Raw genomic sequence first — 57671 nt, forward strand, 5'->3', positions numbered from 1 at the left:
CCTTCATCCGCGCATGAATACGGTTCGACGTCGCCACCGCATTCGCGCCTGACATCATCTTAATCCCGATACTTGCCGACGACTTGCTATTGATGCGACTACCAAAATTATAGCTTTCTTGCCCCAATTCAACGCGCGCCACATCTTTAAGTCGCAGTTGTTTACCATCGGTCGAAGAGCGCAAAATGATGTTCTCAAACTCTTTGACGTTTTTGAGCTGTCCCGACGCGGTCAACGGCGTTACGGTTTTCTGCCCTACTTTTGCAGGCTCTTGCCCGACTTGCCCCGAAGAGATTTGTACGTTTTGCGCGCTGATGGCGCCCGTCACGTCAGACATGGTAAGGTCATAAGAAACTAGCTTTTGTGGATCGACCCATATACGCATCGCGTGCTCGGCAGAGTAAACCGTCACTTTACCAACTCCAGGTATACGCTTGATTTCATCGGTCACATTACGCGCTAAAAAGTCACTCAGTGCCCCTTCTGTCATCTTGCCTGATTTGGAGTACACGCTTAAATACATCAGATCGGAGCTTGAACTCGACTCAACATTCAAACCACTTTGTCTTACATCTTGAGGTAAACGAGGCTCAACGGTTTTTATTTTGTTCTGCACCGCAATTTGAGCCAGTTCAGGGTCAGTTCCGTAGGCAAACTTCACGCTGATCTGCCCATTACCAGCCGAATCTGAGCTGGATGTAAACGACTCAATGCCATCAGTACCAAACAACTCACGTTCGATGATCGAAATAACGGTGTCATTGATGGTTTCCGGCGAGGCTCCTTGGTAGCTAAAAAAGACGTCAACCTGAGGCTGACTCACCGACGGAAATCGCTCCACTGCGAGCTGAGTAATCGACACTAAACCCAAAAGCGTAATAAGGATGCCGATCACCCACGCAAAGATGGGGCGGCGAATAAAAAAGTGCGACATAGTGATTACCCATTCAACTGCTTAGTATTGTCGTGCCATTCCATTGTTTCGATACTGGTACTGGGAAAAGCGTTCTCACCACCAACGACCACCACTTGCTCTCCCTCATTGACACCACTGGTCACTAAGGTCATGCCGCCAGTATTACCATCGGTCGTTACAAGCCGTTCTTCCAATTGCCCATTTTTCACCACCAACAAGTAAGCCTCACCCGTCGATTTGTGTTTCACGGCTAAATTGGGAATAGCAAAACCCTCAACTTCGCCAACGGGGATCTGTGCTCGTACAAATTGCCCAACCAACAATCCTCGCGATGTGTTATCAACGACAGCACGCAAGGTCACGTTGCTGGTTTCTTCATCCACATACACAGCGGAATAGACCACCTTACCGGAGAGGATCTGACCGCCGGGCGATATCACTTTTAAGCTGAGATCGGATTGATGGATATCATCGGTTAAACGAGAAGCCATAGACGCCGGCACTTGCACATCGAGATACACTTGATCAACCTTGCGAATCACCGCTAGCGGCGACGAGTCACTCGGCTTGACCAACGCACCTTCAGTGATCAGCTCTTCACCTATCACACCGTCAATTGGAGCGGTTACGACGGTCCGCTCTAAATCGAGTTTAGCTTTATTAAGCTGCGCTTTGCGGCTCATCCATTGCCCTTTCGCTGTACCAACGCTAAAACGCGCATCATCTAAGTTCTGCTGACTGGCAAAATCGGTCTCACTGAGCTTTTTCAATCGCTCATATTGCGCCTGTGCTTTTTTATAAGCGTTTTCAGCTTCAACCACGTTAGCACGCTGAGTTTCGACTTCAATTTGGTAGGAGTCAGGATCGATTTGATATAAGGGTGTGCCTTTCTTCACAAAGTCCCCTTGGGTAAATAACCTTGCTTCGATGATCCCCTCGACTTGAGGGCGTATTTGCGCAATTTTGATGGGATTTACGCGCCCTTGCACTTGCTCATACAACGCCGTAGTCGTGGATTTGGCAACAACAGTAGAGAGTTTTACAACCTGAGCAAATGCTGCCGGACCTTCTTGACTGGCTTCTTCAGAAGCGGAAGATGGGTTGCACCCTGTGGTTATAAGAGCGGCGGCAATCATCACCGCAACCAAAGACTTTCTGTACATGTTTCTTTCTCACAATCAGATGACACGTTTTCGTCACTTAACTTGAATTCGCTCCCAAGGACGGAGCAGTATGAAAACGGAAACTAGCAGCGGTTTGGTTAAGGTAGGGTTAAGAGAACAGGCAATACCGGGCAATAACCCTAATAGAGCGACATGCGTGTGACTTTTCGAATGCCTTAAACGCAGTTACACTACACCCTCTTTTCCTTTTCTGACGCATTCCCATGACTGATGCTGATATCGAGCTGCAACACCTTTGGTTAGAAGTCCAAGCAGAGCGCTGGCAGAACCTGTCACGCTTTTTGTTTAGCTATTACTGCTACAAACACAACCTCGTGAGTAAAACCAATAAAGTGTGTTGGGAAACAGCCCGTGCTTCTCTACCTTGTTCTAAGACGATTACCGAGCGAAAACATGCGATTATCGAGCCGCTGATACCAGAAGATACGATCGTTGGACTATTAAAAACCATCAGTAAAGATGGCGACATGAGCTTTGAAATAATGGTGAGCACACTCGACACATTTTTGCGCTATGTTGTGATCAGCAAACAAGAAAAAGCCCAGCTTAAACCCAACATGCCAGCAAGTTGGTATCAGCAAGAGAGCAAGCCATTAATGGCACGTTTTGAGCTAGCGGGAATTGTCATTTAAGGTACGTCGATGCAATTACAAACCCTAGGTAAAGGACGCTTTGAGGCGCAATGGAGTGAAGATAAACATCTCATCGAAAAAACGATCCGAGATTGCATCTGTACGCGCCGAATTTTTGATGAAAACGAAAAGCTCCTCACCCAAGGTGAGCATGTCGAGAACTTATATTTGGTCGATTCCGGTCGCATTTCCATGGGTGTCACGGCAAGAAACGGCAAAACCTTTCTGCTTGGTACGCTTGAGTGTGAACAACAAGTCTTTGGTGAGATGGAGTTCTTTACCGGCTATCGCTGCCAAATGGACATCGTTCCGGTAGAACCGGTGGAAGTTGCGATTATTGACGCGCAAAAGCTGCAAAAATGCTTGTTAGAACAGCCTCGACTGTCGCTTTACTTTGCCAGCGCCATCGCGATTGATTACCAAGATACGGTGGAGATTCTTTCTCGCCGATTACTCTACCCAATCACCTATAACGTGGCATACGACATCTATCATCAGTATTTAAATGACCTGCCAGTGGATGGGTTCCAAAAGAACTATTTGGAAGCGGAGCGATTTGCCACCTCAGACCGTGTTTATCGCCGCGCGGTGAAAGAGCTTGAAAGTAAAGGCTTTATCGCCAAAGAAAAGAAAGGATTACGTATTCTCGACTTGGACGGACTGCGTAATTTTGTTGAAGAATAGCTAAGTTCTTCAATCGTAAATGAGAAAAGGTCTGCATGGTGCAGACCTTTTTGTTCTCTTACTTAACTTCATTTAAGCGATTTGCGTTTGCTCTACTGTCTTAAATTTCATTGAAACCACCAGCATTGCGACGACCACTGCGTAGATAACAGGAATAGCGTACATCACGGTTTGCAGACCAACCACGCTTTCCATTACCGAACTGATGGCTGGGCTGAACATCGCACCCGCGCTGCCGCTGATTAAGATGTAAGACACGTTCTTACTGGTTGCATTGCGCACAAATGATACACCGTAAGCGATGAAAGCATTGTAAAGCGCTGTACAAGCAAAGCCGTAACCGTAAGTCAGGTATGACAACCATTCTAGTTTATCCGTAGTAACGATAACGCTGGTGATCACCATTGCAACTGAGATAATCGTCAGTAGAAAAGTTTGAATCTTCATGCGCGAAACAATCACGGTAGAAACCAATGCACCAACCAGAGCTGCAGACCAGTATTGAGTGATGATGTTGCCTGCTTGCTCAAATGGAATATCAAACTTCTCTTTCACGAACATTGGCGCCCAAGTTAGGAAAGTGTACAGCGCAAGCATACCTAGGAACAAACCTACGCCACCGCTGATGATGCCGAAGTTCCACTCTGATTTTGCCTCTTGCTCCGAGCCGCTTTCACCACCGCATTGGTTAAAGTTAGTCAGCAAAGCAACAAACATGGTTGCCAACGCCACTACACCCACGCTTAGGTAACTGATGCTCCAGTTCATTGCGTTCGTCAGCGCGTAAGTGGTGATCAATGGGAAAACGACGCCTGCAACATTAAAGGTCGCATCTTGAACCACCAGCATGGTGCTTTGAATTTTGTCTTTCCATACCGATACTACGATAGTACCCGCGATACAAAGACCGACACCGCCACAGAAACCAATCACAGTCATGCCAAGCATCACGATGAACAGAGATGGCGCAACGTATAGGCCCAATGCAGAAGCAGCAATAGCACCATAACACAGCACGGTCATGCGTTTGATGCCGACTTTTTCAATCAAAAAGAAAGCCGCGATAGTACCGGCAAGTGCGCCGCCGTTTAATAGCGAGAAAATCGATGCGACTTCGTTAACGTTCGCATCAAAGGTATTGGCAAGTGGTTCAACCAACATACAAAATTGGGTCGAAAAACCCGCCATAATGAAGTTAGCGAGAAAGCTAATTGCGGTGAGTGTTATTTTATTTTTCATAATTCACTCCAAGGGCTCATGAGATAGATGTTCTTAGTATTAGAGAGAGCCAGCGAGCCAGCTCTCAAAGAAAACTTAATTGTAGGGTTAAGCTTTAATCGCAGTTTCTAGCGCAATTTCAAACATGTTGTGGAAAGAAAGCTGACGCTCTTCTGCTGTGGTTTCTTCGCCAGTAATACAGTGATCAGACACGGTCAAAATCGCCAGCGATTCAATGCCGAATTGGTGCGCCAAGCCGTACAAGCCCGCCACTTCCATATCCACACCAAGCACGCCAAAGCGCTCTAAGGCTGGGATCATATCTTCATCCGGATCGTAGTAAAGATCGCCTGTGAAGATGTTACCCACTTTGACATCTATGCCCTTCTCTTTCGCTGACATGTAAGCATTGTGCAGTAATTCAAACGTTGCAGACGTTGCCATATGGTAGCCGCTGCTGCGCTTAGCATTCGTCGGTGAATCTGTGCCTGCCGCTTGGGCTAGGATAACATCACGCATGTGAACGTCTTTTTGCGTCGCGCCGATGCTGCCGATTCGGATGATGCGTTTCACACCAAAGTCATTAATCAGCTCGTGACCGTAAAGCACCATTGATGGAATACCCATTCCGTGCCCCATCACTGAAATGCGCTGACCTTTGTAGTAGCCGGTGTAACCCAGCATGTTACGAATTTCCGTAACCAGTTTGGCGTCATCTAGGTAGGTTTCAGCGATGTATTTCGCGCGTAGCGGATCTCCCGGCATGATAACAGTTGAAGCAAAATCTTCTGCAGAACCTGCGATATGAGCAGTCATAATGTTTTCCTCGTTCGTTCTGATGGCGCAATCATAATGAGGAAACAGGGCAAAGTTTCAGGGCAAAAGTCCGGTTTGAAAGTGCGAGCTCTCATAACTGAGCAAACAGTAAATATGGAGTCGGTTCAACAGATAAACCGACGAAGTTGCATCGGTTCGAAGCGAATGATCATTAATGACTGAAATAGCTACGGTAAAATATAAAAACAGATTACAAATTCTGTCATGGAGGTTTACAGGTTTGCTTTTTAATCAGAGGGCCGCTGATAACTTCAACTCATTCAATAAATCAGATTCATTGTCATTGATTTTTAAGAGCATCTCAAAAGAAAAGTGGTAATTATGGTATTAATTTTCCTTTTTATTATATTTATAATAATCACCTGTAGTTTTTATTTAGATTAAATAGTGAGTATAGATTCTGCAACAACCTTATTTCTTCCACTCAGTTTTGCTTTATATAAACACTGGTCTACTTTATCTAAGAAGTATCGAATGTCTAAGTGTGTTTCTACCCGTTGACTAAATACGCCAATAGAGCTCGTTAGCAAGTGAGCCTGAGCATTATTTTCGCATAGGATTGAAAGTTTAGAGATCGATTCTCTCAGTGACTCTGCGCGCTCAACGCAATGTTCATGCTCTGAGTCAACAAGCACAATCAAAAACTCTTCCCCACCCATTCGAAAAGCGATTTCATCAATACCATTGAATTGCGAAGATAATAACGCCCCAACCTTGGTGATGGCCTCATCGCCCTTTAGGTGACCAAGCTCGTCATTAAGCTGCTTGAAATAATCTAAATCAATAGAAATAAAGCTGACAGTTTGCTTTCCTGCTTGCGCTTTGGAAAGAATATCTGGCGTCATTATGTTGAAGTATCTACGGTTATATAAACCCGATAGTTCATCAGTTATCGCAAGTTCTTGCAGTTTTTTGTTGAGGCATCTCAACTCTTTTTCTGCCACAAAACGACGATGTTTTTCTCTAACAAGCTCAATGGATTGAGTAGACACTTCAAAATACATTTTGAGAACAGTATCTGCGACTAAGCCATTGATACCCTGCAGTGTGTCTACCGCGTTCACTTTTGCCGTCTCTAAAGAATCGGTAGATTCCAACTCTTTCAACGCGACACTCATTTTCTTGTCATCGCCGATGATATGGAATACGAGCCAACGAATTAAGAACTGCAGGATATGTTCGATAGATTCTTGCCAGTTGAGGGTTTTAGATTCAGATTGAATCTTGATGACTTCGTTGACAAACGACGCATGACTTTTCTTGTGATCATCATTCCAAACATCATCAAGAAAGTGCTCGTTCCAGATGCTTTCTTCAAAAGAGAAGTGGTATTGAGCGTAGTCTTTTAATTCACTAAACACACCGTCAACTTCTATTTGATCATCATAAATCAACGTATTGGCTAATTTATTTACCAATAAAAAGAGATGGTAATGTTGTTCATCGATCTTTTTAATCCCTGTCTCAAAATTGTGATTCCAAGGAAAAATGATCAATTCATTATCAGACATAACTATTCAAGTATTAACACTATTTCTTGTGGGGAATAGTACCCCATGTTATTTAAAGTTGATAGCCCTTATAATCAAATCTATTAATCAGAAGAATAGTCAAATTTGTTATAAATATTAAATTAATTGTTAAAAAATAGCACCAACAGAGTGGTGCTATTTTTATTGGTTGGGAAAGTATGCGGTGAATAATTACTTTAATTCAATCCACGCTTTACGCTGCGATTTGTCCATGTAGGACCAGGCGATAAAGCGGCTGACTTTTTGTCCTTGGCTCATTTCCACGATTCGGATCGCTTTTACACCCAACTTCTCAAGTTGTTTGCGGATCGGACGAACATTGTCTTTCTTTGAGATTAACGTGGTAAACCAAAGCACTTGTGCACTGAATACTTGGCTTTCGTTCGCCATTTTGCGGATGAATACAGCTTCACCACCTTCACACCATAGCTCAGCATTTTGTCCACCAAAGTTAAGCGCAGGTTTATTGGCTTTTACTTGCGGCGTTTTCGCTTGATTAGCTTGAACCTTCACGCCCTTTTTGCGCTGATTCGCTTTTAAATTATCCAGCTTACGCTGACTGCCCATCGCGGCTTCTTCAACTGAACGATGGAATGGCGGGTTACAAGTCGTAATATCGTAGCGATCGTTTGGCTGGATAATACCGCGGTAAATATTGGACTCACTGGTTTGCTGTACGAGTTCGATCTTACCGTTTAACAAGGCGTTGCGTTCTGTAATTGCTCGTGCAGACTCAATCGATGTTGGGTCAACATCGCTACCGGTGTAATGCCATCCGTATTGAGTCACACCTACAATTGGGTAAATACAGTTTGCACCAACACCAACATCAAGCGCTCGCACTTTATGGTGCGCATACTTGCCTTTTACTTCACCATCAAGCAACTCGGCTGCACGATGAACGTAATCCGCGCGCCCAGGAATTGGCGGGCACAAGTAAGTATCAGGGATATCCCAATATTCAATATCATAGTGCGCCGCCAGCAATGCTTTATTGAGCATCTTGACGGCCTTTGGATCGGAGAAGTTGATTGAGTCTTCCCCTTTCGGATTCTTTATTACAAATGATTTGAGCTGAGGCTCTGCTGTGATTAGCTTTTTGAAATCGTAGCGACCTCGATGTGCATTACGTTCATGCAATCCACTTTTAGCAATTTTGATCACTTCCACATCGCTGCTTTTGTTCGCGGCGTTAGTTTTCAGACCTGTGCTTTTTGCAGCTTTTGCTGTCGGTTTATTTTTCACACGCTTTGGTTTGATCTTGGTGGCTTCTTGGCTCGGCTTAGACTTCGCCGATTTTGGCTGAGCTTGTTTCGCGTTGTGATTATTGGTCTTCATTCGAATTCGCTTTTAAATCGAGGTAAATCATAAACAGACGAGCATCAAATTCGAGTTGGTGATACTCAGGTTCCATATAACAGCACAGCTGGTAAAAGGCTTTGTCGTGGTTTTTCTCACGAGTGTGCGCCAGCTCATGCACCACCAGCATGCGTAATAACGCTTCAGGTGCATCTTTAAACACGTTCGCAATGCGTATCTCATTTTTCGATTTGAGCTTGCCACCATGGTTACGGCTGATCACGCTATGCAAACCAAGTGCATTGTTGACCGCGTGAATTTTCTTATCGTAGACCACTTTGCTAATTGGGGCGGCTTTCTTCATGTAGCGGTTTTTGATCGCTATTGCGTACTCGTAGAGTGCCTTTTCGCTTTTGATTTGGTGTCTATCTGGGTAGCGTTTTTCGAACCAAGGCACCAGTTTACCGCTGTCGATGAGTGATCTGACTTGCTCAACAATGTTCTGCGGATAACCTTGAATGTATCGAAGTGACGGATGCATGCGTATTAAGTCTGCTATGACAAAAGAAAGGCGCTAAATATACCCGAGATGAGCAAGAGTTTCATCTAGGGATTGCTATTCACGTGGGCTTTCAATCCTGTGCACCCTGCTCGTCTTGAAAAGCATGTTCTCGTCTCGGCAGATACGTTTATTGTGTATATGGCTTTTTAGCGAGTAAACGTTTTGTTATGTGCACTTTCTTATTCGTGTCACTTGCGCACAATGGGCACAAAGCAGTAACGAATGTTTCTTGCGTTGTTTTATTTCGAACCAAACAACCTAACTCTGCTCTTTCTAGGCAACGAGAGTTGCAACAATTGGTTGCTTGCTGGTTTTGCACGGTTTCCCAATATTCTAGCCAAGATCGGTAGGCGTTGGGCAATTCTATTGACTCATCTTTTATGCGCTCTACATCAGGCATATTTCCTCCAGAAGATGTGACGGTGGTTATTTCTTTTGTTTTATAAGGCGATAAACAAAACAGAGGGAGCGATTTCTCACTCCCTCTTAGACAGGTCATTACATCAATGACGATTGCTATCGGTATTTTTACTTCATTGGTATTTAGAAGTCGCCTTCGTTAGAAACGATAAGACTGAAGTCCAATTCGAAATCAAGAAGCTTTTCAACAACGGTAGGATCCGTTAGGAAGTAAACTTTCTCTTCGAAATCCCATTCCAGGATGCCTTTCGTTTCTGTACCGTCATCCCACTCAAAGGTTGCTTCATAGCGTAAAGCGCCTGAGATTGGCTCTTCACTGCTTTGACCAAAGAAGAATTTGTGCTCTTCAATTGACTTACCTTCACCACCATCAATGTAGATAAATTGCATAGCACTGTTTAGGTACATGAAGCCAGAGGTTGGGACGTAGCGACCCATGATGTTTCGGCTATAGCCGATGTAATGCACCATCTCACCTTGAACGATATTCTCAGAACGCTCTGTAAATACGTAGAATGAAGCACTATGTGGTGGCGTAATCGTTAGCTCAGCGTTATCTTCGATGGTGTAATCATCTGTTAGTAGACGCGCAGTAATAAATACTTTGCCAACATCGACACCGGTCGCAAGACCTTTTTCACCAGCACTGTTAGAGATGGTTGCAATTTCTGGATCATCACTGCTCCAGTAAAGGTTGTCTGCTGTTGTTACGTCAATGCGAACACCATCTGACATTACGACTTCTGCTTTGAATTGCTTTGTCTTTCCTGATGGAATTTGAGGCGTATCCAAGCTGTCTTGAGGTTTAGGCGTCACATCTAACTTCAGCACAACCGCTTCAGTGATAACCAGTTTCGCTGTGTCGGTAATTTCTTCACCGTCCGCTTCAACAAAGGCAGTAATGGTAACTTCACCCATCGCAACACCCGTTGCTGTGCCTTTATCCACTTCTGAGTTTGAAATTGTCGCGATTTTAGAATCACTACTACTCCAACTTAGCGCACTGTCGTTGGTAATATCGATAACTTCGCCGCTAGACAATGTCGCGTATGCCTTGAACGGCTTAGCAAGACCAACAGGTACTGATTCCGTTTCAGGGGTAACTTCGAGAGAAGTGATAACCGCGCGCGTTACTTGTAGACCCGCATTTGCGTATACAAACTCGCCGTTTACTTCGCCAGAAACAACAATCGTTGTCCAACCAGTATCAACACCCGTTACGAGACCTTTTGAGCCCGCGTCATTTGATACCGTTGCAATATCTGTCTCACTGCTTGACCAATTGATTGAGTTCTCATTAGTAACATCCAGCTTTTCACCATCAGACATGGTTACGATAGCCGAGAATTGCTCTGTGAGTCCCACCGATACACTTTGAAGTTTTGGTGTAATTTCCAAAGAAACGGCAATTGCTTCAGTGACGTTCAATGTCGCACTGTCGCTAAAGCGTTCTCCATCAACGTCAATATATGCCGTGATCGTCGACTCTCCCACAGACTTCGCTTTCACTTGGCCTTTGGTTTCCTCATCATTTGAGATGGTTGCAACATTAAAATCGCTACTATCCCAACTAGTCGAACTATCGCTTGTAACATCGATAGCCTGGCCGTTAGAGAAGTTTGCCGTCGCTGTATACGAACGAGTCAGACCAACAGGTGTCGAGGCATCTTTTGGCGTTACGGTGATAGATGTAACAACCGCTTCCGTTACTTCGACAATCACTGTGTCTTCGTATTTTTTACCACTAAATGTGCCCACTGCAGTGATCTTCACAACACCTGTGACATCACCTGTAGACACCAGTCCATTGTCATCAACCGTTGCAATTGATTCGTCTGAACTGCTCCATTTAACATCATCACTAATGGTTACATCAGTAACTTTGCCTTTTTTTGTTACTTTTTCTGCTTTTAATTGAAGTTGAAAACCGATAGGAACACTGTTTTCTTTTGGTGTCACTACCAGTTCTTTCACTCCGTGGTTACATGCACTAAGTCCTATTACTGTCAGCACAGTCAGTAATGTAGACCTTATTGAGGTGCTTATTTTCATGCGCTTACTCCTATATTTGCTGAGCGAATATAAGCTTACCGATATAGGTAACAAGGAGTAACAGCACGTATGCATTAATATTTGAAGAGATGCTTACTTTGCTAATTTCAATACATAAAAGTTATCAGAAAACTTCTGCTAAAAATCAAAAACCCATTAAATACATACAGTTAAACACACCACCACACCATCAAAGGCTCTTTTAAATGCTTTTATTTATAAATGCCAATTTACATTCAGTTTAATTATTATTCAATAAAAATGAATTAATTTAGAAAATTCGAATAAATTAATTCATAACAATCGTGCGATTATCAATTAGAGCGTTAGGCGATTAATTTTATTACATACGGAAAATATGAAAATTGTCTATTTTAATACCAAGGAGTGTAAACAGTGTTTAATTTAACACAGCCCAGTTTGAGAAAGAGTGCAATATATCTCGCGGTAGCACTTGACGCTTCTACCTCAACCTTTGCAGGTGATGTCTTCGATCAACCCCATGCGCTCGCTGTGAATGTTTTTGATATCACAACCGGTGACCCTATTGATGATGAGCAATATTATGTTGAAGTGGATATTGTTGATAATAACACCAGCCTAACCATAGGCACTGAGCAGTATTAAAATGACTTTTTTAATGGCATTTGTTCTCTTCCTATCTCTAAGCAAAGCCTCTCCTCTCTTACAGACCTAACCGGTATCTCTTTTTCTGTCAACATTCCTGATTTGCTCGATGAAAATGCCCTCTCTTACGATGTTTCTAATGTCTCGGTTGGTGTTAAAACACCGAACCTGACGGATAACAACTTAAAGTACGCCGTACAGCCAGTGCTGTATTCACGCGTCGCGGAGATTGCAACCAACGTGACGGGAAACATTACTCCTGACTCTGTTGATACCTCAACCATTAGCATTAACGGCTCCGAGGTGATCAATGAAAATGGTGAATGGGTTGGCAATGGAGCAATAGAAGGACCTACGATCCGGGCAAAGGAATAGACAGCATTCAATTGGTTAAATCATCCATATCTGGTTTAAAGATTGAAAAAGTCGTTGGTGGTACAACACCATCTGTGAAGTTCAATAACCTAGGTGGCCTAAGCTTTAAGTTCTACCCACATGGCAGTGGCAAGAACAAAACTTACAATATTCAGGGTGACAGTAAAGCTTGGATTCAAGGTTGCTTTAAATCATTCTCTTTTGGTTAATAAACAACAATTAACTAACTTTAAAGCCACTTACCGTGTAGGTGGCTTTATCTTGCTCTCTCCTTTTGCCCGTGATTCATCCAGCATCTGCATTGATGACTGCGGCTTGGCCCTTAGTTGCGTAAACACTCAAATACTCAAATACTCAAACGATAGTACTTACTTTAAAAACTCACGCTCGTTAAAAAGGCCCGAATCTATCAGGCCTTTGGTTATTCAGCATAAGCTAAGCGAAGTCTTCAGCAATAATCGTTTCAATACTTCGTTCCGCCAGTGCTGCGATAGTCAGTGCAGGGTTAGCACAACCATTGTTACCTGGAATGAGCGCGCCATCGATCACGTACAAACCATCATAACCATGGACACGACCGTACATGTCTGTCGCCTTGCCAAGCTCCATACCACCAACCGGGTGTGCACCAGTAAAGATCACATCAGAGAAACCTTGTGCCCCAATGCGTTGCCAATTGGCTTTTGCAACACGGTTATTGATTGCTCGGAGTGCATCTGTCGCATCTTTTTCCAACGCTTTCGGATAATAGAGCTTTGCATCATCGGTTGATGGATCGTAACTAAAGCTACCACGGTTTTTGAAGTCTGCAGTCACTGACAACATCATCGAAATACCAACGTCTGCAATACCCGCATTCGCCCAGTTTTCAGCGGCTATCGGACTTCTACCATCTTCATCAACGTAAATGGCCGTTGGTGATGGCGAACCTTGAGCAACACCAGACGGCAGACCAAATGGCGATTGTCGGAAGCCCATTCGATTCCCGTTATCTCCCCAGTTTTGCCCCACATATTGGTTGAGATCAGGTAAGTCACCTCGACCTTTTGCACGAACCAACAAACGTGTTGTATGGTAAGAACCCGCAGAAATGATCAGCTTATCGCATGTCACCGTTTGCTCATGTACAACATTGCCATACGCGTCGATCTCCGCCACATCTAACTCGTAAATATCACCATTCATGCGGATGTTACGCACAACGTGATTATGGTGGATTGTCACATTCCCTGTCGCCTCAGCTAAAGGAATGTAGTTTTGAACAAGATCGTTCTTACAACCGTTACTATTCCCGAAGTTAGTCAGGCCGATGGTCGACGAAGGAAGGCTCTGTCCCTTTAGCTCTTTGCGAACCACATCCCAGTTCCAGTTACCTTCAATTTTATAAGGCTGGTAACCCGCTTTTTTCACCTCTTTATTCCAATCACGGCAGTGTTTGAAAGGCAGACTAGCAAAAATGTCATCGGGCATTTCAGTGTGTTTAAGTACAGATTGAACACGAGGATAATATGTCTCTACCATCTCTTTGTATGACAGCTCTTGAGGGTACAGTTTGTTGAAGTGCTCCTCTTTGGGAATGACCATCACGCCTGTGTAAATGACTGAGCCACCGCCAACCGCGGTACCGAGTAGCAAATCAGAGCCATCGATATTGTTTTCTCCCGATCTATCAACAATATCCAACACCCCGCCAAATTTTTCGATATTTCGAGGAGTGATTGTTTGCAGGAATGGTAGATCGAATGTCAGCGCGGGAAATGTCGTTTTATCTCGTTGCCAAAACATGCGCTTGTCCGCAATCATATCGTGAGCAAACACGGCACGCTTAGTGTCTACTGGCCAACGGTTACCTCGTTCAATCACGGAAGTTCTGATACCGGCTTTGCCAAGTCGATATGCACTGACTGCTCCGCCAAAACCACTACCAATAATCAGCACTGGCGTGTGGTGTTTTAGCTGAGGCGGACGCTCAAAAAGCTCGGGCAAATACTTTTCTAATATAGGGGAGCCCTTCACTACATCTAGGTCCGTGTCTTCTTTCTTTTTGAAGAAAAAGGCTTTTGAAGGTGCTGAAGCAACACCTAGACCAACCGCGACTGATGTTGCGGTAAACGATTTAATAAAGCCTCTTCGATCGTTTTGTTTCATAACAACTCCTTTTACGCTAACACTAAACTCATTCTCATTTTGATTGAACTAAGCGTCAGGAAAATAGAGCATTTCAGAATGAAACCTATTGAAAAAGCTCGGTTTGTTTAGATAGACACCTTTGCATTCAATAGAAACTGAAGTGCAAGGGTTTAAGAGAAAAGTGTCTACTAATTAAACGTGGAGTGCTTGAAGTAAATAATGCCATTGCCACTGTGAGACACTTTTCTCGGAGGATTAACTTTGGAAAGAATCAAACCAAGAAAGCGATTGGTGTTGATTGAAAATTAAGGCTCGTGAAAACAAAACCATAGTTTGCTCGGTGATTAAACCTCCCCTTCCGGTATGCCCCTATTCTGTTTTATTAGTGTCTTGGTGAGTGTTTCCGCATTGACAGGCCCACCAAATAAAATGCCTTGTTGCTTTGTCAACCCATTGGACGCCGCCAACTGACTCAGTGCCGCATCTTCTATTCCATCGAGCATCACACTGAGGTTACTTTGCTTAGACGCGTTAGAAATACTCAGCAGTAAATCACCATTATCATTCGCACTGAATGTAGGATCGTTATAACCGGCTAATTTTAACTCGCGTACAGGCAGTTTCGAGGCCGAGATAACACGCTCCGCTGTTAGCTTATCCGAGCCCAGAATCAAGCTAATGCCATTGGTCAACAGTGCATCTAGCTGGTGAATCCGCGTCGAGCTATCGGCTTCAAGTAGATCATCACTCTCCACATACAGGCTAAAATGATGATTTGAATTAAACTTAACCAGCTCCATTAAGCAACCGTAAATGAAGCTATCGTCAATGAAGTCACTGCGAATATGAAGGGTAAAATACAGTCGATTGGCTAGTTCCTTAAAATACGCCTTGTAGTCTTGAAGGAACCTTCCAATAACGATCTGGTTAAATAGTTTTTTACTCGTCAATGTACCAATTTCTGGCAGAAGGTGTGTCGACAACAACAACCCATCGTCATTATTGAACCAGTTACCACTGATATCCACGCCAATAATACCGTTGCTAATCGTTGATACCTGGGGTTGATAATAAGCACCAATCGGAAAGTCAAAGATGTTCACATCATGGGTGTATCGATGACCCGTTTCTCGCTGCTCATCGTCTTGGGCAAAAACCTCCGTGACAAGATCAGTGACGTTCTTGGAGTTAATTGGCTTTTCTAACGCTTTGAAGATATTAAGATCATACAGTTTCCCAATTTGCGGCATTGAATCGATAACTGCGCTATTAAGTGACGAAATAACGATGATTTTCGTCGAGATCGCTAGCTGTGAAATCATGCTCAACAATTCAAAGCCGTCTCCATTTGGCATCATGATGTCCATAATGACCAAATCAAACTTCTTATTGCGTATTTTATTGATCGCTGAATAAGCGTTTTCGACGCAGGTGATCTTTGCACAATCACTCGCAGCCAAAACCGCACTTTTAATAATTTCTCGCGATAACTCTACGTCATCAACAACAAGTACTGATTTATACATCATGCTTATCCTTATATTGAGATAGTAGGTTCATCCAAACCCTCTGAGATTTCAGAGTCTTGATGTCAATGTTCATCAGTTTGAACACCACATCTTGTCTCGATACACTTCGATACTCGAAACTCAAAGAGAAAAACAGATTGAATATAACTGGATTGTTCACATACAAAACCAGCTCTGTATTTGGATCCAAACTATGGATATAGCGATAGACTTCTCGGCTTAATGTCTCGACCAGAGAAGCAATGTGCGAGCAGTTAAATGACAAAATAAAGTGCACGTTCTTATCATGAAACAACATATCCTCACCTAGAAAATCAGTGGCAAGACTGTAACTGGCTGAAAACAAGTGCCCCAATATTTGACCATGCTTAACTGCAATCGTAAGTTCACCTCCATGTTGGTTGATTATTTTCGTGGCAATGGATTCTCGCGTTAGTCCTTGAAACTCCATCGCTTTTAACACTGCGTTTTCTTCGTATTCAAAGATTGCATTAACAAGGTTTAACACCTCGCCTAGCCTGTCTAGGTTTGTTGCGTTAAGTACGATCAGCTCGACTTCGTCGACACCACGTTCATTAAAGTAACCGTGGTTGTTTATTCTGTTGGTATAGTCAGGCAAGTTGTTGACGTCATTGACGGCCGACCACACGTCAAAGATATCGACACCCAACATGTCTAAAATCTCGTTTTGCCTGTTTAAGTGCGGTTTTGTTGCTCCCCTTTCCCATCGACTCAACGTGACGACATCTAAATTGTCAAAGTTACTGCTACTTTTTTGTAGTGCGTTAACAAAATCCAACTGCGATAGGCTACTCTGCTTTCTGAATGAGCGAATGATTTCTCCGAACATAGGCGACTACTTATCTATTGCTTTATCAACTAAGATTAAATTTTGTTGTATGACTAGCTATGAATATAAGAGCACTTTTCAAACTGTTTTTTTTCATGTGCTCAACCAGTGCAACAACACGAGTAATTACAAGCGTTTTCCTCCTGTCCTGCGCAAGGAAAACGATGGGCATTTATTTATGTAAAGTCAGTGACAATGCCGTCATCAGATCAATTTCGTTGACGGGTTTCGTAATATAATTATCAAAATAGTGACTCATTTTTTCCTCCTCTTGAACGGTTGCTCTTGCTGTAACGGCAATAATAGGTAGCGTTGGGGCGACATTTTTACTTCGATTTGCGAGTTCGACACCACCCATATTTGGCATAGAGACATCCGTTAAAATCACATCCACCACTTCTTTCTCTAATTTATTGAGCGCATCGACCCCATCTATCGCTGTCACGCATTCAATCCCAAGCAAATTCAGGTGGTACTCTAATATCTCCCGGTTGAACTCAACATCGTCAACCACCAGCGCTTTAATGCCTTCAAAGCTCTGTATTTCAATATTTTCATCGTCGGCACTTCCTTCATCCTCTTCAGGTGCTAAAAGTACGTTATGAGTTAGCATAGAGATTGGAAGTGCGATTTTAAATATGCTTCCTTGTTCTATTTTACTCTCTACTGCTAACACACCACCCATCAGATTTATGATAGCCTTGGTGATTGCTAGACCTAATCCGAATCCGAACTGTTTATCTTCTTGATTTGCTTGTTCAAAGCTATTAAATATCGTTTCAAGATCCTCTTTCCTAATTCCTCTACCAGTATCACGAACAGCAAAAACCACCATTCTTTGGCCGTCAAACGAATCCATTGAAATACTGATTTCGATTTCTCCGATGTCAGTAAATTTAATAGCATTCGTGATAATGTTCGACAGTGCCTGTTGAAATCGCAACTCGTCAATAAACAGCTGATGCGCCCCTCCAATCCCCTCTTTAACAATGTTGAGTTTGAGTCCTTTTTGTTTTGCGAGAGGATGAAATGTTTTTTCTAGATCTCGTGCAATCTTATTTATTGCCACATGTTTCGGGTGAAGCTTGTAGTTTACTGAATCAAGTCGTTCAAAATCTAAGAGGTCATTTACAATATCTAATATCGTGTTGCTCGCCGTGCTTATTCCCTCAAGTTCATGACTGCAATGTGTGCCGCATTTTTCTATTTTCAACATATGTAAATAGCCAATGATGGCATTAAGAGGTGTTCGGATTTCGTGTGAGACATTAGACAGTAAAGTTGATTTTTTCTTCGTCGCATCAAGGGCCTCTTTAGCCGCTTTTTCGTACTGTTCGGTACGCAGTTTTACTTCTCCTTCCAGCCCTTCTACGAGCAGCTTAATCGTTCTTCCTGCTTCGCTATAAGCTTGAGACAGTACTTCGATCTCGTCCCCGTTGTGATAAACAATATTCGCAGCATTAGTGAAGTCTTTATCTTTTAAGTAATTCGCTTGTTTTATTAGATCATTCACTGGACGGAATGTTTTCATCATAGTGAAATAAATAAGAACGAGAAATAGTATGAATAATGCAAGCGAAGAAAACAGAATCTTTTCAACTAATCGATTATCAGAATAAAGCAGCAACTCTCTTGTCGATACATAACTAGAATGGAGATAAGACTCCGGTGTCACTAATATTACTCGCCACTTCATGGTCTGATTCTGACGATGAATAATGTTGTAAACATCATCCTTTGCTTTCACGGTAAACGAGCCAGACTTCATACTTTGAATGTAATCGCGTAACGTGTCGTAATGGTCGTCAACCACAATCTTTGTGTTTAATAAGCGGCGGAAACTTTGCTGCAAGTTCGATGCAATAAAATTGCCTTCACCGTCCAATAATAGAAATCGATACTGATAGTTATCTAAACCATCAAAAGACAGCGAACGTGAAAAAATTTTCAAATCAAGTTCAAACTTTAATAATACGTTTGGAAAACCTTTTGTTGGTTGCAGTATATAAAAGTTATTTGCGATATTATCTCGTACTACTTTGTATTTAAAAGCATTGTCGGTCGCCCACAACGGCGTGTGCTTAGAATCGTATCTAAGTATTGATGTTGAACCATTTTCGGCCAAAGAAATTTGAATATTCTTAGAAATATCGACAAATGCAATACTTTTAATATAATCTGTCGCCGTATCATTAATGCATTGCAGGCTCTCCCCTATATGGTCAAGTGTTGGATACCCTCGTACACATGAAGATTCAAAAACCATAGATAGATATTTGATCTCCTCCAAAATAAAGTCAGCTTTCTCTTCCAATAAGGCATCTTGGCTTTGGACAAATGTTTGTAGTAATTTCGTATTTTGACCGATGATCCCCTCTTTAATACTGTCTAACTGGTTATTATAACTCCCCTTCACATACTGAATTGTCCCGTAGACAAAAATGCCAACGAAAACGAGAAAAAGAGTTGCGTTGATGATCAGTATCTTATTTCTGAAAGACATGGGCTGTTCCATTAAATACTTAAAGAACAAATCGAGTTCAGTGCCATATCAGAGATTATTTTTCTTGTGCGCTTTTCATTAAGTACACCATCATACAATTCAAGTTTTTGACATACAGAGGCCACATCATTGAGCCCACAAGCAGACACAATACCTTTTAATCGGTGAGCTAAAGTCTTATTGCTGTAGCTTTGTTCTATTACATCTGCGTGGAGTGCTTTTAATCCACTAACTGCCAGCCTTCTAAAATGAATTCCTTTATTCGATGTAAACTCCGCACCCGTGCTTTTCTGAAATAACGCTTCATCTATTCGATATTTGATCAATGCAATTCACCTTACTTTACAAGTACAAATGCGCGTACAGTGCCTAATTTGACCAATGTTTCATATAGCATTTGTATGTAGCACATAGTTAAGATGCTAATGACCTGACACAAAGCTGACTTTAAATGACATAAAACATCAGCCATAAATACCCAATAAAAACAATGGTATAAACAACCCACATCGAAATATGCATTCGTTTTTGTTGACGATGTACTTTATAGCTAAAATATGGCCAAACTCTCACTATGGCATTTATAACTTTTTATTTTACAAAATTCGGAAATCAGTAGCATACTAATAGGCATACCAACCAACCTAACAACTAAAGGTGCCTACTATGCGTTATTTTGTTATTTCAGTGTTCAGTGTTTTGGCTTTTATTTCTTTCAATGCTTCAGCTGCAAATGTGACCGTAAAGTGGTTTGGCGTTGTGCCTAGTCTCGACTGCTCTTCTCGTCCAATCAGCAATCAGATCGACTTTGATTCTCTCGATGAGAAGTGTAAATCGGAGTTCAAAATTGAAACTAAGTCCAAAGCAGAAAAAAGAAATGAAGATCAAAAAATAGTAAGGTTTGACATGTGAATTTGAAAACAGCCACTTCGATCGTCTTGAGTGGCTGTTATTCGCTTTCCTACTTTTAGAACAAGCTTATGAGCACTTTCAGAGTACAGCAAATTAAAACAGCCCTTAACTGAGGCCGTATTTAGATAGATGATTGGAGTTATTTCTTAACTTTTAGTCACTACTATGCCGATCAATATCGAGTTCCATGCTGGTTCTCTCGCACTCGTAATAGAAAAACGTCATAAAAAGAAAACGGAGCCATTTAGCCTAACCTTGACCCGCAGTGAATTTTTAGTGCTTAAAGAGCTTGCTTCAAACTGCGGAAAACATCTCTCCAAAGAACACCTTTTTCGAATCGGCTGGCCAGATAGCTACGTCGGTAGCAATTCTTTACCAATGACCATCATGTCTTTACGCAAAAAACTGCATCTCGTCGGGGATTTCTGGGAAATCTCAACGATCCAGCGCCATGGCTATAGCTTGAACATTGCGATGTACTACCGTCAAACCAAAATCAAAGTCACCTTCTAACAAGAGTTAGACATTTGAGGGGAATCAGCATTGAGTCCAACATTGCTGTTTAAACTCGTACTCCATTCCACCTCTAATCCATGATTTCTGACCTAACCCATAAATGCAAAAAAGGCATCTTTATGATGCCCTCTTTTAGTTTCTGTTCTTAAGTTAAGCCAAATTAAAAAGGTGTCGGCTCATCCTGAACACAAGTCACAAAGTAATTGCCATCGACATAATCTGACGCTAGGCCCGTTTTCATATCTACCGTCTTGAACACACTAGCATCACTCGCAATGTACTGTTGTGACACAGGCCAGTTATTCGATGTTTCTACATCTTCAGCACTTAAGACGTTAAGTTCTGTAGACGTTGGTAGGCGGCCAGAAGCATTACTCGTACAAAAACTTTGCGAACTGCTTGAGTTAAACAGAGCTAGAGATAACTCAGGTGTAAACGTGTCATCAACGAAGGAGCCGCTGTACTCAATCTGTTCCATCAGTGCTTCTGAAATCGTAAGTGGTGCCGTGAAGAACTGCGCTTGACTATGAATACCACTCCATTGAGCTGCTTTATTCGGATCATACACTGGAACTTCGACCAAACCGTATCCATAGGCACCATTGTTGTCTGATACTGCAAAAGACACATAGTGATAACCTACGACCGATGTTTCAAACGTAAGTTGTGTATTTCCTAAAAAGCCAGGGTTTAGAGGTGCAGTGGCAGCATTAAAGGAATCAACATGTATCAACTGGAATCGGTCATCATCCAATGAGGTCACAAAAGGAGCGATATCAATCGTCGTCTTTTCTCCAACTTTGACTTTGTCTACAGTGCCACCCTTTTCAACTTGAAGCCCCAAGTTTGGATCAAAAGCAACAGCGATATCTAACGTGCCGAGATAAACCTCGCCTGTTGATTCGTTGATATAACTGAACAAGATACGTTCAATACCCTCAAAGCCAAAGAACGGCGTGTAAGTAATGGTGTTTCTAAGCGAGTTCACTGTCGCAGTAATTGGTGCCCCAGGAAACGCATAAGGTAAAGAAATTTCTTCACTCAGCTTAAAACCGGAAGGAACGCTGATAGCCGCTTGAAAAAGTAGTTCGTCTTTAATATCCACCGTTACCTCTGTTTCAACAAAGGTAACAGCACTGATCGCTGGCCATTCAACTTCTGAGGTTGCTGTCGCTTCTGCACTCGTCACTGCTACACGCGTTATTGCGATATCAGTCGGAGCCGAATCCGCACTCGCAGCAGAAACTGAGCTCATGCTTGCCTGAGCAATACTAGGGGCATCAACAACTTCTACTTTATATTCATATGTACAAGATTTCGAAGTATCTGCCGCAATAGTAAACGCTTGTTCAGTTTGCTCAAGTGGGTAACATTCTGCATCTTGCGTTAGTGAAGTTACCTCAACAAGTCTAAAGCTCTTGCCGTCGCTTACCGAGACTTTATCTGACAGATCCACTTCGTAGTTCGCATCATGCTGAGTAATAAAAGTCGCGTTTTGAGCAACGATTGTCGCTGGTACGGTACTTTCTGGTGAACCAGTATCTTTTGCATTGTCACCTTCGCCATTACAGCCGGCAAGGGCAATAGCCATCGCTACCACGGCGTATGGGAACTTCCTTTTGTAAAGGTTATGGTGCATAGACATCTTTCCTATCATTTATTGAATTTTGCTATGGTAAATATTTCAACCGTAGAGACATAGGGCACTTTTTCATCGTTGCCTATTCAAGTGCCAATAGAGTTTGCTTCGAGCGCAATGCTTTTGTTATCAAGGTTTAGCTAGCCGTTGAGAATAAGACTGAGGTGTTAAATAGGGTTAAAAAAAGCACTGTGGTTACAGTGCCTTTTGTCTTTATTCACAAACAGCTCTTGGGTAGTTAATGACTTCTCCCGGATAAACAAGATCCAAGTTTCGCCCATTTAATTGAGGGTTGAGTTCCACGATGTCCCGCAGCGTTAAGTTATTAATACGCGCGATTTTCAATAAGTAATCTCCCTTAACCAATTGGTAAGGATAGCTTTCTAAACGGCACTCTTTTTGTTCTGGAACGACTTCGATAGGCTCCTCTATGATAGGCTTTTCAGGCGGACTAACTGGCTCATCCACCACAGGCTGTGCCTCAGAGAAACGATATAAGAATGAAAAATTGAATGAATAAAGATCATCATCCAGTTCATAAATATTGAAGATACCTTGATAACTCACATCCGCATACCAATTGGTTGATAATTGATATTGAATTCCCAGCTGTGCTGATGGGCTTACTTCGCTTTCAATAAATGCAAAGCCAGGACCTGCGTAAATCGAAGCAAAATCACTGACTGGCATCAGCCAACTCGCTTTAATCGAGAGTGCATCAAGTTCAAGACCATCATCTCGTCGCCAGTCGAAATTTTGGTATCCGGCCTCAAGAAAAATATCGTTTTTATAGGTGAAGCCTGCCATCGCTTCAAAACCGAACCCTTCACCATCTTTTTTTCTGTCATCTAAAACAGAGGCGTTTAGTCCACCTTTGACATAATATGGCGTGGCAACCTCCACGGATTGCGCGTTAGATATGGAAGCCGCAGATGCCATTAACGCTAATAAATAATACTGTTTCATCTTATATACCCGGCTCTACCATAATCGTTACTGTATCGGCGTAATCGCCGGACACTAAGGTTTCACCATCAACGTCATAATCGAACTTCAGATTGAAAGTAATGCTTTTTTGAATACCGCTCCCCTCGCCAATCGTCGTGACTTGTTCAAGCAAAACACCATCATCAACCAATTTGGTCGCACTGCATTCATTGCACACAACGCTATAAGGAATGGTGACGTCGGGAGAAGTACTGTTCACCATCTCGTAATCTTGCGACGGCATGGTTAACACAATGCCATCATGGAAAAAGCCCATTGCCTCAAGTCGGTAATTAGTTTCAGAAGTCACACGACGATCCGTACTGTTGTAGTTTGGCGTCATGATGCCGTCCCCACTTCTGACTTCCAGACCTGTAATTTCTACAGGGTCGTAATCGAAGTTAAAAATGATCACATCGTTTATGTTTCGGAATGTCGAAATGCCACTGGTGTTTTCGTAGTAATAGCGAATCATGATTGGTGCTGATGCTGAGTAACTGCCTTCAGACTTGCCATATAAGGCGTTTACGATCGCCATATCATCGATTTGAAACATCGGACGAAACAAGAGAAATGGCGATGTAGGTGTCGCAGGAGACAGTTTCGTCGAGGAAATGCATCCAGCACCTGTGCTCTCTAGCGTAATGAGTGGCAATGCTACTTCATCTCGCGTACACCCGCCGCCAATCGTATTCGTACTCTCAGTTAAGTTAATACCAGTCGTGTTGTACTGAATACCTGTAATCGTGATAGGAATGCTATCTGTGGTTTCTACATTCAGCCCCCCTCTCAAGGTAATCGAACTTTGCGGGACAACGGGGAAAGATCCGGCAGACCAAGAAAGCACAGAGCGCAAAGCGGGTGGTACTCCCCACTTACTTGGCACCTTGTTATCGCCTTTTCCATAAGTGACGTTGTCCCATTTTATACCATCCGATTTCACTTCAGCATTGACGTAAAAAGCGCCATGAGAATAACTAGACAGTAACAACGCACTCGTTGCTATGAAATGATGAAACACCTTGTGCATTTTTAATTACTCCGTCTAATGATTTCAGCTTTGGAATAGCTACCATCGTGAGAGTTGACTATGATATTTAACGCATCGCGCTGAATGGTATCCAACAAGTTAAAGGTTTTCTCGCGACCAGCTAAAACGATGAGCTTTTGTCGACACTGTGCAGTCACTCGAGAGTCACAACTATCTATAAAGATATTGATCATCGTATTGCTGTCGTTCTTAACTTCTAACATTTCCCCTTTATTTAAGATTTCATAATTCAACTGAGGAGCAGTCGTCGGAATGATATAAACGGGTGCGAAACCATAGTTGATATCAACACCAGAAGTTTTCCTTTCACCTTCTTGATATTTACTTGGAATGAACGACAACATAAACATTAAGTCCTTTGAGTTATCACAAGTTGTATTGTGACAAAGGCTTCGAATACCGATGTCTTTCGTTTCACCAGGTTTAAGCACCAACTTTTGATAAGTTAACGAGATCTTCCAATCTTCTAAGTTGTCTCTCGAGTAATTGATCTTATCAATATCCACCCCATTATTAATATTTATTTCATCGATTTCTGTATTAATAAATAGTGGTACATCTTGGTCGTTACTAAGGGTAATTATTCCATTACCCCTTTCGTCGCCAACAATCACCATTTTATCCACCTTGAATGCTTGTGATGGAGTAGAAAAAACAGTAAAAGCCAAACTCAACAATGGTAAGGTAATATTCTTTAATTTCATGACATGCCTTAATTTACTTTCGCAACTGGGTAACTGATTGAATTAGTCTTATACAAACGCTTTGCTAATAGTTTGATCGTTTCAATTTCTTTTTCATGACTTGCTAACATATCGGCCATATTCGACGCTTTATAGGCAATATAAACGGCCTTCAATGAACCAATGTCTTTTTGAATAACTCGATATCCCAATGACTTAAGCTTGTTAACTGAATTTTTTAATTGTTCAGACTCCTCATAGGAACCTAGGAAAATGGCACTAAACAACTCTTCATCAATCTCAATCTGTTGAACTTCATTGCCGTCTGCAATTGGCAAGCAGTAATTCTGTCCAAAGTTCAATTGAGTCGTTGATGTAAACTCATAAGGTAACAAGCATTCGTTTTGATCTGAGGTCAGTTCAAAATCTAATCCTTCCAGAACCGTTACTCGATAAACACCATCGGCCATTTCATTGACTTCCAAACATCCTATGCCCCCACATTGGACGTCAGTAATAGGTTCATCAGAAATGTTGTTGAACGCACTTACAAATGAAACGACGCGGCTGATCTTAGGAGATAGGTAAGAAACCGTACCAGGGTGGGTGTAGACTTTTTTCTTACTTTCACCTGAGTTGTACAAATTGACACTTTGGGAATCAAAGTTAGCATCGTATTCATGGTAACTTCGCAAAGGAACAATTTGGTCATCGTCATATACGATAAACTTACTGTTGGTTTTGCCATCTCGAGCGAGCGTTAGATAACCTTTTTCTATGATCTCTTCATCATTTTCGGTGTTGCGAATATCTTGGATATTGACCAAGGTATAAGCTTCCGAACGATCTTTGGTTATATGAACGCCTTCCGTCGTGACAATCTGTGTACTCGATAAGCCAGCGTTAATACCGCGAGTGCTGTCTTGCGAAGAGACATAAGCCAATGCGTTCATTCGTGCATAATCATTGTAGCCATCAGCACTCAACGTAGCGTCTTGATACATATCTTCGAGGTCACGGTTATAAGTGTTGCCAACCTCTAAAGCCGTATTCACTGAATCAGAGTCTAATAAGTTGCTTTTTCTTACTGACGTTCGTAATTGGTTTAGCGTGTCAGTATCAGACGAAATACTCGCGATAGCGTCCATTGAATCTGAGAGAGGAATAGTCCACAGTACGCTAATGTTCTTGCTCTCATCGACGTCGGAGTAGTCAAAGTTTAGGTTCAAACGAGAATCTAAAATTGCCGGTGCACTGTAACCAACAGAAACAAGGTTGGTTTCTCGCTCAAGACTTCCGCCACCGAGCTGATTATTGAGTAATGTCTCATCACTGCGGGTATAGATCGCGTAAATGGAGCGGCCTTGCCCAAAGTTATAACTCGAGTTGACCGACCACCGAGAGTAATCAATATACCCATACATATGTGAGGCAACTGGGTCACCTTTGTCGTTATCTAATGATTCGTATGACACATTAAACCAAGGCAAACCGAGGTTGACGTTACTGTGCGCTGCGTCATCAAACTGACTGTGAACACCTTCCAATACCATGCCGGTGTTGAGCAGGTAGTAGTTAGCCCCTAGGCTATACATGTTTCCAGTATCCGTAACCAGTGCCCCTGCTCCTAATTGGAGTGATGGCAATACCTGGTAGTTGATAAGCCCTCGACCATAGGCATCGTCTTTAACGTCTGTGACACCACTCTCTTCATAGTCGTAGTAGCTTTCCGCGAACAAACCTGCGCTAAGGGCGTAATCCACACTTCCTTCACTAAGCGTGTCATTTGTACTGTTGTAGACTTGAAATGTTTGTGTGTTTACCACTTGTCCATTATTAGAAACTTCAACTCTTGCTTCATACCGTCCAGATGGTAATTCACTGTAAGAGATTGAGTTTTGGCCTTCTGGCACATTCGCTTGATAGATAATTCGCTCACCACGAAAGACTTGGACAAGGCCACTCGAAGGAACATAGAAACTCAATACTTTATTGCTGTTTTTGCCGCCTACTAAAAGCTTTTCTGAAGTGGAAAAAGTCATCGAGTTTTGTGACAAACGAGCAGTATTGTTTAAGTAATCTGTGGAGTTTACAGTCGGGTCATACTCAAAATGTCCTGCTTTGAAAGCGTAGGCATCCACGTCCAAATGATATGCCACTTCGTACAGCTCTGAGCCATTTTCACTATTGGTTAAATTGAAATCACTTCTTAAATAACCATAAGGGAGACCAAGTGTCACTTCATCATTGAGTGATACAACTGAATCCCTTTCATGATAGGTACTAACATACAAATCGAAAGAATTGATCAGACCATTGCTATTACTTTTTGGCTCATGATATCTGCGGTTTTTGTTTGAATTATAGAGTTCGAGAATGCTCGGAGAAACAAACAAATACACTTCTTGGTCGTTATAGTTTTGAACAATTTCGAAGGTTTCCGGGAAAATCTCACAGTTTTCAATTTTGCCAATGCACTGTGACTTATCTTCTATTCCTTGAATTAAGACTGAGATGATTTGCTGGTGATAATCGGCTTTAATATTGTTATCGTTGAGGTACTTTTCGATCTTATCTAAAGAGTCTTGATTATTTTCATCAATTTTTAATGTTTGAAATGAGCTCAACACAGGTACAGACTCAGAAAAAGAGCCATCGAGATTTCGGAATTTAACAAACGTCTCTTGTAACTTGAAATGATCTTCAAAGCCATCAGGAACACCTGTAGCAAAAATATTATTTGAGTAAAGTTGGCATGCTATAGCGAAAGAAATGCTTGCATACTTAAATTTGTTGTTCATATATCTACTCCAACTCTAAACTCGACTTCACCACTGCATTCTTTCAAAGGACCTGTTGATATGGCTTCAGAAAAAGGGATAAATTTTAATTCGATACTGTGTTCGCTATATTTATAAGTACCATCATCAGTCTTAAAGTCTTTCAACAAAGCCTTCTCACCTATCGCAATCAAATCGCCATCAAAATAGACAGAGGTAAAATTCTCTTGGGGATTCACCTCGCCAAAATAATCAGTACAACTTGTTGTATTTCTTAATAGTTCAGAGGTATACCCGACGCTCGAAGTATTCATTGGTATATCGGTTGATACTTTCATCGTTGTAACTTCGTTCTTGAACCCTGATCTATCGTCTTGAATATCAAGTTGTAATGACGCAGGCTCGAATTCGACCTTGGTAATCGCATCGGTATAAAGGTTACTAATATCTATGTTTGTTGTTACTCTTAGTGTTTTTTCTAAAGCACTCACATTCATGCTAATGAACATAAATCCAAGTAACATTACTGTTGTTTTTTTCATATCGATTCACTAGCTTAAATTAATAGGGCTTGCCTGACGCAAGCCCTAACTATAAAACCTTATAGAAAAGGCTTATTAGATTGCCGATGCAAGTAGCGTTACTGACGCTTGAACATCTTGACCACTAACGTCTGCTGCAAGTACTGCGGTTTGAGAGATAGTTACGCCAATTGAGTCAGTAGTACCAGTTAGTGCCGCGTTTAAAGCAACGACTTCACCGTTAATCTTAACTTCAGCAACTTGGTCAAGTTGTGGAGAGCCCGCGTATGCGATTTCAGCTGCTTTTAGAGTCCAAGTCGCAGCTTTTAGAGCACCAACTACAGGCGCTTCTGCAGTACCATCGTTAGTGTGTGATTCAAGTAGAAGAGCTGGAGATACGAATGTACCGTCAACATTTGGAGCAAGAGTACCTGTTACAGGGCTCAAATCACCACCAAGACCAGTAATAAGTAGTGTGTCACCTGCGTTAATTGCAGGAACTTTACCTGTCCATACAACCACTGCAGTTGGATCTGCCGCTTGTGCACTACCCATAGCCATACCTGCCAAAACTAGAGAAGTTAGTGCTGCTTTTTTGAAGTTGTTCATTTTTGTCTTCCTTAGGAAATATAAATACACAATGTAAGTAAGTTAATCTGAATCAGTTGGATATGTTTCCTCACTCCGCCGTGACCAGACGTGTGTATTTTGCAAATCACTCGAAGTAATTTATTGAGCATTTCAAACAATCAATATAAATAACTGCCTATGGCAAAGTGCTTATTACTTATTTTCTATATTCCTCCCATATATACGACAACGTCATGCTCTACAAGAAAAATAAAATTGATTGAAAAGACAATAAGAAGAACTTTCTTTTTATTTAGCATCAAAAAGGACATAAATTTTGCGAGTTTACAAGATTCTGATGAGTAAGAGGGTGACGCCTAAGTGGTTAAAATCAGAGAGCGTTGGGCATCACCCAATACACAATAGGATGATGTTTTGAAGTTCAGTAGAGATAGATAGAAGAGAGAGAAAGGTCGTTCGACCTACTGGGTGGATTGGTAATTATTTTAGAATAACGTGTTATCGAAACACTTCACACAGTAAGTGTTTATGCTTGCTGGCACTCCCGCACACATTGAAGTTGTTGGTGTTACATCCTTTTGTTGACGCGGCTTTAGAAACCTGTTTTTTATTCAATGCGATCAGTCGGCTTTGACGGTTGCAAACGGGACACCCTACTTTTTTGTTTGCAGCTAGGAAGTTTTTAGGGGATGTGTAGAAAGAGCCATGCACAAGACAAATGATCTGCACATAGGTGTTTTGGTTGAGGTAATCGACTTTCGAGTAATCGTATAAATCTCCATGTTTCTCTTTTGCTTTAATAATAAACTGCTCCGCACGTGTTATCTTATCTTTCGGCATGGTCTGATCACTAATTTTAATTCATTAAACATCATATCCTTTAGTTGATTGATAATTTCACAATGAATATTTTAGCTAGAATAGCTTTCTTGTTTTATGTTTTACACTTATGCTAATAAAAGTTCTAAACTAGTGAATTATAAACTATTTAATCTCATTTTCATCAAGGATAAAATAAAATAGCATTTTTCATTTATGACATTATTAAGCATAGTATGCATTCTTTATACAAATTAATATGAAGTGCTATATAACATGCCTATAAACTTACATACTATCTCTCTCGTAGCACTTTCATGGTGCTCGTCTTTAGTCTTGAACTACATAATGCTTTATTATTCCCCCTCCCTGCGGAGGGGATTTTTTTATCCTCAATCTCTCTGATGTCTAAGCTCTTCCTCCCGTTAATCCTACTTTACTTAGTCGTTCACCAAGCTTTTCTTTACCTTGAAACCTCGCTAAACTTCGCCTCCCGACGATAATGGAGAGAAATTGAATGAAACGTGTCGTTCTTTACGTCAAAGACAAATGCCCGCATTGCAAAGATGCTCAACGTTATCTTGATTCGAAAAATATTAACTACCGCTTGTGCAACGCAAAGATGCAGCGCGGTCGCAAAGAGCTCGATGCTCTGGGTGCTCGCTCTGTACCTGTACTGAAGATTGGCGATCAAGTCATGATTGGCTGGAACCCAAAGAACTTTGAAAAAATGTACAGCAACTAAGAGGCGAGCCAATCCAATTGCTCGGCTACTTAGTCTACACTGAAGAGCTTCTGCAAAGAGAGGCTCTTTTTGTATCTGCCCCGCACTTATCTTGCCTGAGCATCTACGCTTTGCTGCTCAATCCGACGACTATTCAAATTAGCAAGTGTCGTGTAATGGCAATTTTTAGTTACTCACACACTGTATTTTTACACTCAAGCCAACCGGTCTCAGTTTAATTCGCGCCTTATCTTGCATCGTTCATAAACTCTGACCGTTCTCTTCTACAATCAGTGAGTGTGAATATGTCAGAGACAGCAGCAGAAAACCAAGTAAGCCAGACGCCGCAACCTGTTAATAAGGTCAAGCGCACAACCAATGCATTATTGGCACTCACTATGGTGTCCATTGGTACAGCGATTGTGGCAGATCGCATCATTCCGACGACCGACAATGTCCGTGTGGAAGGCAATGTCGTCTCATTGTTCCCACAAGTTTCTGGCCAAGTAGACAGCGTCAGCATTAAGCCAAATACCGAAGTCAAAAAAGGCGATGTGCTACTGCAAATTAATACCACCGATCACCAGATTGCGGTCAAGCAAGCAGAAGCAAAGCTCAAAATCGCAGGACAGAATGTTGGCTCGCAAATGGCAGGTGTGATGTCGGCACAAGCTCAATTGACCACCGCGCTCGTGGCACAAGAAAATGCTAAACGCCAAGGTCAACGAGTTTTAGCCATGGCAGAAAAAGGCGTGGTTTCAAAATCAGATGCAGACACTACTCGCGCAGCCATTGATAAAGCGAATACCGATGTCGTTAACGCCAAAGCGAACCTAGAAAAAGCAAAAGCTCAGGTGGGAGCGGCAGGTGAAGAAAACGCTCAGATCCAATCGGCCTTACTGGAACTGCAACAAGCGCAACTGAACTTATCACGCACGACAATGCGAGCACCTTCTGATGGCGCTGTGACCAATTTTAATTTGTCGCAAGGCGCTTATGCCACGGCAGGTTCTCCCTTGATGACGTTTGTTGAAAGCGACGGTTTATGGCTTGAAGCCTTCTTCCGCGAAAACAGCATGGGCAATATTAATGCCGGAGATAAAGTTGAAATTGCGCTCGATTATGCTCCCGGACAAACCTTCTATGGCACAGTATCTTCAGTAGATTTAGGGGTTGCATGGGGCGCGAATAATCAGCTAGGCACCTTAGCCACCGTAAAAAATCAAAATGGTTGGCTACGCGATACACAGCGTATGCCCGTGACCATTAAGCTCGATGATAAATATGCGGCTGACTTAATGCGCATCGGTGGACAAGCAGATGTGGTGATCTACACAGAGAGCAACGCTCTATTTAACTTTCTTGGCAAGATTTGGATCAATCTAGTGAGCGTGTTCTCTTATGTTAGATAGTCTGACCCAAGCACAAGAACGTCGAATACTGCGCTATGTTGTCACTGTAGGTTTGGCTACTTTTATCGCGTTATGGTTTAACTGGCCTTTGGCATTTTGTACGCCTCTTTTGACGGCAAAATTCATCGTCGATAAACCGCAGTTTCATATCCTGCATGTCAAACAACTTGGCTATGCGTTGATCTCCACCGCGGTCATTGGCTTTTTGGTATCGAGCGGCTTGCCAGAGTACAAAATAGGTTTTCTGGCTGTACTGTCGTTGGGGATGCTGTGGAGCTATTACCTATTTACCGATCCAAAATGGGTAATGTTTGCCACTTTCTTGATGATTGCCCTGATTTTGATTCCATCGGTTACCATTATAGACAAGCAAGCCGCGTTAGACGTGGGCATCGGTTTTGCGTTTTCTGGTATCGTCGCCGTAGCGCTTTATGGGGTGTCGCATGTTTACTTCCCAGAAGAGGATGCGACTGAATTTGCTGGCTTCCCTCCTTCCCCCTTAAGCAAAGAAGTTCGTTGGAATGCTGCGATTCGAGCTTGGATGATGTCGTTTCCCTTGGTTTGTTTTTATTTCTATTTCCAACTGTCACAAATATTGCTCACGGTTGCGTTTATTATGCTGCTTTCTCTGATGGCAACCAGCGACAAGGCGGGCAAAACGTCACTGTTTTTCGTTATCAGCAATGTGTTAGGAGGACTACTCGCTTTCGCCGCCTTCGTTACCATTTCTCTGGTGCCAAATATGTACATCTACATGCTTATTATGTTGGTGGTTATTACGTTACTTGGGACCAAGATTTACACAGAGCCCGCTAAAGCCCCAGTCTACGCCACTGCATTTACGGGTTTTATGGTGTTAATGGGCACCTCCATGAGCAGCGGGGCGTTAGACGATAAGTTCTACGTTCGAATATGGCAGTTAGTGTTGGTCGTTGCTTACATGGTATTTGTGACCTATTTCTTCGAATCTCGTGACAAAAAAGCCGCGTAGTCGCATTAAGCTTGGGCACTTTATGATGCTCAAGCTTTCATCAGCATTGTCGCAAACTGGCAATGAATATTTCATCAAATTGGTAATCTCATACCTTCCATATTGTTATTCACTGAAGGATGGGAAATACGCCATGATCGATTCACTCACTCAAAAATTCATCCCACCAAAACCTTACTTTGTATTAGGTAACCGCATGTTTTTGCTTTCTATCGTGCTGCTTATCATCAGTGCGTATTTTTATGATGTCGGAGAAGCTTTTGTGGCGGTGGAAGTGGGTATAATCCACTACCTATATAACCTTAAATTCAGCACAACAAAGGACACGCTATTAGGTAGCCTTCATCCTTTGGTCATGACATTAATTGCGGTACCACTTTCCATGGTGCCTATCACTTATGCACCTTTTACCAGTGCGCTGTTTGCTTTCTTACTCGTCATAACAGAGCGTGATAAACACCACCAAGGAGTACCGAAGTACATTCTGCCGCTGACGTTTATGTTGTTATCAATGATGATGCCGGTAGATATCCCAGCCACAGAACTCATGCTTCAACGTTCAGTATCGGTTGTGCTTGGCATCACTGTAGCGATCATTGCTAGTACGCTGGTTTGGAGAAACACCAACGCCCAGAATGGCTCGATGAACACCACACATAAAATTGGTCGTGTTGATCTCAAGTACTCCAGCCGCAAAGCGCTAGGGATTGGCTTTGTGTTGTCGTTAGGCATATGGGGTGGCACAGGAGCCGTTTTAGGTGCTTACCTATTTATGATGATCCATAGCCCGTTTAGTAAAGATTTAGCACCGAAAGCTTGGCAACGTTTGAAAGGAACCTTGCTTGGCGCATTAGTTTATTTGCCTGTGGGATTGCTATTGGGCTCGTTCAACTCCGACATGGCAATGACAATAACCATGTGGGTTTTGGTCATCGCTTCGCTATACGGCATCCTTGTGTCTCTCGAACACAACTACACCGTTGCCACAGCTTGTATCATGCTGCTTATTCTTACTGTATCGGTAGGTCCTTTTAATCCAGAAATGGCAGAATTGATCTTTTCGCAGCGAGTATTGTTCACCGTAATCGGTGGCGCTGCCATGGTGGCTCTTGGGGTTTTGATACCACTTAATGAGAAAGAGATAACTGCATAAAAAAGAAAAGCCTCCCAATTAAAGGGAGGCTTTCCATTGAACAGTTTGGTTTTAATTGGATACGAATCAAACATACCGCTTCACAAAGTCAATGAAAGTACGGTCGGCAATGGATAGATAGCCTTGTTTTCGCCAAGCGACTGCAAGGTCGAGCTTAACGCTCGGTTCAAATGGAATACCCACCACACCCTGCTCATGTTGTGTCACCAACTCTAGGAGAGCGGTAATAGCAAATTCTTGTTTAACGATACTCAGAATGAGCGGCAACAAGTTAGTTTCGAATGAGGACTTCATCGTAAAGCCATGCTTTTCACTCACGTGGTCTAAGAATTCTCGGTGGAAGTAGCCATGTTGGAACATCACTAAGTCATGCTCGAAAAACTGATCAAATGTGATGGCATTACGCTGAGCTAAATCATGTTCCGGAGCCACGACAGCAACCATTTGGCTAGTAAACAAATGGTCAGTTTCTAAGTCTTCTGGTACATCGTCACAACTGATCACGCCAATATCGAGCTGTCCATTAAGTAACATTCGACGAATAGATTGAGTGCCCGCCTCCACCAGCGTCAGCTTTAAATCTGGATACTGGCTCTTAAACGCCATGACAATTCGAGGGAAAAAATAGCTGCCCATCATTGAAGGCGTACCAAGTCGCACTTCTCCTTTGGCTAAACCTTTGAGTTCATCAATCGCAAGCTGCGCATCGTGTAACTGTTGAATCACTCGCTTAGCATGAACCAACAAGGTTTCCCCTTCTTTGGTTAAGCTGATTTTTTTTTCTTCTCGACGAAACAGCGTCACACCAAGAGACTGTTCGAACTTCTTAATTGAAATACTTAACGCTGGCTGAGCAATGTGCAAAGCCTTAGCTGCATGAGTAATGTTGCCGTGTTCCGCGACCGCCAAAAAGTGTTTGAGTTGTTTCGATTCCATTAGATCAAAAATATATACCAACCATATTTTTAATATATTTTTTCAATCCAGAACTAACTGATAGATTGATCACAGTTTCTTTATATTTGCTCGCTCGCATTAGGCAGGACTCATGGTCAGTTTCGGCACTCCGGAATACAAACGCATTACGCTATCTCTGGCGCTCGGCTCTTTTTTGGTTTTCTCAAACCTTTATCTCCTTCAGCCGATGCTGCCAAGCTTTGCGGTGCACTTTCAGATCTCGGAAACGCAGGTTAACTGGCTATTCGCCGCCACCACACTAGCTCTCTCCTTTAGCTTGGTTCCGATGGCTGTGCTTTCTGAATCGATTGGGCGCAAACCCGTAATGATGTTTGGTCTGTTTTCGATCCCTGCAGTTTCTGCATTAATGCTGCTTGGCGATTCGTTTTTGTTCTTAGTGGCTTGTCGCGCTTTGATCGGTGTTGCGCTTGCCGCGTTTGCTGCTGTTGCCGTTGCTTATATGGCAGAAGAGCTAGATAAACACGCATTTTCAATGGCGATCGGTACTTATATCGCAGCCAATTCATTGGGAGGGATCGCAGGGCGTATCAGCGGAGGTTTGTTGGCAGACAACTTCAACATCGATGTCGCTATCGAAGTTATGATGCTATTCACCCTTATCGGCGTGGTCAGTGTGTATTACTTGCTGCCAAAACAGAAAAACTTCACCCCTTCTTCGAGCAGTTTAAGGCATCACAATCGAGCTATTGTCGGACACTTCAAAAATCAACGTGTGTGGTTCGCCATGCTGATTGGTGGTTTGAACTTTGCGTTGTTCGTTAATCTTTATTCGGTAATGGGTTTCCGCTTGGTCAGTGCGCCACATAATGTGCCTATCGGGTTAGCTTCTCTCATCTTTGTTTGCTATTTGGGTGGTACGTTCTCTTCCCGCTGCGCCGGTCATTGGAGTAAACGCTTTTCGCCGATACTTGGCATGTTTTTGGGCTCTATCGTCAGCATGGCTGGCATGTGGATCGCAGTGATTGAAAGCATACCTGCGATGCTCACAGGGTTATTGTTGATCAGTTTTGGTGCGTTCTTCACTCACACACTCGCATACGGATGGGTTGGACAAAACGCGACACAAGCAAAAGCGACGGCGACCGCATTGTATCTCGTGCATTACTACATTGGCGGCAGTTTAGGTGGATTCCTATTGCTCTATTGCTGGCAAAACGGCGGTTGGTCGAGTGTACTCATCGGTGGCAGTGCACTGTACATTGCCATGTTCGCTGCTATCGCATTCTTAAAACACATCACAGAGCGAATCGACGCTGGCGATAACGCAGACATAGCAGCTTAATGAAGCGTTAAACCTTATTGGTTTTATGTTGTGGCGCCGGTCTGCTATGCTTGCGCCACATTCATAAAAGCAAGAAAGTCGTATGCCAACGCGCTCAACACAAGAATCACCAAACACCGATATCAATGCGATCACAGAGCAAGTCGATCAATGGCTCAACGATGTCGTGATCGGGTTAAATCTCTGCCCGTTCGCCGCTAAGCCACAGCGCAATAAACAAATCAAAATCTTCGTTAGTGAAGCCTCGCAAGAAGAAGCTCTACTTGAAGACATTTTGCTGCAACTGATCGAACTCAGTAGTACCGAGCCAGAAAAACTGGAGACAACCTTGGTTGTGGTTCCAAACATGCTGCAAGATTTCTGGGATTACAACTTCTTCATTGATTGGGTTGAAGGCTTGATCAAACAGCAAGATTGGGAAGGCATTTTCCAAGTTGCCACCTTCCATCCTGATTACTGCTTTGGCGGTGCAGAACCAGAAGATGATGAAAACCTGACGAATCGCTCTCCATACCCAGTGTTTCATTTGATCCGTGAGGAGAGCATGGAAAAGGTACTTAAGCACTACCCTGATCCAGAGTCTATTCCAGATACTAATATCGCACGTGTCTCAGCGCTTTCAGAAGAAGAACGTAAGAAGCTCTTCCCTTACCTCTTCCGCTAAAACTCACTCCCCAAGAGACAGAATTCTAACCAGTTAGAATGGGATCGCTTGGGGATTAAAGTTCGGTTTGATATGATTGCGACTTCAATCGATTCAATGGACATTAGAATGCAACTGTCAAAGCTAACCCAAGAGATTTTTGATCACCTATACCGTGACATCACCGAGTTCCGTAGCACTTTCGACCTACCAGTGGCGGATGTTGCAAGCCTAGACGCACAAGCAGATACGCTACACACTTCTCTTGCGATCGAAGAGCTTACTGAACTAGCGGAAGCGGATTGCAAAACCGAGCAAGCAGACGCAATCATTGACAGCGTTTACGTTCTAATGGGTCGTCTAGTACACCTTGGTGACAGCAAAGTTGAAGATAACCTAGCGATCAGCTACCTGATCGATCTACTGCTTAACGTAGCGGTGAACCGTGGTATCGACTTTATCCCTTGCTGGGACGAAGTGCATTCAAGCAACATGAGCAAAGTGTGTCGCAACGAACAGGAATACGCAGAAACAGAAGCGTTCTACGCTGAACAAGGCATCAAACTGATGGCGGTTCAAAAAGGCGAATACATCATTGCGAAATGCGCAGAAGATTTTGTATCTGAAGGCAAAACGGTACGTAAAGGCAAGGTTCTAAAATCGGTTTACTACCGCCCTGCCGACCTTAAGCCACTTACACAGTAAGTCGTCCATAAGGCACTACAGATAAAATACAGCGCCCACAATACTCGATATTGTGGGCGCTTTTTTATTCTGAGCTTTATTGGACAACTTTCGAGAATTCATCCAAATTGAATCTGCGCGTTGCATTCCCAACTGCATTGTTATGCTCAAACTAAACACCTGTTCAGTATTTATTGATATTTCTGAGGTCTATCTCTCTGATAACCTTATCTCAGTTACCATATCGTGGATTACTTATGATTCATATATCTCAGGTGTTGCCGTTAGTCGAAAAACAGCTCAAAGAATTGCAGCCTAAAGAAGCGGTAGAGTTTAAGACTTACAAAAGAGACCGCGGCTTTCTGATTTGTTGCCTAGTCGACTGCGAGTTCCAAGTTGTTGAAACGGGGTATCACAATCAAACGATAACGGGAGATTTGGTCAGTACGCGTAAACACGTTAAGAAAGCCCTACGACGAGAGTTTCCGAGAAGTAATAAAGTTTGGGTGGAGTACTTTAAGGGGGTCGATAACCCATTAGATATCAAGAAGTCCCATTCACATCAGATGCCTCTGTTTTAGTCTCGCAACAAATAAACGCTTGGCATCTGGATGCTCTGTCTTCCTTTAGGATACTAATCAAAAATCAGATACGGCCTTTCTTCTACCAAGACCTTCTTAACTTGAGTTTGGAACACCTCAGCTAATCCTTCTTCTGATAGCACTTCATCGGCGTTACCGGAAGAATGCAATACGCCGTTATTGAGCAGCAAGACTTTATCAGCGTGCCTAAGCGTTCGGTTTAGATCGTGGTTTGCGACCAACACCCCAATACCCTGCGCAGCGACGGCATTAATGAGCTGATATAGCAGTCCTTCTTGGGCAATATCCAGCGGCGCTGCGGGTTCATCCAAAATCAATAGCTGAGAGTATGGGTTAATTGTTCGCCACACTTGCAAGCACACTCCGGCTAGACGGACACGCTGCCATTCACCGCCGGATAATGTCTGAATACTTCGATGAAGCTTGTCTTGTAGTTGCACCAGCTCAATAACGATGTTAACAGCATCTCGTACTTTCGCATCGCTGATATTGGCACCCGTTGGCAGTGAAAGTGCTAAGTATTGAAAGACATCAACATTGAACGCAGGTCTTGATTGTTGACACAAATACCCGCGGATATGCGCTTGTTCTGAAAGTGGCATTGTGAGCAGGTCGTTATTGTCGACAAGTACTTCCCCACTTACACCTTCACGCTGATTTAAGGTGCCCGATATCGCGCCAAGTAATGTGCTTTTCCCAGAGCCGTTTGGACCCACGACATGCACAACCTCACCCGGCTTACATTCAAAGGACAACGGTAGCAGTCGACTTCCAACTGCGATGTGCTTAACGTGCATCATGACTTTTCACCAGCATCCAAATGAAGATAGGCGCACCGATAGAAGTGGTCACCACTCCGAGAGGTAGCTCTGCGGAATCGAGCAACAAACGCGCGCCGATATCCGCAAAAACCAATAAGGCTGCGCCAGATATTGCAGAAAGAGGCAACAGGTAACGGTTTTCGGTACCAAACGCTAATCGAAGCAGATGCGGCACGACTAAGCCCACAAAGCTAATGATCCCACCTAACGCAACGGAACCGCCAACAAGTACGGAAATTGCCAAAATGAGCTTCCAGCGCATCTGATGAACATCAATACCCAGTTGAGTTGCATGGATTTCCCCAAGCATCAACTTATCCAGCGGCTTGCCCTTGCTGCAGAGCCAAATCAGCACAGGTAGCATGACTAAAGTGACGGTGTGCTGATACCAACTTGCACCACCAATGCTGCCCATTAACCAGTACATTAACTGACGGAGGCTTAAGTCATCGCTAAAGTAGAACGCCCAAGTCACAATGGCGCTCGACAGAATACCCAGAGCAACACCGACAAGCAGCAGCCTTGCGGTAGTGAGATGCATCGCTCGCGCTATGCCAACCAATATGACGGTGAATAGCATCGAGCCAGCGATCGCGGCTAACATAAAAATCATTGGGGAAGGCAAAACAGGCAAAGCAAACATAGCTAGCACCATCGCCAAACTCGCGCCCCCCGAGATCCCGAGAACGCCGGGTTCGGCTAATACGTTCCCAAGCAAGACTTGCAATGTTGCCCCTGAGACCGCTAATGCGGCGCCAATTATCGCAGCGGCTACCAAACGTGGCAGACGCAAATCCAATAACAGTTTTTTTTCAAACGCAGAAAGAGATTGAAAAGGAGAAAGGAAAACCTCTCCGACCATCAAATGAATGGCAGAGAGCAGCACGAGAATCACTGACATAATCAAAAGATTGCGTTGCCAGCGTCGCTCCTTGTTCAGGATAAGTTGTTGAAAATCCATAGTGGCCGATAAATACAAACGAGGCTTAACCTTACAGTTAAGCCTCGGTAAATTGCAAATGACTTAGTATGCTTATTTACCCTATTTTAGGGCTTACTCGCATCAATCGTAGACTAATTCGCCATCTTCAAAGCGTGTTTTCACTTCACACACCATTAACGCTGCTCGCTGCCCGATAGCAACATGGCGATTTGGGAAGACTATTGCTTCATTGTCGTTTTTGGCCATTAACGGTTTATCTCCATCATGACCAAACACTTCCCCATGAACAAATGCGGTAAAGTTCTCGACGTTATCATCAAACATGAAATCGAAATCTTCATGTAAGCGCACAATCGTACGGCTTACGCGGTACTTAATACATGGCTTAGATAAGTGCTCTGCTTTTGATTCTGCAATTAAATTACGTAAAGAGAGGTCAAATGCAGTCATCTTATCGAGATCGTTTTCACCAATGCGAGCAACACGGCCAAGTTCCATAGTCAGTGCTTGCGCACCGTAGTTTTCCGCACTAAACCAACTAAATGTACTCGATGGAGAGTTAGACAGTAGCACCGCTTCAATATGTGCGCTGTCTAAAAAATCAATAAGTGCTTTACTACGTGCCGGATGGCGCGTTTTCGGACTCACCGCAAAGGTATAATGCTTTGACCCACGAATCGCACAGTGTAAATCAAGATGCCAACGAGTGTTTTCCGTAGTGTCTTGGTAGAAATCTCTCACCAACAGTTTGAGTGTATCTGCGATAGCAAGCTCTTTGGTTGGTTCGTGTTGTTTGTCGTCAAAGAGACGATTGAGGTTTTCTTCCAGAAATCGCGTATGGGCCAGTGTTGATTCTGGATGGGCGATAATAAATAGACAACGAGCTTCGATTTTTTGGAAACCGGATTCAATGTCTTTAATGATTGAATCCACTAACTCCATCGGTGCAGTTTCGTCCCCATGGACACCGCATGAAATGATGATGTTCTTGGTCTCCTGAGTGTAGTCATCAGGAATTACTTCGAGCACACCACGTTGATAGAGTTTCAGTTTTACACCGTTAGTCAGCACCTGCTCCGCTGGCGCAACATCAATATGAACATCTAACGTGTCAGTTAAAAACGATTGGCGAAAGAGAGACTTCGTCATGCGTTACTCCTTAATAGCACGGCAGGTATGTTAATAAATTGTACAAAGGATTTTTGTTGTTGCGATCCCACTTATGAGTAGAAACCGTCAATTTTCACGAAAATCCCATACCTTTCCGGACCATGCACTCAAACCAAGCATTGAGGCGTATGTTTTTTGAACAATTACAAAGTGTTAGGGCTGTGAACTTTACCACGGCCCTAAATAAGATCATCACGATCTGATCAACTTTTCGTACTTACTCACTACGTTGTGCGAGTAAACGTTCAAATTCGTCTACTTTGTCACGAACGAGCTCGACGCTCTGCTGCCAAAATTCTGGTTGCGTAAGATCCATCGATAAGTGTTTGGCTACTACGTCCTCTGCCATCATATTGCCAGTATCACGCAACAATTCCACGTAGTCACTGTAGAAGCTCTCACCTTTCGAAGCACGCTGCGCGTAAATGCCTTTACTGAACAAGAAGCCGAACAGATATGGGTAGTTGTAGAAACTCACTCCAGAAATTGAGAAGTGCAGTTTGCTCGCCCAGAAATAAGGGTCAGCTTCGCTCATCACATCGCCATACCAATCTTTCCACGTTTCTGACATTAACTCACAGAAATCATCCGCTGTCAGTTCACCCTCTTGGCGACGCTCGTAGAAGGCTTTTTCGAATTCGTAACGAACTGGAATATTGATCATCAGCGCCAACGCCGAGGAGAGCTCTTCCCACAGCATTTCGAGCTTATCATCCACACTTTCTGCTTTTGAAATCAGATGATCGCGAACGATGTTTTCAGCGAAAATCGAGGCAGTTTCTGCCAACGTCATCGGGTAGTACGTTTGGCAAAGCGGCAAGTCACGAATCACCCAGTTGTGGAATGCGTGACCAAGCTCATGAGCAAGCGTCATCAGGTCTGAGCGGCTGCCACTCCACGTCATAAACACGAGCGGCGTGCGCGTCGCCGGCAGCTTAGTACAGTATGCGCCAAGGCGTTTGTTGGCATTAGGCGCTGCATCAATCCAGCCGTTTTGTACCATCATGCGGACAAACTCGGACATGTCTGGATTCACGGTTTCGAACGCTTCACAAATGACGTCGATTGCTTCATCGAAAGGGTAAACTTTCGCTTCACCACTCAAAGCAGGCATCGCAGCAAGATGATTCCACGGTTTCATCTCATCCAGACCGTGGACCTTAGCCATTAGCAAACCGGCTTTTTGGCCGATTTCACGACTGTCTTTAGCCACTTTCATCATGGCATCCAACGTTTCGGCTTTGATTCGGCTGCCATGCAAGCTTGGATCAAGGAAATGAACATCACGTTTGGTAGAACGCTTTTTATTCTCTGTTAAACGCCAACCTGAAAGCGCGTTAAGGATAGAAGCAAAAGACTCTTGATGTGTTGCCATCGCTTTTTGAACGCCACGCCACGCAGCTTCTTGGCGATCAAATTCAGAGCCATAAAGAATGCTTGCTGCTTGGGAGAAGCCGAGTTCTTCGCTCTCGCTATCCGCATGTTCTAATTGAACTTTTAATGAACCTGTAAGGTTATTGTAAAGCTTGCCCCACGCCGATTTTCCATCCACGCTCATTGCGGCTAACAACTTTTCTTCTTCGGTGCTTAGGCGTGTGTCAGCCAGTTTGCGAGAGTTCAGAATTGAAAACGCCTGACCACTGATGTCTGGATTTTCATGATCCAACACGCGAGTAATGAACTCTTCATCAGCGTGAGTCAATTTAAGCTCAAACGCACTGTAAGCTTGAGAAAGCTCGGAGAAGATACGCGTCATACGACCTAGCAGTGCTTTCGCCTCTGCATTTGTCGCATCCACTGACGCGTAACAGTTAGCGAAGTTCGCAATAGTGCCAGCCAAACGGCTTGCCGCCTCGCTGGTTAAGATTGCGTTTTGCATCACTTCAACAGAGTTACAATCGGCAGACTGTTTATTGAGTAGGTCAATGCATTGCTCTACAAGGGCAATGTCATCTTGAATTCGTGGGTCAGCGAGATCGTTATAAACGATGGATAAATCCCAGCTAGGAGCGGTCATTTATGGTTCCTTTTGATGTAATCGAGCCAGCCCTTTTCTCTCTCAAGCTCGGTCGAGATCCAAGCGTTGGCTACTTCCGTGACTAATTTTCAAATAGTGGTACGCCTATCGAACGAACTGAGGCGTAAATCTGATCATCGATGGTAATTGTTATATGTGTTACTGACGCATTTCCTATCGCTAATGTCGAATACCATCGCGGATTGCGCCAATCTACACCCAATACATGGGCAAGAATCATTCTAATTACGCCACCATGCGTGACAATTAGCAAGTTGTCATTGATATCGTTGATGATTTGAGACCAAGCACAAGTTACACGATGAGAGAAATCATCCAAGCTCTCAGCATTCGGTAAGGTGTGTTGTGCCGGTGCTTTCCAAAATGCATCGAGCTTATTCCAGTGCTCAGAAAGCATGTCAAATGGGATGCCGTCGAAATCACCAAAATCCAACTCTTGAAGTTGTGGTTCCACACTTAAAGGCAAAAGTTGCTGCTCAGCAAGTATCTCAGCAAGATCGTGACAACGTGACAAAGGAGAACTTATGATCCCTTCTACTTCTCGACCCGTCTGTTGCCAGGCTTGCGCAATTTTGCGTTGCTCAGCTTCATCGACTTTTAAATCGGCTTGTCCGTGTAAACCTGGGGCTGCGTTCACTTTCCCGTGTCGCAGTAAATAGATATTCAGCGTTTTCATCTCTTCCCTTCCTGTGGTTTGAGCTCAAGCGGCAAGCCCGCAGCGACAAACGTGACTTGCTCACATACGGTCGCCAGTTTTTGATTCATCCGTCCCGCATTATCGACAAAGTAACGACTGACGGCGCCGAGCGGCACAATGCCCATACCGACTTCGTTAGAGACAAAAATCAGCGTCGCGTCAGATTGCGCCGCCGCATTCACCAGCCGCTCAATTTGCTCCTCTAACCGCTCATTGTTGCAGTCATCACCAAGTTCAAAGATCCAGTTGTTGAGCCAAAGCGTAAGGCAGTCAACTAACACAATATCTTGAGACGAAAGCTCACAAATGAGCTCAGGCAAGTTAAGCGGACACTCATGTTCAATCCACCCTGCCCCTCGCTGCAGTCTATGGTGAGCAATGCGTTGCTTCATTTCTTCATCAAACGGCAATGCCGTCGCCACATAGTGAAGCGTTCCGTTTTTATTTTTTGCCCACTGTTGCGCCTTGCTCTCTGCTAAGCTCGATTTTCCTGAGCGCGCACCACCTAGAATAAGTTGCTTCATAATGAATGACTAAATGCGATAAGAGTGAGATAAACAAGCAACTCTGCAAGCTGCTGCGCGGCACCAAGGCAATCGCCAGTAAATCCGCCGATACGTTTGGTCAGCCAGCGTTTAAAGCCAGAACGAAACAGTGCCAATACCAACATGATCACCACTGCCTGAGTCACGCCCAGTAACAACGCGACAATCCCACCAGTTAATAGCAGTATCGCGACTTCTAAGCTCGATTGTTTATTTGCTAACGGTTTGCTTTTCGAGGTGTCAGCGTCACTAACGTAAGGCATGTCGTATATGAGAGTGGCAGCCAGTGCTCGGCTCACGGTGTACGCCACAACAATCATCCGCCAAAATTGAGGTTCATTGGCTAACTCGCTCCAAAATACAAACTTCGCCAGCAGCGCCATCATTAGCGTTGCCGCGCCGTACGTCCCAATGCGGCTGTCTTTCATGATGGTTAAGCGGCGCTCTAACGTCATACCACCGCCAATGCCATCCGCCATATCCGTTAAACCGTCTTCATGGAACGCGCAGGTAAGCAATAGGCTAAAAGCCATAGTTAACACGATGGCAACTGAGTTTGGGAACAATAAACTTGCCAGTGAAAACACAGCTGCGCACAGTAGCCCAAGCAACACACCGACCAAAGCAAAATATCGGCCTGCTTGGTTCATGCGCTTTTCACTGTAAGGTAAATCTGCGGGCACAGGTATACGGCTAAAAAAGCTAATTGCGAGTAAGAAAAGCTCACTCTGATAGCGCAAAGAACGAGTCTCTGAAGTGTGGGGATTCTCAGAAGCAGACACTAAACCGTCACTCCCGCACTCTCAAAACTTGCCATGTTGTTGTAAAACTGAGCCGCCGCTTTTACCAGTGGCAAAGCAAGCGCTGCTCCAGTTCCTTCACCTAAACGCAAACCAAGATCCAAGAGAGGCTCCGCTTGCAAACATTCCAGCACAAACTTGTGCCCATTCTCTTCTGAGTTATGAGCGAACAGCATGTAATCTCGCGTCTCTTCATCCAATAAAGTCGCGACGTAAGCGGCTACAGAGACGATAAATCCGTCGACTAAAACAGGCGTTTTGTGGCGTTTCGCTTCTAAGAATGCGCCAACCATTTGCACGATTTCAAACCCACCGACTTGTGCCAGTGCGCCTTTGCAATCAAGGTCACGGCAGCGATTCACACCTTGTGCTACTAACTTGATCTTACGGTTTAGCTGCTCTTGAGTAATACCCGTACCATAGCCAACGCAATGGTCGACTTCCAATGGGCTCAGAGCAGTTAACAATGCCGATGCAGAACTGGTATTGCCAATCCCCATCTCACCAAACATCAATAAGTTCGAGCCATTAAGGATCGCCTGCTGCGCGACTTGGGCACCATATTCCAAACCTAGCGCGACTTGTTCTAGTGACATCGCCGTTTGTTTAGCAAAGTTTGCCGTGCCATTTCCCAGACGTTTCTTAATCAAGTTGGGATGATTTTTAAAGTCAGGAACTAAGGTATCGATCGGTGACAACATGCCACAATCAATGACCTTAAAGTCAATTTGGTTGAGATCGCAGAAACAATTAATGGCGGCGCCACCAGCGAGAAAATTCGCCACCATTTGTTGAGTCACAGCACTTGGCGCAATGCTCACCCCTTCTTCAGCGATGCCATGATCACCAGCGAATACCAACATGGTTGGTTTGCGAATTTCGATTGTTTCTACCGCTTGCGGCTTATCTTGGCTTTGAATTAACGCCAGTTCTAGCGCCACTTTTTCGAGCAAACCAAGAGCGCCTAACGGTTTGGTTTTGTTATCAATGCGAGCTTGAATTTCTGAGGCAAAAGAGCGATCCATGATGATGATTCCTTATTCTTTATTTTGGACGAGCAACAGAGAACGTCTTTTCTAGCGTGGCGTACTCATTTCCACCAAGCCTTGCTAATGGGTCAACCGCAAGAGCGTCGACTTTTAAACGATCACCTTCCATGGATATGACCCGTTCATCGACATAAATGAGTTCAATTTCTGCAAAGATCAAACTTTGTGGTGTCTCCCCCATCTCTATCAGTTCATGCAACTTACAGCCGAATGCAATTGGCGCGCCCTCTAGGCGTGGTAATTCGAAACCTTGGAAATCAACCGTCTCAAGTTGAGTCGTCTCCAGTTCAGATTCCCCATGTTCTAATGTGGCAGAAGATAAAGTGACTTTATCCGCGAGATCGCTGGGTGTAATATGGATAACCAACTTACCTGTCTCTAATGCATTTCGCGTGGTGTCTTTGATGTCACCATTGGGCTTTTTCCCCACAGAAATCATCAATAAAGGTGGGTGGCTGGAGACTGCAGTAAAGTAGGAGAATGGAGCGAGATTGAAGTTTTTCTCACCTGAGTCTGTGAGCACCCAAGCGATTGGGCGAGGAATGACAGTTTGAGTCATCAAATGGTACACCTGCGTTGGCGCAAGCGTACTGAGATCTATGTTCATACGACGTCCTTGGTCTGAAAAGTCTCGAATGAGCCAATGGCTCGTTTTTTAAAGACAACAAGTGTACGCCTCTTGTGTGCAATTTCACCTAATTTTCTCTTTTTGACTGGCATTGTTGTCATTTCGGCTGTCATATTGATAAAAATGTTATTTCAACAAGCTTGTTCCACTAAGGAAAGCATTCAACTTAAACCAACTCAGTCTCAGTCATTTATTTTTCAGCGCTCTAATTGATAACGTCCGATGGTCAAAATCAGTCTAACTAAACAACTTAAGATATTGATAAATAAAAAATTATCCAATAGGTCACCCAACAAAAAATAGGCGTAAATGAAGCGAGAGCTGATTGCCTCATCGTCTGTATTTTGAAAGTTGGCACGTGTGATGCTTTAAAGAAATCGTCCCTAACAAAAAAGCGAGAAATTATGTTTGCCAATCAAAGTCGTCGCCCCGCTAAGAGAGGCAAGCCTAACCCAACCCGCCAACCTCGGCGATCCATACCCTTATCATTCTCCTAATAAAAAAGACCCGTTTGTCCCGCGGGTCTTTTTATTTTTGAAAAGACAAAACAAACAAGTTAAATATCAAACATTGTATTCATGCCTAATGCTTGTTCAGGTAAATCAGCTACAATAGCGTAAGCATTTGTTCTCTATGAGGAAGAAGACAATGAGTAACAACACGAACGCATGCGTCATCATTGCTGGTGCGACGGGGCTTGTCGGCAAAGCTGTCATCAATAAATTGGTTTCACAACCAAGTATTGATTCGCTCTACTCCCTTTCTCGAAAATCGTTGACTGATGTCGCCGATCCTGACAACAAGATTATTTCCATCTTAGATGCTGAGTTAGCCATTCATGACTGGGACGAACAACAACCTACCCCAAACGTCGGCTTTATTTGCTTAGGAACGACGCTAAAACAAGCAGGTAGTAAAGATGCTTTGCGCAGAATCGATGTGGAATTGGTGTGTAAAGTCGCGCAACAAATGAAGATGATCGGTGTGAAACGCCTAGCTGTAGTTTCCAGCTTAGGTGCAAAAGCCTCTTCATCATCTCATTATCTTGCTTGTAAGGGCCACATGGAAAAAAACATCGAGAAAATGGGCTTTGATGAAGTGGTGTTTGCAAGACCTGGCCCCTTAGTCGGTCAACGTGAAAACCCTCGAACTGATGAAAAGCTCATTCAAACGCTTTTCAAAGTCATAAGGCCACTTATGCTGGGTAATTTGGCTAACTTTGTGCCAATTCATGCCCAAGATGTAGCCAAAGCGATGATTTACCAAGTTTTCAGCTATCAACAAGACCCTATCGTTTATTTGCATCGGAGAGAAATGCTCGACCTCATAAAGCACTACGATTAGAAATCTGGTTGGAATTCGCTCTAAATCAATGATTAACGAGAAGTGCGTCGCGTATTTATATTCATTTTAGATCTATCTAATACCTGTTTTTCATTTTTAAAGTTATATCCCGAGCGTTATCTTACGCCATCAGTTTATAGCTCTATATAAAAAAACAGTCAGCATTTAGCGCTGATTGATAAGGTCAAATTATGAATTTCTCAGTGGTTGCCTCTCTGGCGGTGTTTGTCGCCATACTATTCTTACTTTTTAGCCAGCAACAAAAACAGAACACCCTATCTCGTCTTGTTCTGGTCGGCCTGGTTACCGGTTCACTTTTCGGTCTTGCTCTACAACTGATTCATGGTGAGGGCAGCGCTGTGATTGCTCAAACGCTTGAGTGGGTTGGCATCGTTGGCAGTGGTTATGTTGGCCTGTTGAAGATGGTGATAATGCCATTAGTACTTGTCTCTATGATTGCTGCGGTAGTCAAATTGGAGAAAGGCGGCTCACTGGGCAAAATATCTGGCCTAACGATTTCTGTTTTATTAGTAACTACCGCGATTGCTGCACTTATTGGTATTGTTGTCACCTCAACGTTTGGCTTGTCAGTAGAGGGCTTGACCGAGGGTGCGCGCGAAACCGCTCGTATTGCTGTATTAGAGAGCCGAGCAGGCAGTGTGAGTGACCTGACTATTCCCCAAATGCTGATTAGCTTTATTCCAACCAACCCATTCGCTGACCTAACGGGGTCACGCTCGACCTCTATCATTGCTGTGGTTATTTTTGGTGTTTTGGTAGGTATCGCCGCACGAAAAGTCATGGCAGAAAAAGAAGAATTGGAATCTCCTATTCGTACTTTCGTTGAAGCCGCTCAGTCTATCGTGATGCGTTTAGTTAAGATGATCATGGCATTAACGCCTTACGGTATCGCGGCATTAATGGCAAAAGTGGTCGCAACCTCAAGTGCTGGTGACATCTTTAACTTGTTGGGTTTCATCGTAGCATCGTACGTTGCTATTTTGCTTATGTTCCTTGTACACGGACTGCTAGTGTCTTTCGTTGGTGTGAGCCCAACAGAGTACTTTAAGAAGATTTGGCCAGTACTAACTTTCGCATTTACATCACGCAGTTCAGCGGCAACGATTCCACTGAACGTGGAAGCGCAAATCACTAAGCTTAATGTGCCACCTGCAATTGCTAACCTCTCGGCATCGTTTGGCGCAACAATAGGTCAGAATGGTTGTGCTGGTATCTACCCTGCGATGTTAGCAGTTATGGTTGCCCCGACAGTAGGCATTGACCCTTTAGAAATTAACTTCATTCTGTCATTGATTGCGATTATCACCATCAGCTCATTTGGCATTGCCGGTGTCGGCGGCGGCGCAACGTTTGCTGCACTTATCGTACTCCCTGCAATGGGATTGCCAGTAACGATTGCCGCGTTACTTATCTCTATCGAACCACTAATTGATATGGCGCGTACTGCACTTAATGTTTCTGGCGCGATGACAGCAGGTACGATTACTAGTCGACTATTGAAGTCTTCTGAAAAAGAGACACGATTGGAAGAACAAAAAGCGTAGATCACTCACTGTTTCAACCACTCAAATAATCAAGCCGATGGTTTTCCCGTCGGCTTTTTTGGTTTTCAGGCTCGCTAAAATAAAAGCATGGCGAATCTCCCCAACCTTTTTCAAAGACTTACTAGAGTCTAAATAAGATTTGCGGCAAATAGGTTTGTTAGCAAAATTTGTTATAATATAACATTACAACAAAGTGAATCCGCATACGAATAACATCGGAGGTTATATCATGACTTCAACTTTAACCGAGTCCATTACAACTGAAGCCTTGGGAAACACACACAAAACTGCATGTTTCAGTGCACGGAAAGAACCGACGGTGTTGGCAGACATTTATCAAGAAGACATCAATATCGCGATTTGGCAGCGTCAATTTGATCAACAACTTGTTGATGCAAGCAAAGCGTTTGTTACATCAAACCCCAACTTTGGTAAGTCGTTGAGCGTATCTCCAGAAAACGCCTTAGAAACGTTGCAATTCGCAACTGACGGAAAAGCGCCAGAAGTGCTACTAAGAAATATTGCTGAGTTGGTTGATATGTTCTGCTATTTGTTTGAACTAAAAGATGCAGGATTACGCCTCACAACGCTCAATAGCGCAATGTGTCCCCGCTTTCACGTTGACCAAGTACCTTGCCGCCTAGTCACTACCTACCAAGGCATTGCGACTCAATGGATTGCTAATGACGTACTTGATCGCTCAAAGCTCGGTCGTGGTAGTCACGGACTTTCGGATGCAGAATCCGGCTTATACAGAGCAGAATCAGACATCAGGCACCTTTCTGTTGGTGACGTTGCACTGCTAAAAGGTGAGCGTTGGATCGGAAATGAAAACAAAGGACTGGTTCATCGCTCGCCTAGTATCCAATCGAATCAAGCTCGTTTGTTGCTGACATTGGATTTCGGAGCAACCAACTAGTAATTAAATAGGTATAAAGACAACCAATACCTTGACAAAAATAATAAAATAAAAGTGTTCGATACTACAACGTTGCTAAACCAACTATCCTTCTAGTTATTTCCACATTATATCCCATCAAAACGATGGCACGTAATGCTCTCAGAGGGAGAGGTATTTCCTATTACTTGTCACAAATCAATATAAATCTTAGCGAGGTTATAACAACGGTTTAGGAAATTACGACACTATTATGTAATAAATCAGTTATCTCTTATAAAGATAACTATCATTTAAATAAAAGAAAAAAGTAACTGTTCCCTCAATGCAACACTGTGTAACGTTGTTTTTATTCCTGTCTATTGATATAAAAAATTAAGGATTACATGAGAAAATATCAATCATTCAGTGAATGATTGATATTTACATAATATAAAAAGGAGTATCTAAATAATGAAATTAAAAAATAAAAACATTTCACAATCTAAAAAAGTCCGTCTTAGAGAAAAGCTCAGAAAAATGATAGAAAAGTATATTAACTTAGTAAGTATATTAAAACCTTATAACCTCGATGTGTACTATGTACGTCGAAAAGATCGCTAACGAGTTTTGCTCGATCTTAAATTAACACATAAAAATGTTAATTTCTTCAAAGTTACATCAGTAATTATATATTAATACTTTGGAGCATATAAATGCTCCTTTAATTTTAACCGTTAACTTGTTAAATGTAAAAACCGAGAGAACTGGAAATAAATGATTAGTGCATTCATTTCATTACACTTATGTAAATCACGAGCATTTTTATTTTATAGAGTTTTTTATTTCATAAGTTATAATTTCTGATATATTAACTAGTTTTTTAGGAAGTGGAGATTGATAAGGATAGGCAATATAGACATCACTACATTTTTTATTTTGATTATCAATCATAAAATCGTCTTTGTCATTTATGGAGTAACTAGGTAGAAATCCCTCACCGATACCGCTATCAATATATTCTTTTAATATCGTTATGTTATCTACGTCAATGATATTTTCATACCCCCCTGCCATGTACTCTTCATCATGCCTATATTTTATAAGTGTTGCTTTATCACCATTTATTTTCTTTGCTAACACTTTGGTATAAGTGCCAACTTTATGCGCTATTAAGCTATCATCACCGATGTTATCGAGTCTAATTGCCATGTCTATATTTTCACAAATAAGATCTTCTTTATTATTTGTTGCTATAATCTGAAATTTAACATCTGGAAATGTTGTTTTTAATTTTTTTAAAATATCAGGAAAAATATACATGGCAATAGAAACTGGCATTGTTATTTTGAATTCACCGATCATGCTATCATTCAGAGAAGACATTTTATAACTTAATAAATTAATGTTATCGAGAAGCTCTAGCGCTGTCGTTTGTAAAACCTCTCCATATGGAGTAAGACTTATGCTTCTAGTTGTACGATAAAACAACTTAACACCAACCTCTTTTTCAAGCTCTAAGATATGTCGGCTAATGTGTGCTTTTGACTTCCCGAGTTTCATTGCTGCCTTAGTAATAGACAAATATTTACATACGAATGCAAAACTTACTATTTGATTATTCATTTTAATCATTACTTATGTTCCTCATTCATAAAAAATCAGATTTGATGTTAAAAGCCAACTATGTTCTAGATGCTTTCCATATAACTATAAAATAAAACTTTCAATTTAGAATATGTGTAAATCATAAAAGTAACATTTAAAAATTGAATAAAATTTATAAATATAAGAGATAGCTTAACGACAATTAGCTAAGGACTATAAAATTAGTTATAGCAAACCATTATTAATTGTATCTATGTTCAATTTGATATTGAATACACTCTTAATAAATATCGTAGTTATCCAATTTTTAGAACAAAGTGTTGTGAGTTTTCTATTTGAGTGTTCTAATTATCTTTGACATGCATCAATCTCCAAAAATTTTTAGGCTATTTGTATTATCCTTTCAATGCCAGTAAAACAGCCTCTTCTGCATGTATTTCTGTCGTATTATATAATGGGATGTCGGTGTGGTTTTGTTGTAAAAGGAGTGGTAGTTCAGTACATCCTAAAACTATTGCTTCAGCCCCACTTTTATGAAGGGTATCCACTATTTCAAGGCAGTGCTGACGAGATTTGTTGTCAATAATCCCCAAGCACAGTTCATTATAAATAATATTATGAATAGTATCTTGTGCATCAATATCAGGCACTATAACGTCAATTCCAAACTTATTAATAATACGCTGTTTATAAAAGCTTTCTCCCATGGTAAAGCGTGTTCCAAGCAACCCTACTTTCTTTATATCATCCGCAACTAACTTGCTACCTGTTGCATCTGCAATATGGACGAGAGGAATAGAAACAGAAGATTCAACTTCAGAAGCCACCTTATGCATTGTGTTCACGCACATTAGAAGAAAATCAGCACCACCAGATTCAATGAGCTTCGCTGAATTTGACAATACTGTAGCAATCTCACTCCATTTATTCTGACGCTGTAACTTCTCAAGTTCTTCAAAGTCAACGCTACACATAGTGATTTTTGCCGAATGCAACCCTCCAAGCTTATCCCTGATCGATTCATTGATCGCTTTGTAGTAGATAACTGTTGATTCCCAACTCATTCCACCCAACAATCCAATTGTTTTCATTTCAGCTTCTCCATGTTTTATGACAATATAAAGTTTAAAATATAGTTGAAACCAATATTTTACCTTTACATATTGCAGCTTTAAAATATCGTGTCAAATGAAATTTCACTTATTTATTGATAATTTAGTTTTTATGTAATTACTCAAGAAACATTAGAAATGACTAATAAATCTAAATAACAGCATAGCATCGCTAATTACTTGATGTATTCGATAAAATAAATCAGTATCCAATTAATGTTTAAAATGTCAAATCATCAAGTTTACTTGTAAACCAAACCTGACACAGCATATGAATCATACAATAATTTGTAAACAGTAAAACTTTATCACCTTACATTGTCTCCTATATGGAACACTGTGTAACATTGCTTTTGTAATTCACTATTGATATAATACCCAGAAGCATAACAATTCGCACAATACAGAAAATAAAACACATTACTCAGCAAAAGAAAGTAAATACCAGTTAAAAACACTGAACAAAAATTTGTTTGAAGATAAATCACAGCGCAGCAATAAATGTCTTAGCCAGCATTTTCATATAAGCCATGGGTTAATTTTTTGTGATGCACTATAGCTAGGTAGATAATATGAATTTAGACACACTAATGATGTATTGTATATTTACTTTCTTTTATATAGTAAGCCCTGGTCCTGCTGTTTTTATTTCTATTTACAATGGCGCAATAAACGGAACAAAACCCGTTGTCATATCAGCATTTGGAAATGTATTAGGGTTGATACTATTGTCGACATGTTCAATGTTTGGATTAAGCACATTGATAAGAACCTCTGCTCTATACTTCAATATCTTTAAAGTTGCCGGCATCATTTATTTATTCTATTTGGGAATTAAACAATTACATCTGAGTTTTAAGCCTGATAACAATGAATTTGATAGAAAAAAACCAACTAATAATAGTTATACTACATACTTTCGTGAAGGTTTTTTCTTGGCTGTGACAAATCCAAAACCAGTGATATTCTTCACTGCTCTATTTCCACAGTTCTTAAATATTGACGATTCTATTGGTTATCAATTTATCTCTATGACATTGATATTTATCACTATTTCTTTCTTCGTACTTGTCAGTTATGGCGCAATAGCCAACTATGCTAGTTCAAAAATTGAAAAATCACCCACAAAAACAATATGCTGGTTTAATCGCATCAGCGGAGCAACGTTTCTTGTTCTGGGCGCTAAACTTTTCTATTTAAATAAGTAATGAATATACGAACATACCTTCTAGCTTAAGTGTCAATGGGAGTTACAAATCATTAACTCGTGGTGTATGAGATTAAACGATAGAAAGTTGCGGCTTATACCATGTTAAAAACGATATCCCCACCTAAAAGGAAATAACCATGAATACTTCTGTTAATTTATTAGAAAAACTAAAGAAATTTGACGATTTTTGGTCCCCCAGAGTCATTGCTGAAATGAATGACTATCAGGTAAAAATCGCGAAATTTAAGGGGGAGTTTACTTGGCATGACCACAAAGATACCGATGAATTGTTTTTTGTCGTATCTGGCTCAATGCGAATCGAATTTCAACATGGTTATGTTACCCTCGATGAAGGCGAAATCTATGTTGTACCCAAAGGTGTCACCCACAAACCTGTGGCTGAAACAGAGTGTCACGTTATGTTAATTGAACCTAAAGGAGTAATAAACACCGGCGATATAGATAGTGAGCTAAAGGCGGAAAACAATGTTTGGGTCTAATTTTTCGATTGTACTTTTTTAGAGTATAAAAAAAACCTTTTTAAATTTAAAGCTCAAGTCTCAGAGAGCAAACTACTTTAGCCTATGTGTAATCCCTATTGGCTTTGAAATCGCCACATTGGCAATAATCTGGGTTTAGATGACTAAGCTAGTCACAAGCTATCGCCTTCAACACTACACGTTATGTTTTTACCTCGAAGCCACTTAACCGAATTCAATAACTATTTCAGCGGTTCAACGTTAAAAATACTTTAAATATGAGCGCTGGCTGCACTACTAAATTCTGTAGTTTAACGTTGGAATGTGTACCAAAAGTAACACAAGTACAGGTCCAAAAATCAGTTGAACACCATTTAACCAAATAAAAAACTTCAAGCCGAAAGTGACACTTCGGCTTTTTCATTTTCACAACGTCACATTGCATCTTTCGTTGCGAGTCAAGGCGTTGAATGGTCTAATACTCCTATCGGTTCCGTAAACGGTAAGCAGAATGCACCAAGACAATCAACCCACTTTTTTCTTTTTCGATTACGAGACTTGGGGAACAAGTCCAGCCAAAGACCGCCCAAGCCAGTTTGCTGGCGTTCGCACTGATGAAAACTTCAATATCATTGGTGAACCTTTGGTGATGTACTGTCGTCCACCTGCTGATTACCTTCCTTCGCCAGAAGCAGCTTTGATCACTGGTATTACACCACAAAAAGCAATGCAAGAAGGCTTACCTGAACCTGAGTTTATCGCCAAAATTCATGCTGAATTGTCTAAACCAAAGACGACTAGCCTTGGCTACAACAGCATACGTTTTGATGATGAAGTCACTCGTTACACTTGCTACCGAAACTTCATCGACCCATACGCATGGAGCTGGCAAAACGGCAACTCACGATGGGATTTGCTTGACGTGATGCGAGCATGTCATGCCCTGCGTCCTGAAGGTGTGGAATGGCCGGAGAATGATGAAGGCTTTACGAGTTTCAAGCTTGAGCATTTATCCGTGGCTAACGGCATTGAACACAGCAATGCTCACGATGCGATGGCCGACGTGATTGCCACGATTGAAATGGCGAAGAAAGTTAAAGCCGCCCAACCTAAGCTATTTGACTACTTTTTCTCGATGCGTAACAAGCGCAAACTCAATGAGCTGGTTGATATTGTCAATATGACTCCGTTGATGCATGTATCAGGCATGCTTGGGCGTGAATGCCAATACACAAGCTGGATTGTGCCTGTGGCTTGGCACCCAACCAACAACAACGCTGTTATCACGATTGATTTAGCCAAAGATCCTCAGCCGATCCTTGAACTTTCAGCGGAAGAACTGAAAGAACGCTTGTACACCAAGCGTGACGAATTGGGCGACTTACTGCCTGTACCAGTGAAGCTAGTGCATCTGAACAAGTGCCCTATTCTCGCTCCAGCAAAAACATTAACCGCGGAAAATGCGGAAGTCATTGGTATTGACCGCCAACAATGTTTAAACAATTTAGCGTTGTTGCGTCAACACCCAGAGATCCGAGAGAAGCTGATTAGTCTATTCTCTATAGAACGTGAATTCGAAAAGAGTAATGACGTTGATACGCAGCTTTACGACGGGTTTTTCTCGCCTGCTGATCGTACTGCGATGGACATCATTCGTGAAACCGATCCGAATAACTTAGCCGCACTGGATATTGAATTCGATGATAAACGAATCAAGCCATTGCTTTTCCGTTACCGTGCTCGCCATTATGCAGGCACATTAGATGAACAAGAACAAAGACGCTGGGCACAACATTGTCGTGAAGTTTTCGAAAGTCAGATTGAAGAGTACATGATGAATTTAGAAAACTTAGTTCACGAACATGAAAGTGACGAAAAGAAGATAGCAATATTAAAATCCGTCTATCGTTATGTAGAGAGCCTAGCCTCCTAATTTCTTACCTTGTTCAAGCGCACCTTCGGGTGTGCTTGTTGTTTTATATGCTGTCAAAATGATAAAAGATCGATTACTACAACTGATCCATTTGCTCATCTCCCTCGCACTCATCATGGGAGCACTTGGTATCGGCAACACTATTCAAAAATTCATTGGCATTTCTGTTCCAGGAAGTGTCATCGGCATGCTTGTGCTGTTTTTCTCAATGACCCTTGGCTTAGTCAAAGTGGAATGGGTTAAGCCAGGTGCAACCCTATTCATCCGCTATATGATCCTGCTATTCGTGCCTATCAGCGTGGGTCTGATGCAACACTTCGATATGCTACTGGCTAACGCACTGCCAATTATTGCGAGTGCAGTAGGCGGCTCACTGATCGTATTGGTCAGCTTGGCATGGTTCTTAGATTACTTACTGAAGGAGAAGCACTAGTATGTGGTTACTTGTCACTATTGTGGTTTTCCTTGCCGCACGCCAAATCGCAATCAAGGTGAACAATCCGATTGCTAACCCGCTTTTGATCAGTATCGCGG

At 42.5% G+C, this 57671-nt stretch carries 55 protein-coding genes (2 of these 55 running past the window's edge); 22 read left to right on the forward strand and 33 right to left on the reverse strand.

Annotated features, from left to right (window positions below):
• Positions 1-934, reverse strand: partial view of a multidrug efflux RND transporter permease subunit gene (locus tag ATB76_RS05380; RefSeq protein WP_061034833.1) — the 5' end (the start) only. 2156 nt of this gene lie to the left of the window's left edge; 934 of the gene's 3090 nt are visible here — the first part of the coding sequence; the start codon lies at positions 932-934; its stop codon lies beyond the left edge, outside the window.
• Between the two features lie 5 nt (positions 935-939).
• Complete coding sequence (locus ATB76_RS05385; protein ID WP_042601641.1) at positions 940-2079, reverse strand: efflux RND transporter periplasmic adaptor subunit; 1140 nt, start codon at positions 2077-2079, stop codon at positions 940-942.
• 224 nt (positions 2080-2303) lie between these two features.
• On the opposite strand from ATB76_RS05385, the gene ATB76_RS05390 reads away from it, so the two are divergent.
• Positions 2304-2732, forward strand: coding sequence for a hypothetical protein (locus ATB76_RS05390; RefSeq protein WP_042601643.1), 429 nt, complete (start codon positions 2304-2306; stop codon positions 2730-2732).
• Positions 2733-2741: 9 nt separating this feature from the next.
• Positions 2742-3416 carry a Crp/Fnr family transcriptional regulator gene (locus tag ATB76_RS05395; protein ID WP_038873229.1) on the forward strand — a complete coding sequence of 225 codons (675 nt, stop codon included), beginning with the start codon at positions 2742-2744 and terminating at the stop codon, positions 3414-3416.
• Between the two features lie 72 nt (positions 3417-3488).
• Here ATB76_RS05395 and tsgA read toward each other — a convergent pair whose 3' ends face one another.
• The 6 genes from tsgA to ATB76_RS05430 form a co-directional block, all read right to left on the reverse strand.
• A complete protein-coding gene (gene tsgA, locus ATB76_RS05400) occupies positions 3489-4655 on the reverse strand; it encodes an MFS transporter TsgA (protein WP_061034834.1) in 1167 nt (388 codons plus the stop codon).
• Between the two features lie 87 nt (positions 4656-4742).
• Positions 4743-5450 (reverse strand): purine-nucleoside phosphorylase, encoded by a 708-nt coding sequence (deoD, locus tag ATB76_RS05405; protein ID WP_061034835.1) that lies wholly within the window; start codon positions 5448-5450, stop codon positions 4743-4745.
• Between the two features lie 401 nt (positions 5451-5851).
• Complete coding sequence (locus tag ATB76_RS05410; protein WP_042601649.1) at positions 5852-6982, reverse strand: diguanylate cyclase; 1131 nt, start codon at positions 6980-6982, stop codon at positions 5852-5854.
• Positions 6983-7174: 192 nt separating this feature from the next.
• Positions 7175-8341 carry a 23S rRNA (adenine(1618)-N(6))-methyltransferase RlmF gene (gene rlmF / locus ATB76_RS05415; protein WP_061034836.1) on the reverse strand — a complete coding sequence of 389 codons (1167 nt, stop codon included), beginning with the start codon at positions 8339-8341 and terminating at the stop codon, positions 7175-7177.
• The gene (locus ATB76_RS05420) at positions 8328-8843 is read right to left on the reverse strand and encodes a M48 family metallopeptidase (protein WP_042601652.1); all 516 of its coding nucleotides are present in this window, start codon (positions 8841-8843) and stop codon (positions 8328-8330) included. The genes rlmF and ATB76_RS05420 overlap by 14 nt, the downstream gene beginning before the upstream one ends.
• 564 nt (positions 8844-9407) lie before the next feature.
• Complete coding sequence (locus ATB76_RS05430) at positions 9408-11336, reverse strand: Ig-like domain-containing protein (RefSeq protein WP_042601655.1); 1929 nt, start codon at positions 11334-11336, stop codon at positions 9408-9410.
• Between the two features lie 396 nt (positions 11337-11732).
• Here ATB76_RS05430 and ATB76_RS28615 point away from each other — a divergent pair, with 396 nt between their 5' ends.
• Together ATB76_RS28615 and ATB76_RS28620 are read left to right on the forward strand one after the other, a co-directional pair.
• Positions 11733-11963, forward strand: a complete 231-nt coding sequence (locus ATB76_RS28615; RefSeq protein ID WP_240538029.1) for a hypothetical protein — start codon at positions 11733-11735, stop codon at positions 11961-11963.
• A gap of 323 nt (positions 11964-12286) precedes the next feature.
• Complete coding sequence (locus tag ATB76_RS28620) at positions 12287-12547, forward strand: hypothetical protein (protein ID WP_230677746.1); 261 nt, start codon at positions 12287-12289, stop codon at positions 12545-12547.
• A gap of 226 nt (positions 12548-12773) precedes the next feature.
• Here the strand turns inward: ATB76_RS28620 and ATB76_RS05440 are convergent, their stop codons facing one another.
• From ATB76_RS05440 to ATB76_RS05460, 5 genes are all read right to left on the reverse strand, one after another.
• Complete coding sequence (locus ATB76_RS05440) at positions 12774-14486, reverse strand: GMC oxidoreductase (RefSeq protein ID WP_042601660.1); 1713 nt, start codon at positions 14484-14486, stop codon at positions 12774-12776.
• A 326-nt stretch (positions 14487-14812) separates the two neighbouring features.
• Complete coding sequence (locus ATB76_RS05445) at positions 14813-15997, reverse strand: response regulator (RefSeq protein WP_230677747.1); 1185 nt, start codon at positions 15995-15997, stop codon at positions 14813-14815.
• On the reverse strand, positions 15987-16847 hold the full coding sequence (locus ATB76_RS05450) for a helix-turn-helix domain-containing protein (protein WP_038873249.1): 861 nt from the start codon (positions 16845-16847) through the stop codon (positions 15987-15989). Before ATB76_RS05450 ends, ATB76_RS05445 begins: the two co-directional genes overlap by 11 nt.
• Positions 16848-17019: 172 nt before the next feature.
• A complete protein-coding gene (locus tag ATB76_RS05455; RefSeq protein WP_061034837.1) occupies positions 17020-19350 on the reverse strand; it encodes an ATP-binding protein in 2331 nt (776 codons plus the stop codon).
• An 11-nt stretch (positions 19351-19361) separates the two neighbouring features.
• A complete protein-coding gene (locus ATB76_RS05460) occupies positions 19362-19676 on the reverse strand; it encodes a hypothetical protein (RefSeq protein WP_050566740.1) in 315 nt (104 codons plus the stop codon).
• Positions 19677-20016: 340 nt separating this feature from the next.
• On the opposite strand from ATB76_RS05460, the gene ATB76_RS05465 reads away from it, so the two are divergent.
• Positions 20017-20262 (forward strand): hypothetical protein, encoded by a 246-nt coding sequence (locus tag ATB76_RS05465; RefSeq protein ID WP_042601664.1) that lies wholly within the window; start codon positions 20017-20019, stop codon positions 20260-20262.
• 165 nt (positions 20263-20427) lie between these two features.
• Complete coding sequence (locus ATB76_RS05470; protein ID WP_080774333.1) at positions 20428-20775, forward strand: helix-turn-helix domain-containing protein; 348 nt, start codon at positions 20428-20430, stop codon at positions 20773-20775.
• A 163-nt stretch (positions 20776-20938) separates the two neighbouring features.
• Here the strand turns inward: ATB76_RS05470 and ATB76_RS05475 are convergent, their stop codons facing one another.
• From ATB76_RS05475 to ATB76_RS05510, 8 genes are all read right to left on the reverse strand, one after another.
• Positions 20939-22417 carry a hypothetical protein gene (locus ATB76_RS05475; protein WP_042601666.1) on the reverse strand — a complete coding sequence of 493 codons (1479 nt, stop codon included), beginning with the start codon at positions 22415-22417 and terminating at the stop codon, positions 20939-20941.
• Positions 22418-22630: 213 nt separating this feature from the next.
• Complete coding sequence (locus tag ATB76_RS05480) at positions 22631-23383, reverse strand: outer membrane beta-barrel protein (protein WP_042601668.1); 753 nt, start codon at positions 23381-23383, stop codon at positions 22631-22633.
• A gap of 1 nt (position 23384) precedes the next feature.
• Complete coding sequence (locus ATB76_RS05485; protein WP_038873258.1) at positions 23385-24434, reverse strand: hypothetical protein; 1050 nt, start codon at positions 24432-24434, stop codon at positions 23385-23387.
• Between the two features lie 2 nt (positions 24435-24436).
• Positions 24437-25159, reverse strand: a complete 723-nt coding sequence (locus ATB76_RS05490) for a hypothetical protein (protein WP_042601671.1) — start codon at positions 25157-25159, stop codon at positions 24437-24439.
• A gap of 8 nt (positions 25160-25167) precedes the next feature.
• Positions 25168-27939 carry a TcfC E-set like domain-containing protein gene (locus tag ATB76_RS05495; RefSeq protein WP_042601673.1) on the reverse strand — a complete coding sequence of 924 codons (2772 nt, stop codon included), beginning with the start codon at positions 27937-27939 and terminating at the stop codon, positions 25168-25170.
• Positions 27936-28460, reverse strand: a complete 525-nt coding sequence (locus tag ATB76_RS05500; protein ID WP_038873264.1) for a hypothetical protein — start codon at positions 28458-28460, stop codon at positions 27936-27938. Before ATB76_RS05500 ends, ATB76_RS05495 begins: the two co-directional genes overlap by 4 nt.
• A gap of 75 nt (positions 28461-28535) precedes the next feature.
• Positions 28536-29048 (reverse strand): hypothetical protein, encoded by a 513-nt coding sequence (locus ATB76_RS05505; protein ID WP_038873267.1) that lies wholly within the window; start codon positions 29046-29048, stop codon positions 28536-28538.
• Between the two features lie 480 nt (positions 29049-29528).
• Complete coding sequence (locus tag ATB76_RS05510; protein ID WP_042601677.1) at positions 29529-29870, reverse strand: hypothetical protein; 342 nt, start codon at positions 29868-29870, stop codon at positions 29529-29531.
• A 496-nt stretch (positions 29871-30366) separates the two neighbouring features.
• Between ATB76_RS05510 and ATB76_RS05515 the strand changes: the two genes are divergently transcribed.
• From ATB76_RS05515 to ATB76_RS05530, 4 genes are all read left to right on the forward strand, one after another.
• On the forward strand, positions 30367-30594 hold the full coding sequence (locus tag ATB76_RS05515) for a glutaredoxin family protein (protein ID WP_038874778.1): 228 nt from the start codon (positions 30367-30369) through the stop codon (positions 30592-30594).
• Positions 30595-30878: 284 nt separating this feature from the next.
• Positions 30879-31985 carry an HlyD family secretion protein gene (locus ATB76_RS05520; RefSeq protein ID WP_061034838.1) on the forward strand — a complete coding sequence of 369 codons (1107 nt, stop codon included), beginning with the start codon at positions 30879-30881 and terminating at the stop codon, positions 31983-31985.
• Entirely contained in the window at positions 31975-32976 is a 1002-nt protein-coding gene (locus ATB76_RS05525; RefSeq protein WP_042601681.1) for a DUF2955 domain-containing protein, read from the forward strand. The genes ATB76_RS05520 and ATB76_RS05525 overlap by 11 nt, the downstream gene beginning before the upstream one ends.
• Before the next feature lie 133 nt (positions 32977-33109).
• Positions 33110-34129 (forward strand): FUSC family protein, encoded by a 1020-nt coding sequence (locus ATB76_RS05530; protein WP_061034839.1) that lies wholly within the window; start codon positions 33110-33112, stop codon positions 34127-34129.
• Positions 34130-34195: 66 nt separating this feature from the next.
• Here the strand turns inward: ATB76_RS05530 and ATB76_RS05535 are convergent, their stop codons facing one another.
• Entirely contained in the window at positions 34196-35065 is an 870-nt protein-coding gene (locus tag ATB76_RS05535) for a LysR family transcriptional regulator (protein WP_042601685.1), read from the reverse strand.
• Between the two features lie 112 nt (positions 35066-35177).
• On the opposite strand from ATB76_RS05535, the gene ATB76_RS05540 reads away from it, so the two are divergent.
• The 4 genes from ATB76_RS05540 to ATB76_RS05555 all read left to right on the forward strand — a co-directional run bounded on the left by ATB76_RS05540 (position 35178) and on the right by ATB76_RS05555 (position 38297).
• Positions 35178-36389: an MFS transporter gene (locus tag ATB76_RS05540; protein WP_061034840.1), complete on the forward strand. Its 1212-nt coding sequence runs from the start codon at positions 35178-35180 to the stop codon at positions 36387-36389.
• Between the two features lie 82 nt (positions 36390-36471).
• The gene (locus ATB76_RS05545; RefSeq protein WP_042601689.1) at positions 36472-37053 is read left to right on the forward strand and encodes a DUF1415 domain-containing protein; all 582 of its coding nucleotides are present in this window, start codon (positions 36472-36474) and stop codon (positions 37051-37053) included.
• A gap of 108 nt (positions 37054-37161) precedes the next feature.
• Positions 37162-37737, forward strand: coding sequence for a nucleoside triphosphate pyrophosphohydrolase family protein (locus tag ATB76_RS05550; protein ID WP_005445519.1), 576 nt, complete (start codon positions 37162-37164; stop codon positions 37735-37737).
• Positions 37738-37973: 236 nt separating this feature from the next.
• A complete protein-coding gene (locus ATB76_RS05555) occupies positions 37974-38297 on the forward strand; it encodes a hypothetical protein (RefSeq protein ID WP_042601693.1) in 324 nt (107 codons plus the stop codon).
• Positions 38298-38350: 53 nt separating this feature from the next.
• Here ATB76_RS05555 and btuD read toward each other — a convergent pair whose 3' ends face one another.
• The 9 genes from btuD to ATB76_RS05600 form a co-directional block, all read right to left on the reverse strand.
• Positions 38351-39118, reverse strand: coding sequence for a vitamin B12 ABC transporter ATP-binding protein BtuD (gene btuD, locus ATB76_RS05560; protein WP_080774334.1), 768 nt, complete (start codon positions 39116-39118; stop codon positions 38351-38353).
• A complete protein-coding gene (gene btuC, locus ATB76_RS05565) occupies positions 39105-40100 on the reverse strand; it encodes a vitamin B12 ABC transporter permease BtuC (protein ID WP_061034841.1) in 996 nt (331 codons plus the stop codon). Before btuC ends, btuD begins: the two co-directional genes overlap by 14 nt.
• Before the next feature lie 102 nt (positions 40101-40202).
• Positions 40203-41231 carry a succinylglutamate desuccinylase gene (locus tag ATB76_RS05570; RefSeq protein ID WP_061034842.1) on the reverse strand — a complete coding sequence of 343 codons (1029 nt, stop codon included), beginning with the start codon at positions 41229-41231 and terminating at the stop codon, positions 40203-40205.
• A gap of 238 nt (positions 41232-41469) precedes the next feature.
• A complete protein-coding gene (locus ATB76_RS05575) occupies positions 41470-43269 on the reverse strand; it encodes a M3 family oligoendopeptidase (protein ID WP_061034843.1) in 1800 nt (599 codons plus the stop codon).
• An 82-nt stretch (positions 43270-43351) separates the two neighbouring features.
• Entirely contained in the window at positions 43352-43966 is a 615-nt protein-coding gene (gene cobC / locus ATB76_RS05580) for an alpha-ribazole phosphatase (protein WP_005445528.1), read from the reverse strand.
• Positions 43963-44511: a bifunctional adenosylcobinamide kinase/adenosylcobinamide-phosphate guanylyltransferase gene (gene cobU / locus ATB76_RS05585; RefSeq protein ID WP_061034844.1), complete on the reverse strand. Its 549-nt coding sequence runs from the start codon at positions 44509-44511 to the stop codon at positions 43963-43965. Before cobU ends, cobC begins: the two co-directional genes overlap by 4 nt.
• Positions 44508-45314: an adenosylcobinamide-GDP ribazoletransferase gene (locus ATB76_RS05590; protein WP_061034845.1), complete on the reverse strand. Its 807-nt coding sequence runs from the start codon at positions 45312-45314 to the stop codon at positions 44508-44510. The genes cobU and ATB76_RS05590 overlap by 4 nt, the downstream gene beginning before the upstream one ends.
• Entirely contained in the window at positions 45314-46357 is a 1044-nt protein-coding gene (cobT, locus tag ATB76_RS05595) for a nicotinate-nucleotide--dimethylbenzimidazole phosphoribosyltransferase (protein ID WP_081094894.1), read from the reverse strand. The genes ATB76_RS05590 and cobT overlap by 1 nt, the downstream gene beginning before the upstream one ends.
• A gap of 19 nt (positions 46358-46376) precedes the next feature.
• On the reverse strand, positions 46377-46988 hold the full coding sequence (locus ATB76_RS05600; RefSeq protein WP_042601706.1) for a flavin reductase family protein: 612 nt from the start codon (positions 46986-46988) through the stop codon (positions 46377-46379).
• A gap of 669 nt (positions 46989-47657) precedes the next feature.
• Here ATB76_RS05600 and ATB76_RS05605 point away from each other — a divergent pair.
• The 3 genes from ATB76_RS05605 to ATB76_RS05615 all read left to right on the forward strand — a co-directional run bounded on the left by ATB76_RS05605 (position 47658) and on the right by ATB76_RS05615 (position 50837).
• The gene (locus ATB76_RS05605; RefSeq protein WP_039974532.1) at positions 47658-48353 is read left to right on the forward strand and encodes an NAD(P)H-binding protein; all 696 of its coding nucleotides are present in this window, start codon (positions 47658-47660) and stop codon (positions 48351-48353) included.
• Between the two features lie 191 nt (positions 48354-48544).
• Entirely contained in the window at positions 48545-49918 is a 1374-nt protein-coding gene (locus ATB76_RS05610) for an L-cystine transporter (RefSeq protein ID WP_038868624.1), read from the forward strand.
• 229 nt (positions 49919-50147) lie between these two features.
• Complete coding sequence (locus ATB76_RS05615) at positions 50148-50837, forward strand: DUF1826 domain-containing protein (RefSeq protein ID WP_042601708.1); 690 nt, start codon at positions 50148-50150, stop codon at positions 50835-50837.
• Positions 50838-51620: 783 nt separating this feature from the next.
• Here ATB76_RS05615 and ATB76_RS05620 read toward each other — a convergent pair.
• Positions 51621-52430 (reverse strand): LysR family transcriptional regulator, encoded by an 810-nt coding sequence (locus tag ATB76_RS05620; protein ID WP_042606225.1) that lies wholly within the window; start codon positions 52428-52430, stop codon positions 51621-51623.
• Between the two features lie 368 nt (positions 52431-52798).
• Positions 52799-53494, reverse strand: a complete 696-nt coding sequence (locus ATB76_RS05625) for an aspartate/glutamate racemase family protein (RefSeq protein WP_042601713.1) — start codon at positions 53492-53494, stop codon at positions 52799-52801.
• A 593-nt stretch (positions 53495-54087) separates the two neighbouring features.
• Between ATB76_RS05625 and ATB76_RS05630 the strand changes: the two genes are divergently transcribed.
• From ATB76_RS05630 to ATB76_RS05650, 5 genes are all read left to right on the forward strand, one after another.
• A complete protein-coding gene (locus ATB76_RS05630) occupies positions 54088-54723 on the forward strand; it encodes a LysE family translocator (protein ID WP_042601714.1) in 636 nt (211 codons plus the stop codon).
• 139 nt (positions 54724-54862) lie between these two features.
• On the forward strand, positions 54863-55225 hold the full coding sequence (locus ATB76_RS05635) for a cupin domain-containing protein (protein WP_042601716.1): 363 nt from the start codon (positions 54863-54865) through the stop codon (positions 55223-55225).
• 490 nt (positions 55226-55715) lie between these two features.
• A complete protein-coding gene (sbcB, locus tag ATB76_RS05640) occupies positions 55716-57137 on the forward strand; it encodes an exodeoxyribonuclease I (RefSeq protein ID WP_061034847.1) in 1422 nt (473 codons plus the stop codon).
• A gap of 58 nt (positions 57138-57195) precedes the next feature.
• Positions 57196-57570 (forward strand): CidA/LrgA family protein, encoded by a 375-nt coding sequence (locus tag ATB76_RS05645; protein WP_005445537.1) that lies wholly within the window; start codon positions 57196-57198, stop codon positions 57568-57570.
• Position 57571: 1 nt separating this feature from the next.
• Positions 57572-57671, forward strand: the 5' portion of a protein-coding gene (locus tag ATB76_RS05650) for an LrgB family protein (protein ID WP_005445538.1). 578 nt of this gene lie beyond the right edge of the window; only the first 100 of its 678 coding nucleotides appear in the window; its start codon is at positions 57572-57574; its stop codon lies off the right edge, out of view.

Origin of the sequence: Vibrio sp. MOR3, from assembly GCF_001557775.1 — a bacterium.
Classification (GTDB): Bacteria; Pseudomonadota; Gammaproteobacteria; order Enterobacterales; family Vibrionaceae; genus Vibrio; species Vibrio jasicida.

Excerpts from the sequence above, each read along its gene's own strand:
- ATB76_RS05645 (WP_005445537.1), top strand. The coding sequence starts at position 57,196 with ATGATAAAAGATCGATTACTACAACTGATCCATTTGCTCATCTCCCTC.
- ATB76_RS05470 (WP_080774333.1), top strand. The coding sequence starts at position 20,428 with ATGCCGATCAATATCGAGTTCCATGCTGGTTCTCTCGCACTCGTAATA.
- ATB76_RS05635 (WP_042601716.1), top strand. The coding sequence starts at position 54,863 with ATGAATACTTCTGTTAATTTATTAGAAAAACTAAAGAAATTTGACGAT.
- ATB76_RS05535 (WP_042601685.1), bottom strand. The coding sequence starts at position 35,065 with ATGGAATCGAAACAACTCAAACACTTTTTGGCGGTCGCGGAACACGGC.
- ATB76_RS05530 (WP_061034839.1), top strand. The coding sequence starts at position 33,110 with ATGATCGATTCACTCACTCAAAAATTCATCCCACCAAAACCTTACTTT.
- ATB76_RS05555 (WP_042601693.1), top strand. The coding sequence starts at position 37,974 with ATGATTCATATATCTCAGGTGTTGCCGTTAGTCGAAAAACAGCTCAAA.
- ATB76_RS05445 (WP_230677747.1), bottom strand. The coding sequence starts at position 15,997 with ATGATGTATAAATCAGTACTTGTTGTTGATGACGTAGAGTTATCGCGA.
- sbcB (WP_061034847.1), top strand. The coding sequence starts at position 55,716 with ATGCACCAAGACAATCAACCCACTTTTTTCTTTTTCGATTACGAGACT.
- ATB76_RS05520 (WP_061034838.1), top strand. The coding sequence starts at position 30,879 with ATGTCAGAGACAGCAGCAGAAAACCAAGTAAGCCAGACGCCGCAACCT.
- ATB76_RS05480 (WP_042601668.1), bottom strand. The coding sequence starts at position 23,383 with ATGAAACAGTATTATTTATTAGCGTTAATGGCATCTGCGGCTTCCATA.
- ATB76_RS05450 (WP_038873249.1), bottom strand. The coding sequence starts at position 16,847 with ATGTTCGGAGAAATCATTCGCTCATTCAGAAAGCAGAGTAGCCTATCG.
- ATB76_RS05500 (WP_038873264.1), bottom strand. The coding sequence starts at position 28,460 with ATGAAAAAAACAACAGTAATGTTACTTGGATTTATGTTCATTAGCATG.
- ATB76_RS05390 (WP_042601643.1), top strand. The coding sequence starts at position 2,304 with ATGACTGATGCTGATATCGAGCTGCAACACCTTTGGTTAGAAGTCCAA.
- ATB76_RS05525 (WP_042601681.1), top strand. The coding sequence starts at position 31,975 with ATGTTAGATAGTCTGACCCAAGCACAAGAACGTCGAATACTGCGCTAT.
- ATB76_RS05490 (WP_042601671.1), bottom strand. The coding sequence starts at position 25,159 with ATGAAATTAAAGAATATTACCTTACCATTGTTGAGTTTGGCTTTTACT.
- ATB76_RS05605 (WP_039974532.1), top strand. The coding sequence starts at position 47,658 with ATGAGTAACAACACGAACGCATGCGTCATCATTGCTGGTGCGACGGGG.
- ATB76_RS05550 (WP_005445519.1), top strand. The coding sequence starts at position 37,162 with ATGCAACTGTCAAAGCTAACCCAAGAGATTTTTGATCACCTATACCGT.
- btuD (WP_080774334.1), bottom strand. The coding sequence starts at position 39,118 with ATGATGCACGTTAAGCACATCGCAGTTGGAAGTCGACTGCTACCGTTG.
- ATB76_RS05570 (WP_061034842.1), bottom strand. The coding sequence starts at position 41,231 with ATGACGAAGTCTCTCTTTCGCCAATCGTTTTTAACTGACACGTTAGAT.
- ATB76_RS05625 (WP_042601713.1), bottom strand. The coding sequence starts at position 53,494 with ATGAAAACAATTGGATTGTTGGGTGGAATGAGTTGGGAATCAACAGTT.
- cobT (WP_081094894.1), bottom strand. The coding sequence starts at position 46,357 with ATGGATCGCTCTTTTGCCTCAGAAATTCAAGCTCGCATTGATAACAAA.
- cobU (WP_061034844.1), bottom strand. The coding sequence starts at position 44,511 with ATGAAGCAACTTATTCTAGGTGGTGCGCGCTCAGGAAAATCGAGCTTA.
- ATB76_RS05510 (WP_042601677.1), bottom strand. The coding sequence starts at position 29,870 with ATGCCGAAAGATAAGATAACACGTGCGGAGCAGTTTATTATTAAAGCA.
- btuC (WP_061034841.1), bottom strand. The coding sequence starts at position 40,100 with ATGGATTTTCAACAACTTATCCTGAACAAGGAGCGACGCTGGCAACGC.
- ATB76_RS05495 (WP_042601673.1), bottom strand. The coding sequence starts at position 27,939 with ATGAACAACAAATTTAAGTATGCAAGCATTTCTTTCGCTATAGCATGC.
- cobC (WP_005445528.1), bottom strand. The coding sequence starts at position 43,966 with ATGAAAACGCTGAATATCTATTTACTGCGACACGGGAAAGTGAACGCA.
- deoD (WP_061034835.1), bottom strand. The coding sequence starts at position 5,450 with ATGACTGCTCATATCGCAGGTTCTGCAGAAGATTTTGCTTCAACTGTT.
- tsgA (WP_061034834.1), bottom strand. The coding sequence starts at position 4,655 with ATGAAAAATAAAATAACACTCACCGCAATTAGCTTTCTCGCTAACTTC.
- ATB76_RS05540 (WP_061034840.1), top strand. The coding sequence starts at position 35,178 with ATGGTCAGTTTCGGCACTCCGGAATACAAACGCATTACGCTATCTCTG.
- rlmF (WP_061034836.1), bottom strand. The coding sequence starts at position 8,341 with ATGAAGACCAATAATCACAACGCGAAACAAGCTCAGCCAAAATCGGCG.
- ATB76_RS05465 (WP_042601664.1), top strand. The coding sequence starts at position 20,017 with ATGCGTTATTTTGTTATTTCAGTGTTCAGTGTTTTGGCTTTTATTTCT.
- ATB76_RS05395 (WP_038873229.1), top strand. The coding sequence starts at position 2,742 with ATGCAATTACAAACCCTAGGTAAAGGACGCTTTGAGGCGCAATGGAGT.
- ATB76_RS05620 (WP_042606225.1), bottom strand. The coding sequence starts at position 52,430 with ATGATTAAAATGAATAATCAAATAGTAAGTTTTGCATTCGTATGTAAA.
- ATB76_RS05430 (WP_042601655.1), bottom strand. The coding sequence starts at position 11,336 with ATGAAAATAAGCACCTCAATAAGGTCTACATTACTGACTGTGCTGACA.
- ATB76_RS05600 (WP_042601706.1), bottom strand. The coding sequence starts at position 46,988 with ATGAACATAGATCTCAGTACGCTTGCGCCAACGCAGGTGTACCATTTG.
- ATB76_RS05410 (WP_042601649.1), bottom strand. The coding sequence starts at position 6,982 with ATGTCTGATAATGAATTGATCATTTTTCCTTGGAATCACAATTTTGAG.
- ATB76_RS05515 (WP_038874778.1), top strand. The coding sequence starts at position 30,367 with ATGAAACGTGTCGTTCTTTACGTCAAAGACAAATGCCCGCATTGCAAA.
- ATB76_RS05475 (WP_042601666.1), bottom strand. The coding sequence starts at position 22,417 with ATGCACCATAACCTTTACAAAAGGAAGTTCCCATACGCCGTGGTAGCG.
- ATB76_RS05385 (WP_042601641.1), bottom strand. The coding sequence starts at position 2,079 with ATGTACAGAAAGTCTTTGGTTGCGGTGATGATTGCCGCCGCTCTTATA.
- ATB76_RS28620 (WP_230677746.1), top strand. The coding sequence starts at position 12,287 with ATGGGTTGGCAATGGAGCAATAGAAGGACCTACGATCCGGGCAAAGGA.
- ATB76_RS05610 (WP_038868624.1), top strand. The coding sequence starts at position 48,545 with ATGAATTTCTCAGTGGTTGCCTCTCTGGCGGTGTTTGTCGCCATACTA.
- ATB76_RS05615 (WP_042601708.1), top strand. The coding sequence starts at position 50,148 with ATGACTTCAACTTTAACCGAGTCCATTACAACTGAAGCCTTGGGAAAC.
- ATB76_RS05455 (WP_061034837.1), bottom strand. The coding sequence starts at position 19,350 with ATGTCTTTCAGAAATAAGATACTGATCATCAACGCAACTCTTTTTCTC.
- ATB76_RS05630 (WP_042601714.1), top strand. The coding sequence starts at position 54,088 with ATGAATTTAGACACACTAATGATGTATTGTATATTTACTTTCTTTTAT.
- ATB76_RS05485 (WP_038873258.1), bottom strand. The coding sequence starts at position 24,434 with ATGCACAAGGTGTTTCATCATTTCATAGCAACGAGTGCGTTGTTACTG.
- ATB76_RS05575 (WP_061034843.1), bottom strand. The coding sequence starts at position 43,269 with ATGACCGCTCCTAGCTGGGATTTATCCATCGTTTATAACGATCTCGCT.
- ATB76_RS05420 (WP_042601652.1), bottom strand. The coding sequence starts at position 8,843 with ATGCATCCGTCACTTCGATACATTCAAGGTTATCCGCAGAACATTGTT.
- ATB76_RS05440 (WP_042601660.1), bottom strand. The coding sequence starts at position 14,486 with ATGAAACAAAACGATCGAAGAGGCTTTATTAAATCGTTTACCGCAACA.
- ATB76_RS05545 (WP_042601689.1), top strand. The coding sequence starts at position 36,472 with ATGCCAACGCGCTCAACACAAGAATCACCAAACACCGATATCAATGCG.
- ATB76_RS05505 (WP_038873267.1), bottom strand. The coding sequence starts at position 29,048 with ATGAACAACTTCAAAAAAGCAGCACTAACTTCTCTAGTTTTGGCAGGT.